Raw genomic sequence first — 57671 nt, 5'->3', positions numbered from 1 at the left:
TCTGCAGTGCCGATCCACTGATTATCAGCGATTCTGTAGAGATGGGCGCACAGCGCGTACTGGTGAATACCATGCCGAATGCAGTGCAGGACAATGAGATCGGCCGTAGTCTGACCGCTTTCCCGAGCACATATCAGCAGCATCTCGCCGCGGGCGACAATAAGCGTGTGGTGATTGCGGCGCTGGGCACCAACAGCGCCGGAGCAAATCCTGAGCAGTCGTTTGAGGATGCAGTGGGTGCGGTCAAGGGCAAGCCATTGTATTTCATCACCGTGCGCAATCCTGCGATGAATCAGGATGCGGTGAATGCAGCCATGCGCGCGGTGGCGGCGCGGCATAAGAACGTCGGCATTATGGATTGGTACGGGCTGAGCGAGGGGCACAGCGAATATTTCTACGATGACGGCGTGCACCTGACCATCGGCGCGGGATTAGGGCGTGAGGCCTATTCGCACATGATTATTCAGGCTCTGTGCGGTCAGTGATTGAACGACAAACACACATCAAACCCTTGGAATTACAACAATTCCAAGGGTTTTCATCTTCTCCCAACACCCTCTTTTGACATAGCGTCAAAAGAGGGTTTACAATATGCTGCGAGAGAAATTGACGCTTCGTCAACAATGCGTGTTCCGCAACGATTGCGGCATCACAGCACCTCGAGCCAAGCGCCAATAGCCCGGCCCGGCATCCAACGAGGGATGACGAACGCAGGGCACAGCAACTAGGACACTCGGAAAGGACCGTTATGCTGTTTCAGGTCTACGGCGACAATGCCGTCTACCAATGGATCGGATGGATTCTCGTCTTCTGCTGCCTTATTGGCGCCAATGAGCTCGCCCGCCGCACCAAAACCGGTGGCGTGGTGGCGTTCCTGGTCATCCCCGCAATCCTGACCGTCTACTTCATCACCATCTACACGGCCGCCGCCATGGGTGCCGAATGGGCCCTGAACAACCCCACCTACGTGCATATGACGTCGTGGTTCCACTATGCCAAGCTATACGCGGCCACCATCGGCTGCATCGGCTTCATGGCTCTCAAGTACAAGTGGGGATCCATCGGCAAGTCCCACTGGTTCAAGTGCTTCCCGTTCGTCATCGTGGCTATCAACATCCTGATCGCCGTGGTCTCCGACTTTGAGTCCGCCATCCGCGGCTGGGGCGGCACCTGGATCTCCACCGAAGGCGTGACCCTGTACGGCGGCTGGCACAATGTGTTCAACGGTCTGGCCGGCATCCTCAACATCTTCTGCATGACCGGCTGGTTCGGCATCTACGCCTCCAAGAAGAAGGACGATATGCTCTGGCCGGACATGACCTGGGTGTTCATCGTGGCCTACGATCTGTGGAACTTCTGCTACACCTACAACTGCCTGCCCACCCACTCCTGGTACTGCGGCCTCGCACTGCTGCTGGCCCCGACCGTGGCGAACTTCTTCTGGAACAAGGGCGGCTGGATCCAGAACCGCGCCTTCACGCTGGCGATCTGGTGCATGTTCGCCCAGGTGTTCCCGATGTTCCAGGATTACTCCGTGTTCTCCACCCAGTCCGTGAACAACCCGAACGTGAACCTTGTGGTTTCGCTGATCGCACTTGTGGCCAACGTGCTTGCTCTGGGCTACATCCTCATCCGTGCCAAGAAGCAGGGCGTCAACCCGTGGATGCAGGAAGTGTTCAAGGGCACCAAGGACTTCCAGCAGGCCATCGCCCGCGCTGCGTGAGGTTCCTTATGGATCGCTCGGCATTGCCGCGTAGCTACTGCGCAACCACTGCGTAAATGCAGCATAAATGCTACATGACACATGCGCTGACGTCTCATTCGTGGGACGTCAGCGCATTCTTGTCTGTTTCGTGGTGTTGTACCAACGCGACGCGGCACAACACCACGAAACTATGCAATACTCCGTATTGTGCCAAGCAAAATGGCTTATCACCGTCGCCGCGGAATGTGCGTTCCGCACCATAGATGGTACGTTTCCGCATATTCACCCATCGCGCAGTTTCGTACCACGTTTCATACTCCGCTCCCACTACCGCGGCCTGCGAGAGCTGTAATCCTTGCGAACATTGCCAAACACCTCAGCAGCAGTATCCTCAAGATCAGCAGCTCTGCGGACAGCTGCCGCCGCACACGACACAGCCGCAAACGACGCCTCCATGCCTCGACTGTCCGCGTGGAAATTAGCCGCGCATGAGGGGTCAATGCCGAAATCATCCGCTGTCTGCACCGCGTCGATATTGGCACCGAGGAACACGAACTCCCAATGATATTGCTCACGTTCATGCGCGATCATCGTACGCACCTTGCTCAACGAATACCGGCGGCTTGCGTTCTCATATCCATCGGTGATGATCACGAACAGCACATGGCTTGCGCGGTAGGGCGCTGCGGTATGACGTTGCCGGGAAACCACGCGATCAATGGTCGAGCCGATGGCATCCAGCAACGCAGTGCTGCCGCGAGCCCAATAGTCATCCTGTGTGAGATCTTTGACTGCACGCAAATCAATATGATCGTGCAATGTTGTGATGCGATGGTCGAAGAGTACAGTCGTCACCGCGCAATCACCGGGAATTGCACGCTGCTTGGCGAGCATGCTGTTGAATCCGCCAATCGTATCGGATTCCAAGCCGGACATCGATCCGCTGCGGTCCACAATAAACACGAGTTCCGTACGTTCGTCATTGGTGTTGTTCGTCATCGTCATGATGCATCCTTTCCTTTATTTCGGCGCTGCATGCGCCGAAGATGGAATCAGCATCGCATCACTGGGACTGGTATTGGTCGCTTTGCAAGCGACATTGCTCACAACGATTCAGCCGGCCGCACACAATCACTGTCCAAGCAGTGGCTGGTCATACCGGAATAGCGATTCATTGATTGCGAAAACGTCGAAAATACCGTGGGCAATGAAGAATTCCACGATGACGTCGAATTTCACACTATGCGAGAGCGCATATCCGGCACAAGCGAGCAGGTCTTCCGTTTCGTCAATGTCAAGCCGCAAGGCAATCGCCAGCGCAAGCACGGTTTTCTTGCTTGGCATATAGCCGTTGCCGCAACGGATTTTCGAGAACAGCTTCCGGCTGATATTCGCCCGCTTGTACACCTCCACATCGGAATAGCCTTTGGCATCGATGATTCGCATCAGAATCACATCAAAAGGTTCATCCAAATCAGCGAGGATCTCATCATCGAGGTAGCGTGAGGATTCCGATCCTAATGGTGTGGGTGCGGCAGAGGCTTGGCATGCGACTGGCGCGGATGCGGACATCGCGCGCGGAGGTTGGGGTCTTTCTTCCTCTGCATACGAATCCTGTTCGACGGTTATGCCGGGGTACCCGAGTTCGCGCATTTCTTGAGCGCGAGAACTGGGCCGACCTTCGTGTTCGGCTACATAGTGATCATCGATATATGACTGAATCTGCCGGTCGAGTTCTGTGCCGGCTTCGAAAGCGGCCCGATCGAATATGCAGAGATAGACATCGAGATCTGTGAGCGACCGTGCTAGGAAAACCCGGATTTCATCGATGGCCACATGCAAGGCTTCTGTTTTGGGATAGCCATAAATGCCACTGGAAATCAACGGGAAGGCGATGCTTTCACAGCCCAAATCGGATGCCAGCTCCAACGAGTTGCGGTAACAGGCGCGCAGTAATCGTTCTTCACCGCGATCTCCGCCTTGCCAAATCGGGCCGGCCGTATGAATCACATAACGCGCTGGTAGATCAAATCCCGGCGTAGCTACGGCATCACCGGTATGAATTGGTGCGAGCCGGTCGCACGTCGCTTGCAATCGGCTCGCACCGGCTGCGCGGAAAATAGCGCCGCACACGCCGCCGCCCATCAGCAGTCGGGTATTGGCGGCATTCACGATGGCTTCCACTTGCATCCGCGTAATATCCTGCCGAACCAATTGCAATGGCATAGGGTGTCTCCTTCGCGCAACGATCGTATGCCCGACTCCATGGTAGGGCGAGTAAGGCATCTCATTCGTGGGACGTCAGCGCATTTTCATTTGATTTGCAGTTGCATCCCACTGAGTTGCGGGACGCAACTGCATAATTGAGTAATTTGCAGTACCGTCCCACACAGCAATAACCACAATTGGCGGAATTCCGCCAATTTAAAAAATGAGCGAATAACGGCGAATGGGATGCTCGTGCATTTTCGCTCATTTTGCAGTTACATCCCGCGCACGGCATACGCCATAAGCACCTGCATGCGCTCCGCCCCACATCGCACCGACGCAAAGCCTCATAGTGTCCACCTAGTGAGGAATCTCGAAACCACCTCTTGAGCGTTTCCAGAGTTCACGCCTACAATCGGAAGCGTCTTATTTGATAGTCCAACCCAAAGGGGAGTTTCACTATGCTCACTAACGAGTACGTCAAGCGCGTCTACGACCAGGTGCAGAAGCGCGATGGCGATCAGCCCGAATTCCTGCAGGCCGTCTACGAGGTGCTGGATACGCTGCAGCCGGTCATCGCCAAGCATCCTGAATATGAGGCCAACGGCGTGCTGGAGCGCCTCGTCGAGCCGGAGCGCGTGGTGAAGTTCCGCGTGGCTTGGGTCGATGATGCCGGCAAGGTGCAGGTCAACCGCGGCTACCGCGTGCAATTCAACTCCGCAATTGGCCCGTACAAGGGCGGCCTGCGCTTCCACCCGACCGTGAACGAGGGCGTCATCAAGTTCCTCGGCTTCGAGCAGATCCTGAAGAACAGCCTGACCACGCTGCCGATGGGCGGCGGCAAGGGCGGCTCCGACTTCGACCCGAAGGGCAAGTCCGACGCCGAAGTCATGCGCTTCTGCCAGGCCTTCATGACCGAGCTGAGCCGCCACATCGGCCAGTTCACCGATGTTCCGGCCGGCGACATCAACGTCGGTGCCCGTGAAATCGGCTACCTGTTCGGCCAGTACAAGCGCATCCGCGACGAGTACTCCGGCGTGCTGACCGGCAAGGGTCTGGAATTCGGCGGCTCCCTGGCCCGCACCGAAGCCACCGGTTACGGCCTGTGCTACTACACCGCAGAGGCCCTGCGCGTGCTCAAGAACGATTCCTTCGAGGGCAAGACCGTGGTGATCTCCGGCTCCGGCAACGTGGCCATCTTCGCCACCGAAAAGGCTCAGGAACTGGGCGCCAAAGTCGTGACCGCTTCCGATTCCAACGGCTACGTCTACGATCCGGATGGTATCAAGCTGGATATCGTCAAGGACATCAAGCTTGGTCACCGCGGCCGCATCAAGGAATACGCCGAGCGAGTGCCGGGTGCCGAATACCACGAGGGTTGCGCTGGCGTGTGGACCGTGCCGTGTGACATCGCCCTGCCGTGCGCCACCCAGAACGAGATCGATGAGGCTTCCGCCGAAGCCCTGGTCAAGAACGGCTGCACGGTGGTGTGCGAGGGCGCTAACATGCCGTCCACTCCGGAGGCCATCGCCGTCTACCAGAAGAACGGACTGCTGTACGGCCCGGCCAAGGCTGCCAACGCCGGTGGCGTGGCGGTCTCCGGCCTGGAGATGAGCCAGAACAGCTACCGTCTGTCTTGGACCTTCGAGGAGACCGATGCCAAGCTGAAGTCCATCATGGAATCCATCGTCGCCGAGTCTCTGGCTGCCGCCAAGGAATACGGCGAGGAAGGCGATCTGATGGCCGGCGCCAACATCGCCGGCTTCGTCAAGGTGGCCAATGCCATGGTCGCCCAGGGCATCCTGTGACGCACTAGCGGCAAAACGCTGCGCTCAATACTTTTGGGGTGGTAATCCTCTCTACAGGGATTACCACCCCATTTTTGTGCTCACGGCCTCATCAGCGCAAATAATTCGGGAAGACAATGGCTTCGTCCCAAAATCTTTGCACTCACACATGCTCAGTGCAAGAAATTCCGGATGAAGCCACTGTCTTCCCGAATTTGTTGCACTGAGCGCCTCTCAGTGCAAGGAATTTGGGAAATACGTGCCCCTATAGCAGCTCCAGCGTCACATCGAGCTTCAGCGGCTTATCGGCGGGCAGCTGGAACTCCGGATGCACTGGAGCACCCCACGTGTCGTCGCCGCCAACGCCCATCTGGGCCGCCAACAGGCGCAAGAACGTGTGGCGCACCGGCGGCAATTCGTCCGGATGCAGTGCGTCTTCCAGCATCAGCGAGCTGTACGGCAGCAGACTCACCGCGAATGGCTGCGCGTCGGCACCTGCCGCAATCACGCGCATGCCATGGCCTTCGGCATCGGTGATTTCAGCCCAGCGCACGCCCTCATGATTGCCGGTTTCCTGCGGCACCAGATACGGCGCGAAGTCTTCGGCGGCCGTACGGGAGAACACGCCCAGCTTGGCGCCATGCAGACGGTCACGATAGGTTTCCTCGGGTCCCAGACCGTAGAAGCGCAGGTGATCGTATTCGGCCGGCAGCGCCCATTCAAGACCGAACGCCGGCAGGGTAGCCGCATCCGCCTCGCCGGGGAATTCGGCGGTCAGATGGATGCGCAAGGCGGCATCGATCTCATAACGCACCGTGACCGACGTATGCGCGGCATCGGCCAGCTCGTAGGTGTACGTCCCGGTCAAGCCGTCAACACTCTGCTCGATGGCGGTGCCAGTCACGCGCGCATAGCGGCCGGCCGCGAACCATTGCGCACGCTCGAAACCGGACTGGTTGCCGCGATCGTTATCCACCAATGCGCGGAATGTGGTCAAGGACGGCCGGCGAAGCACCATTTCGCGGTCGGCCTCGCCGTTCGTGCCGAAGTGCTTGAAGGAGACCAATCCGCCAGCGGTCTTGGAGAGCAGCGCTTCAGCGGCATCATTGTGGATGCCGGCGTTGAACGGATCCTCGGCGACCACAGCCAGTAAAGCGGCAGAATCAGCAGCCTTGTCAGAATCAGCCTCGCCAAAGTCCACGCTCGCCACATATTGCCCGAATGTCAGCTCATAGCCGGCCGGTGCCCAATCGGTGGCACGAGCCAGTCGCTGATCGACCTCATACACGACTTCCGCGCGCCCGCTCAACGGCACCAAATCAGTGACGCGCGGGAAAGCAATCGGTACACGCTGTGTATCGCCGGCAGGCACATCGAAGCGATAGTCCGCATGCCAACGCTCCTCGCCATTGACCAGCACGCGCGCGGTGAACACAGAGTCGGCCGTGGAGATGAACAGGTTGTCGTTGACGATGGTCACACCGGACTCGTCCGGAGTCAGGCGCACGTTGGCGTACAGCTGCTTGACCTCCTGCGCTTTGGGCGTAGGGGTGCGGTCGGCGAAGACGATGCCGTTGCCGCTGAATTCGTAGTCGGTCGGGCGATCGTAGAAATCACCACCGTAGGCGAGGCGCTCGGTACCGTCGCCAAGCTTCTGGAACAGTGCCTGATCCACGTAGTCCCAGATGAAGCCACCCTGGTACTTCGGGTACTGCTCGAGCGCGGTGTACAGGTGCAGGCCGCCGGTGGAATTGCCCATCGAATGCGAGTATTCGCAAGAGATGTACGGCTTCTGATCGTCGCCGAATAGGTACAGGTCCTTGATTTCGTCCGGCTTGGCATACATGCGGCTCATGATGTCGGTCACATCGCTGTACTCGGGCTCGTTGTACACGCTCTCGTAGTGCACCGGGCGCATCGGATCGCTGGCGTGCACGAAGTCGCGCATCGTGCGGAATACGTCGCCGCCGAACGATTCATTGCCCAGGGACCAGATCACCACGCTCGGATGGTTCCAATCGCGGCGCATCATGTTGTTGAGACGGTCCACGCAGGCCGCACGCCATTCGTCACGGCTACCCGGCACGGCGGTTTCCGGGTGGAAGGTACCGTCGCCGTAGGTCCAGGTGCCGTGGGTCTCCAGGTTGGTTTCGTCGATCATGTAGATGCCGTATTCGTCGCACAGCTCGTACCAGCGGGTCTGGTTCGGGTAGTGGCAAGTGCGCACGGCATTGATGTTCAAGCGTTTGAATTCGCGGATGTCCTGCAGCATCACGGCTTCGGAGACCGTGCGGCCGGTGCGCGCGTCGAACTCATGGCGGTTCACGCCCTTGAATACGATGCGCTTGCCGTTGATCTTCATCAGTCCGTCTTCAATGGCGAAATGACGGAAGCCAATGCGCTGTGGCACGACTTCAATCACCTGGCCGTCAGCACCCAGCACGGTGACAGTAAGCGTGTACAGGGTCGGCTCTTCCGCGCTCCACGGGTTGACATGGCCGACGTTCGCCTCCCAACTGAGGGCAATAGGGGAGTCGTCAAAGTTCTCGACAGCGGGCACGTCATCGATGGTCTTACGCCATGCTTCCGCACCGGAAGCATCCGTCAGCACAGCTTCGAGCGCATGGGCACCAGCGATATTGCGCACGAAAACATCAACGCTCAGGCCGCCCTCGCCGGCGGCAACATCGTAGTCGGCGGTGACGCGCAGATCCTGGACGTGGACCGCCGGCTGTGCGGTGAGCTCCACCGAACGGAAGATGCCGTGCATGCGCCAGAAGTCCTGATCCTCGAGCCAGCTGGCGGAGGTGTACTGGAAGCAGGCCACGGCAAGCACGTTCTCGCCCGGCTGCAATGCCGCGGTCACATCGAATTCGCTGGGGGTGTAGGAGTCTTCGGAATACCCGATGAACGTGCCGTTGAGCCACACGGCGATGGCGGTGGACGCGCCTTCAAAGGTCACGGTGATCGGAAATGCTGGATCCTCACCGGCTGCCATCGCACGCGCGTTCGCAGCTGCCGCAGCCGCCACTTTGTATTCCGGCGTGAACGCACGACGATAGAACGCCACATGATTATGCTCAGGGACGCCCGGTGCCTCAGGTGCCTCGTGGCCGGACCACGGGTACTGCTGATTCACATATTTGTACGGCAGGAATCCCTTGACTTCCAAGCAGGATGGCACATCAATCGACTCGAAGGCGGAGTCGTCGAAGTCCGGTTGAGCAAACTCGGCGGCAGTCAGCGCCTCGGTACCGTAATCAGCCAGGTCGGCAACGGCAACCGACCATTCGCCGTCCAGGCTCTGCTGCAAATCCATCGATTCGCCGGCAGCTGGAACGTGGTCATAGAAGCGATGGTTGGAGTGTGCGGCAACTCGATTCACCTCGAATACGCAAGAATCGGCAAGCCATGCCGGATCGAATTGCTGGGCCGTCGTCATTGAACTGGTCATGAATGCTTCTTTCTTTCGTATGCGCTACGCAGTGCTAACCTGCACGGAACCAGTTACCGAAGGAACATGCACCAACACACCACGCAAGCTGTTTCCGGAAACTACTATAGACTATTTGTAACCGGTCACATAGAGGTGACGCGCGCCGCCGAGCAACCGATTACGTGCAGTCGTGACGTAATCATGTACGACCATGCAGCGCATAGTATTGGAGGTTGGTATGACGTCGGCGAACAGCAAAGTAACCATTAGAGATGTGGCTCGTCTGGCCGGCGTATCGTATGGCACCGTATCCAGATATCTCAACGGCAATGAGCATGTTTCCACAGATGCCGCGCGTCGCATAGCCAAGGCCATAGAGGAGTCGCATTACACGCCCAATAAGGCGGCCCGCTCGCTGGCTCAGCAGCGTACCTTAACCGTTGCATTCATCGTGCAGGTTGAATCCATCGACACCTTGTTGCAGGCCAGTACCTCAGCTGCCATGGCGGAAGCCAATCAGATCTTGGGAGACGCCGGCTATCAGATGGTCACACTCATCGCCAATTCCGAGGATTCCACTCAGCGCATCGCCCAATTGGTGCAGAGTGACTTCGCCGACGGCTATCTGCTGTTCTCCTTAAGCGAGGATGATTCGCTTATCAATATCTTCCACACCGCCCACCGGCCGGTGGTGTTGTCCGAAGCCAGCGACCGCAACACAAGCGTTATTCATCCAACGGTGGATTTCGCCAATGCTGACGGCCAGTGCGATATCACGCGTTATCTGCTCGACCAGGGCAAAACCAGACTGGCTTATGTATGCGGCCCTGGCTACTCGCCTTCATCCAGCAAGCGACTGCATGGTTTCAAGCAGGCCATGGGAAAACATTTTGATGACAGCCATGTGTATTACGCCGATGACTGGGAAATCGCCAGCGGTGAGATGGCAGCCGTGGAATTTCAGCCGATACTGCACGAGCTCGATGGCATCGTATGCGCCAACGACAATATCGCCGTCGGTGTGATCAACCAGCTCCATCGATTCGGCTACCGCGTGCCCGAAGATATCGCGGTCACCGGCTTCGATGATTCGCCCATCGCCACGATGATGGACCCGAAACTCACCACCGTGCGGCAGGATTCATGGCTGCACGGCCGCGTGATGTCGCAGCTGTTGCTCCGTATGCTGCATGGCGAGGTCGTGGATCATCAGACCGTCAAGATACTGCCCACGGAGATTGTGACTCGGCAGTCGGCGTAGTTTACCGCCTGATTCGTTTGTATGTGCGCGCAATCCACGACCCCTGCGCGAACATACAAACGATTTGCCTGCCAATATCCTTTGTATGTTCGCGTGGCATCGCCGATAGAGCAAAAGGGTGCTGCGATTGAGGTTATCGCAGCACCCTTGAGGAAGGAAAGAGAGAACCGGGAGTATTACTCCTTGACGGCGCCTGCGGCGAGGCCGGACTGCCAATACTTCTGCAGACACAGGAAGGCGATGACCAGCGGGATGATCGTGATCAGGGAGCCCGTGATCACCAGGTTCTGGATGGCCTGGCCACCAGCGGTGGACGCCTGGTCCTTCCACTGGTTCAAACCGATGGTCAACGGGTACCAGTTGGAATCCTTCAACATGATCAACGGTAGGAAGTAGTTGTTCCACGTGGCCACGATCGTGAACAGGGCGGTCGTCACGATGCCGGGCGCGAGCAACGGCAGGGAGATCTGCCAGAAGGTGCGCCATTCAGATGCACCATCCACACGAGCCGCTTCAAGCAGCTCCTGCGGCACGGCCGGGCGTCATGCCGATACGGGAGCGCTGGTGATTCGCGTGGTGAATGCCACCGACCAGCCGCAGCAGATTGTTTTTGATTTCGATACTCCTGTACTGACTGGTGAGGGCCATGGTACGGCAACGGTGCTGACTGGAGCTTGGGACGCAGGCAAACCATTCGAACCGGCCCCAGTGCAACCTCGGACGGTAGATGTCACGGCAACCGACTTGTCCTCCTGGCAAGTCTCCCCGTATTCCTTCAACGTCTTCCAACTGCCAGCGTGAATTAACGATAAACCACCCTGTTTTGTATAGTTGGTGAACAGCAAAGGGGTTTCTATGGTCACCATGAAAGATGTTGGGCTCGAGGCTGGCGTCTCCGCAATGACGGTTTCCAATGTGCTGCGAGGCAACACCAATGTTGCTCCGGAAACGGCACAGCGCGTCCGCGAGGCCGCAGACAAGCTGCATTACCGCCTCAACACCACCAGCTTGTCCGCGCGCAGCCTGCGCGTCTCCACAAGCCGCCACGGACGCAATTTCAGTACCATCGGTCTGGCTATCTTCGAGTTGGATCGGCCATACCCATCACAGTTGGCCTCGCTGATTTCCCAGGCTGCGGAAAAGCGCGGCTATCAGACCGTCGTGCAGGAGACCCGCATCAATGCGGACAACGAACGCTCCATCATCGAACGCGTCTCCAATCAGTTCTGCGACGGCCTAATCTTCAGTTCCAGCCGCCTTTCCGCTGCGGAAATCGAACAGTTATCCAATCATCGACCGACTGTGCTGTTGGATGATGATCGGCCACAGCAGGATCTCGATACCATTCTCACGCCAAGCGAGGCTGGCGCACAGGCAGCCATCGAATATCTGTGGCATACCGGTAAACGCCATATCGGCATTATCGGCGGTCTCGGCGAGAGCCCTGACGAGCATGAGACCGATGAGTCGAACGACACTCGTCACCGTCGTCTCATGGGCTGCAGGAATGCGTTCGAATCGCTCGGCGTCGATTGGTACGGCGTGCCGATTATCGCAACGCCCTGGAATGATGCCGACGCACGCCAGGCAATCAATCAGAACGCCGATGTGGTTCGATCCTGTGATGCGCTGTTCTGCATGACCGATACCACCGCATTCGGCGTGATTCGCGGGCTCAAGGACATTGGCTTGAGCGTACCGGACGATATTGCGGTGATGGGCTTCGATGGCATCGAAATGGGAGCCGTTATGACACCATCGTTGACCACGATTGCCGTGGATATTCCGATGGTGGCGCAAAAGGCCGTGGACATGCTCATCGAGCGCATCGATGACGAATCCAACCGCGAACGTCAGCGCATCATAGCCGACTTCCACATCGCCCAGCGCGAATCCGCCTAAGGAATCAACTCCATCCCCTTGAACCCGCCAACCCATCCCTATATCTCACAAAACGTACGCTGAGCGACAGTCAGCGTACGTTTTGTGAGGTGGTAATAAAAAAGCGACTCCGAGGAGCCGCTTTTTTAGTGCATACAGTCAATCAGACGATCAGTCGTCGCCCAGGGTCAGGTGCACGCCACCGACCAGGGAGCTGACCACGTTGTAGATCAGCGCGATGATGGTGGTGAGCAGGGTGAAGAGCACCACTTCAACGATGGAGAAGATGGTCATGCCGGAGACCACGGTGGTCAGGGACAGCACGTTCTTCAAATCGAAATCGGCGTTCAGACCGGTGGCGGAGACAATCTGGGTGAGCTGGTTGAAGACACCAACGGCATCCAGCAGCAGCCACACGATAGCGGCAGCCACAATCTGAATAATGGCGCCGGCGATGGAAAGCATGAACGACACCTTGGCCACGGACCAAGCATCCACACGGGTCAGGGACAGGCTCATACGGCGGGCACGCGGGGTGCGGCGCACGTTCGGGCGCGTGGTGGTCGGAGTGCTGCCGTTCGGCAGAGCGGACTCTTCCGGATCGCTGGACACGGAACGGGCCACACGCGGAGCACCCTGACGAGAGCCGATCAGCGGCTCGGCAGGTTCGTTGGCTGGGGGTACGGCTGCGGGCTGAATAACCGGCTCGTTGCCTTCGAGATTCTCGCTCATCGTTTCTCCTTAAACAGGCTATTGGTAGCCTCTGCTGTTAGTGAGGCTACCAGCTTTTCCGGACGCTACTCAGGCCTCGTCCGTGTTGTTCACATTCTCACCGGATTGCGGGGTTCCCGCGGCTTCACCGGACTGTGCGGTGTCGCCGGACTCCTCTTCGGGCTCGTCTTTTTCCTCGTTGCGAGCGATGGAGAGGATTTCGTCGCCCCTATCCGGCTTGGCGAAGGTCACGCCCTGCGTGGTGCGGCCAGTGCGATTGACTTCGTTCACGTTGGAGCGAATCACCTTGCCGGACTTCATGATGGCCATCACCTGATCGTCTTCGGAGACCACCAGGGCACCCACCAGGGAGCCACGGCCTTCGACCAGCTGCACGGCCTTGACGCCGAGGCCGTTGCGGCCCTGCAGACGGTATTCCGAAATGGCGGTGCGCTTGGCGAAGCCCTCATTGGTGACCACGAACAGGTCCTTGTCGGAGTCGGCGGGAACCACGTCCATGGCCAGCAGTTCGTCGCCTTCGCGGAACTTCATGCCCTGCACGCCGGCGGTCTGGCGGCCCATCGGGCGCAGTTGATCATCATCGGCCTGGAACTTCAGGCTCATACCGAGCTTGGAGACCAGGATGATGTCGTCTTCGGCGTTGCACAGTGCGGCACCGATCAGCTCGTCGGCGTTCTCACCGTTTTCATCGGCCATCAGGCGCACGGCGATCAGACCGCCCTGACGCGGGGAGTCGTATTCGGCCAGCGGCGTCTTCTTGACCTTGCCGGAACGGGTGGCGAGCACCAGGTACTTGGCCACGTCGTAGTTCGGAATGGACAGCACGGCCTGAATCTGCTCGTCCGGAGCGAACTGCAGCAGGTTGGCCACATGCTGGCCCTTGGAGTCGCGCGAGCCTTCAGGCAACTCGTAGGCCTTGATGCGATATACGCGCCCCTTGTTGGTGAAGAACAGCAGCCAGTTGTGCGTAGAGGTCAGGAAGAAGTGATCGACCACGTCATCCTCGCGCAGCTTGGTGCCCTTGATACCCTTGCCGCCGCGGTGCTGTGCACGGTATTCGTCGGCCTTGGTGCGCTTGATGAAACCGGAGTGGGTCACGGTGACCACCACGTTTTCCTCGGCGATCAGGTCTTCGACGTTCATCTCGCCGGAGAACGGCAGGATCTTGGTGCGGCGCTCGTCGCCGTACTTGGCGACAATCTCGTCGAGCTCGTCGCCGATGATCTTGCGCTGGCGTTCCGGCTTGGCGAGAATGTCGATGTAATCGGCGATCTTGCGCTGCAGTTCCTCATGCTCGGCAACGATCTTGTCGCGGTTCATGCGGGTCAGCGTGCGCAGCTGCATGGCCAGAATGGCATCAGCCTGCACCTGATCGATGTCGAGCAGCTGCATCAAGCCGGTACGGGCGGCATCGGTATCCTCGGAGGCTCGAATCAAGGCAATGACCTCGTCGAGCATATCGAGGGCCTTCAGATAGCCCTGCAGGATATGATCGCGCTCTTCAGCCTCGCGCTTCAGGTAGGCGGTACGACGGGCGATCACGTCGAGCTGATGGCCCACCCAGTGACGGATGAACGCATCCAGAGACAGCGTGCGCGGCACACCATCGACCAGCGCCAGCATGTTGGCGCCGAAGGTCTGCTGCAGCTGGGAGTGCTTGTACAGGTTGTTCAGCACCACCTTCGGTACGGCGTCGCGCTTCAGCACGAGCACGAGGCGCTGGCCGGTACGGCCGGAGGTCTCGTCGCGCATGTCGGCGATGCCCTGGATCTTGCCGTCACGCACGGCTTCGCGAATGGAGACGACCAAGCGGTCCGGATTCACCTGATATGGCAGCTCGGTGACCACCAGGCACATGCGGCCGTTGATTTCCTCGGTGTTGACCACGGCGCGCATGGTGATCAGGCCGCGGCCGGTACGGTAGGCCTGTTCGATGCCCTTGTGGCCGAGAATGGTGGCGCCGGTGGGGAAGTCCGGTCCCTTGATGATGCGGATCAGGTTGTCGAGCAGCTCCTCGCGGCTGGCGTCCGGGTGCTCAAGAGCCCAGTGCACGCCTTCGGCCACTTCGCGCATGTTGTGCGGAGGGATATTGGTGGCCATACCGACGGCGATGCCGGCGGAACCGTTGACCAGGAGGTTCGGGAAGCGGGCCGGCAACACGGTCGGCTCCTGGGTCTTGCCATCGTAGTTCGGCACGAAATCGACGGTGTCCTTGTCGATGTCGCGCACCATCTCCATGGCGAGCGGCGCCATACGGCATTCGGTGTAACGCATGGCTGCCGCCGGATCATCGCCGGGGGAGCCAAAGTTGCCCTGGCCATCGACCAGCAGATAACGCATCGACCAGGATTGCGCCATGCGCACGAGGGTGTCGTAGATGGCGGCATCGCCGTGCGGATGGTACTTACCCATCACGTCGCCGACCACGCGGGAGCACTTGTTATAGCCGCGGTCCGGACGGTAGCCGCCGTCGTACATGGCATACACTACACGGCGGTGCACCGGCTTCATACCGTCGCGCACGTCCGGCAGGGCGCGTTCGACGATCACGGAAAGTGCGTAAGCCAGATAGGATTCGCGCATTTCCTGCTGCAAATCCTTGCGCTGGATGCGTTCGCCGGTCATCAGGCCGTAATCGGTGCTGTCGGCCTCCTGCGGGCTCAGCGGCTCCATCGAGCCGTCAGGCGTGAACTGCTCGTCGGCACCGTCGGTGTTGTCGTTGACACCGCCCGGGGTGTTATTCGTTTCGTCTGCCACTTATTACCATTCCTTTGGTGTTTTAAAAAGCTCAAACGTGGTCTCTCCCTCCGTCACCGCTTTGCGGTGACACCTCCCTCATTAGAGGGAGGCTGGGATCCGTCAGGCGTCAATCCAACGGACGTTCTTGGCGTTGCGTTGGATGAAGAGTCGGCGGGGTTCCACTTCGTCGCCCATCAGCATGGAGAAGGTCTCATCGGCCGCTGCGGCGTCTTCGATGTGCACCTGCTTCAGGATGCGGTGTTCGGGATCCATGGTGGTTTCCCACAGTTCCTGATAGCTCATCTCGCCCAGGCCCTTGTAACGCTGGATGCCTTCGCCCTTGGGCAGCTGGCGTCCTGCGGCCTTGCCCTCGGCGAGCACGCGGTCGCGTTCGGCGTCGGTATAGACGAAGTCGTGCGGCCCCTTGGTCCACTTCAGGCGGTACAGCGGCGGCATGGCCACGTACACGTAGCCGGCGGTAATCATCGGGCGCATGTAGCGGAAGAACAGGGTCAGGTTCAGGGTGGCGATATGGGCACCATCCACATCGGCATCGGCCATGATGATGACCTTGTGATAGCGGACCTTGGAGATGTCGAAATCCTCGCCGTAGCCGCCGCCGACCGCGGTGATCAGTGATTCGATGGTGTCGGACTTCATCATGCGGTCCAGGCTGGCGCGTTCGGTGTTGAGGATCTTGCCTCGCAGCGGCAGGATGGCCTGGGTGATCGGGTTGCGGCCCTGGATGGCGGAGCCGCCTGCGGAATCACCCTCCACGATGAACAGCTCGCACTCTTCCGGATTCGAGGACTGGCAGTCCTTGAGCTTGTCCGGCATGCCGGCGGATTCGAAGATGGACTTGCGGCGCGTGTTCTCGCGGGCCTTCTTGGCGGCCAAGCGGGCGCGGGAAGCCTCGATGGCCTTCTGAATGATGTTCTTGGCCTCGGCCGGGTGGGAATCGAACCAATCGCCGAGCTTGTCGGTCATCACGCGCTGCACGAAGGTCTTGGCTTCGGAGTTGCCGAGCTTGGTCTTGGTCTGGCCTTCGAACTGCGGGTTGGTGAGCTTGACGGAGATCACGGCGGTCAGGCCTTCGCGCACGTCGTCACCGGACAGGTTCTCGTCCTTGTCCTTCAGGATGCCCTTTTCGCGTGCGTAACGGTTGACCAGCGAAGTCAGGGCCGCGCGGAAGCCTTCCTCGTGGGTACCGCCTTCGGTGGTGGAAATCGTGTTGGCGAAGGTGTGCACGGCTTCGGAGTAGGCGGTGGTCCACTGCATGGCCAGTTCGGCGGAGATGCCGAGCTTCAAATCCTCGGCTTCGAAGCTGATGACTTCTTCCTCAACCGGGTTGGCCTTACGCACCTTGACCAGGTAATCCACGTAATCCTTGATGCCGTTCATGTACTGATAGGTCACGGTCTGGTGGGTTTCGCCGGCTTCCGGCGCATTATCTCCGGCCACTTCGTCGCCGGCCTGATCGGGTTCGCGCAGGTCGGTCAGGCTGATCTTCAGGCCCTTGTTCAGGAATGCCATCTGCTGGAAGCGGGAACGCAGCGTCTCGAAGTCATAGACGGTGGTCTCGAAGATCTTCGGGTCGGCCCAGAAGGTCACCGAGGTACCGGTGGACTCGCCCTCGGCCATCGGCTCGCCCTGCTTCAGCGGAGCGGTGGGGTGCTGGTCGATGTAGGTCTGGGTCCAGTGGAAGCCCTGGCGGCGCACTTCGATGTCCACGCGGGTGGAAAGGGCGTTCACCACGGAGATGCCCACGCCGTGCAAGCCGCCGGAGACCGCGTAGCCGCCGCCACCGAACTTGCCGCCGGCGTGCAGCTTGGTCATCACGGTCTCGACGCCGGAAACGCCTTCACCGGGCACTTCGTCGACCGGGATGCCTCGGCCGTCGTCCACCACACGAATGCCGTTGTCCGGCAGAATGGTGACTTCGATGTGGCTGGCGTATCCGGCCAATGCCTCATCGACCGAGTTGTCGACAATCTCATAGACCAAGTGGTGCAGGCCGCGCGGACCTGTGGAGCCGATGTACATACCCGGGCGGATACGCACGGCCTCCAGACCTTCCAACACCCTCAGATCAGAGGCCTCATAATGTTCGGGGGCCATGGATTCGTCGAGTTCGCCTTCGGTGAGTTCCGCATTGTTGATATGCTCCGCAGCCGCCTTCAGCTGCTCCTCTTTGCTGGTTTCGTCTGCCAACAGGCTTCCTTCCGTAACTACCAGGTCAGCCTTGCAAATCTCGTCTTTTGCAGGGGCGATATGGCTTAAGACGCCCGTAAAGGGCTCTTCTAGCCTTTTGACCATACTGCATGTGATTTTACTCGTTTAGCGCGACGAGCGCCATAGCGAGGCTTTTACAGCTTTTGCTACTTCCGCCTGGCCCATTTGCGCGAGTAGCCCACGGCAGGGCCGGTCACGCGAATCTCGTTGATGGCCAGTCCTGTGAGATTGCCTCGGATGGTGTCGGTCAGCTGCGGAATCAGATACGTCAGTTGCGTGGCCCAAATCGTCGATTCCGCACGAATCGTCAGCACGCCATCGGTGAAGTCCGCCACCGCCGTATGCGCGGCGATGCCGGCACCCACCACTTGGTCCCAATGATTGCGCAATTGCGCCAGCTTCAGGTTCGTGCTCCAGATGCCATTGCCGGCGATGGTGGACATCACATTGCCAAGCTCTGCAGGATCGCGCCCGGGCTTGCCGAAGTTCTCGATGGCCTCCTCGCTGCGACGGCGATGATCCTTGAGCAGCGCGCCACGGCGGGAGATTCGTTCGAATACTTCGGCGGCCAGCTTGGTCTGATCCAAATGCAGACTGAAGGCGATCGGCGGCTTCATTGCTGCTCCTGTTCCCGTGCAGCCTGAAGCGCCGCCAGCGACTGCGCGATTGATTCCCGATAGGCGTCACCGGCCGCCTTGAGCGCAGCCACATCGATGACGTGCACGGTCTCGGACTCGCCGCCATTCATCGCCTCGGCCGGCACGTCACCACGAGAGGCCACGGTGATCAGCACCTGATCCTGCTCTTTGGCGAACTCGAGGATCTGCGTGCGCCGGCTATCGTCCAGCTGGGCGAACACATCATCGAGAATCACAATCGGACGGATTCCGAGCCGTTCGCGAATCACTTGGAACAACGCCATCTTCAATGCCAGCGCCATCGTCCACATTTCGCCGTTCGAGGCGAACTCCCTGACCGGCACATCGAACAGTTCGAGGCTCAGGTCATCGCGCTGCGGGCCGATCAGGTTGACCCCTCGCGCCACCTCGCCCGGATAGATGCGCTGGAAGTGCTCGCTGATGGCCTGATGCGGCTCGTCATACAACAGCACTTCATCAAAGGACGGCACATACTGCAGCGTGACTTCCTCGGTCTCGCCGGCAAGGCCGCGATAGATGGCGGCGAATGGTTCGGCCAGGGCGTCGATGATACGCCGGCGCATATGAGTAAGGGTGATGCCAGCTTCGATGAACTGCCCGGTCCAGATCTCCAGACCGCTGAGCACCGCATCCACCGGCTGGCCCGCGCTTTGGTTGGCGTTGAGCTGTTTCAACAGGGTGGCTCGTTGTTTGCCGATGCGTGTGAATTGCTGCAATGCGGCGAGGTAGCCGGGTTCCAACAGCGCTCCGGCCTGATTGAGCATGCCTCTGCGCGTCGCCGGGTCTCCGGACACCAGACGCTGATCCTCGGGGGTGAATGAGACTGAGGGTATCTGCCCGATAATGTCGCGCAGATAGAGCGATGATCCGGAGTTGATGCGGGCGCGATTGGCACCGCGCGCGTGGAGCGATGCTTCGTATGTGGTGACCTGCGCATGATCGCCTGACCCGTCCGGCACATTCGCGCCCACCACGTTGGCGCGGATCGTAGCGGTGGGTTGTCCGCGTTCGATCAGCGGCAGGGTGCTGGAGGCGCGATGGCTGGACCCGGTGGAGAGGATTTCCACAGCTTCGACCAGGTTGGTTTTACCCAGCCCATTTTTCCCCACTATGAGATTCACACCCGGTACGAAATCGACCACTACCTGGCTCCACGAGCGGTAGTGGTCGAGTGCGAGACGAGAAACGTACATCAGAATATGAACGATTTCTGCTTGTTATTCGGACTATTTGCCTCAGCTGTTGAAACGCATCGGCACGAGCAGGTAACGGTAATCCATCGACTCGTCGGAGTCGGCCTCCTGCTGGCCGTTGAATTCAACCGGCTTGACCGGGGTGGTCATCTTGATGCGCACGAACGGTTCGGCGATGGCGGAAAGGCCTTCCTTCAGGTAGGAGGGGTTGAACGCCACGGTGATGTCATCGCCGTCCATGTCGATGTCCAGGGTTTCGTTGGCCTGGGCTTCGTCGGCAGAACCGGCGGACAGCGCTACTTCCTGGCCGGTGAACGACATGCGAATCGGAGCGTTGCGTTCGGCGACCAGAGCCACACGGCTGATGGCGTCGAGCAGATCCTGCTTGTTCACCACGGCCTGAATCGGATATTCATCGGCGAACAGGCGGTCGACTGCCGGGAATTCGCCATCAATCAACTGGGAAGTGGAGACACGACCAGCGTTCTCAAAGCCCAACAGCGTCGGGTTCTCGGCATCGAAGTCGAGACGAATGTTCTGATGCTCGTCCAAAGAGCGGGCCACATCCTTGAGCAGGGAGCCGCGGACCAGCGTAGTGGTGTCGACGTCGGCGTTCTGCGGGGTCCACGTGAAGGTGGCGCGAGCCAGACGGAAGCGGTCGGTTGAGGTCATGACCACCTTGTCGCCTTGGAATTGCATGCGAACGCCAGTCAACACAGGGCGGTTCTCCTCGCGGGAGACCGCCACGGAAGCCTGGTTCACTGCTTGGACGAAAGTTGGGGCATCAACCTGGCCAAGTGCAGGAGGCACTGTGGGCAGGTCCGGGTACTCAGTGTCGGGCATGAGCTGCAGGGTGAATGTGGACTTGCCGGCGGTGATCGTCAGTGTGGAATCGGTGGTGGAGAGATAGGTTTTCTCGGAGCGCAGCGATTTGGTGATATCGGCCAACAGCTTGCCCAGCACCAGTACGGAGCCGGATTCGTCCACGCCGGCCTCGATGTGGTGACGGGCGGAAATCTCGTAGTTGAAGGCGGAGAACTGGAGCGTGCCATCGATGGCTTCCAGTCGGACGCCCGCCAAAATCGGATTGGAGGGTCGAGCGTCGATGACGCGAGAGGTCCAGGCTACGGCATCAGCCAAGGCTGCGGTATCGATTTCGACTTTCATGTGGGTTTTCCCTTCGTCTGAATTTGCTGAAGAACATTCTAGCTGTTGGTTGCCGAAGTCTTCTCGTTCCTTGGTGCGGCAGTTATTACGCTGATGGTGCTTTCTTAAGGTTCAAGTAAGTAATCGACATAATAAGCGCGGTGGATAGTGTGGATAAGTGAGGAGAGCGCTACTCCCGTAACGGATGACCCCTATCCACCGAATGTGGATAACTTCTGTATATTCGGTGGATAACTCGCCTGTTTATCCACCGCCATCGCGTCCGATTTTTGTTTTCCACATCGGGAATCGATTTATGCACGAGTTTTCCACAGAAAAAGAGTGGGTAATCCACGAGTTATCCGCAGCCTTTACCCACATTTGTGAATAACTATGTGGATAACTTTGATGCTTTTTCCGCGTGCGCACGGCGTGTTGCGCAGGGGTGTATCGAGGAGAATCGATTCTGGAGACCATTTTCGAGGGTTTTCGGAAGCGCTTGCAGAAAAGTGTCGAAAACGTTCCGTCAGATGGATTCTCCTGCATGAGTGGTTTTTGCCGTGTGCGCGTCGCCGAAGGTGGGATTGTGCAGTGCGAGATCAGCGGCAGCCGCACTTACAGGGGCAGCATGATACCCGTGTCTGGCACAATGCGTTTGAGCGACGGAAAATGGGCTTTTCGGTACAAGGATGCAGAAAAGTGTCGAAAATGGTCTGTGAAACGAATTCTCCCAGCCGTGAATATCAGCGATCTTTGTCGCTGTTTTGCTTCAGACGCACGGTGAGCTCCATAACGTAGTTATAAATTTCCTGCTTCTGCTGCATTTCGTCGCTCACACGGGTGTAGGCGTGCATCACCGTGGTGTGATCGCGACCGCCGAACACCTCGCCGATGTCCAACAGGCTCATGCTGGTCATTTCGCGTGCCAGATACATGGCAATCTGGCGGGCCAATGCCACGTTCTTGGTGCGGGAACGGCCGACCAGATCATCGAAAGTCAGATGGAAGTACTTGGCCACCTGACCGATGATGTCGGTGGGCTTGATTTCCACATCGGTGGTGAAGAAATCCTGCAACGTCTGCTCGGCCAGCGCACGGGTGACCGGCTGGTTGCTCAGCGACGCCACGGCGGTGACGCGCGTCAACGCACCTTCGAGTTCGCGGATGTTCTCCGTAAATCGTTCGGCGATCAGATCCAAGACATCGTTGGGAATCTTGGAGCCGTTGATCGAGGCGATCATGCGCAAAATGGCGATGCGCGTCTCCAGATCCGGTGGCTTGACGTCTACGGTCAGGCCGGATTCGAAGCGCGAGATCAGTCGGGCCTCGAAACCTTTCAGGTTCTTCGGTGCCACATCGGATGCGATGACGATGCGTTTGTTCGCCTGATGCAGGGAATTGAACGTATGGAAGAACTGGTCCAGCGTCGCTTCCTTGCCGCCCAAGAATTGGATATCGTCGATCAGCAGCACGTCGACCTGGCGGTACCGCCGGTTGAATGCCGCGATCTGACCTTGGCTTTGGTTCGGATTCTGCAGCGCGTCAATGAATTCGTTGGTGAATTCCTCACTGGTCACGTACCGAACCTTCAAGCTCGGGTCCTTGACCAACGCGTAGTTGCCGATGGCGTTGAGCAGATGGGTCTTGCCCAAACCTGATCCACCGTAGATACACAGCGGATTGAAATCCTGGCCCGATCCCTCGGCCACCGCCAACGCCACAGTGCGGGCGAAACGGTTGGAATCGCCGGGCACGAAGGAATCAAACGTAAAGTTCTTATTGAGATGAGTCTCCGGATCGCGGTTCATCTTCTGACCGCCCACCGGATACTGTGGCTCGTTCGCCGGCTGTGCCTGATACTTCGGCTCCGGCTCGGCATGCTTGCCGGCATAGGAATCCCGGCCGAACTGCTCGACAGTTGGTGCCGATTCCATTTGGTATGGCGACTTCACCTGCTTCGGGGCAGGCGCATTCACGGGCTTGCTGTTCTTCGGCGCAACCTTGAAGGCCGGAAACATGGTGATGCCGGTTACGGTTTGCAGGGTGTGCAGCAGCTGTTCGTTGAGATTGCCCTGAATGGCCTGCAACGTATCATTGGAATCCACGCACAGCACGATGGTCGAACCGAACACGGCTTCGGGAACCACGCCTTCGAGCCATCCCTTTTCCCTGGGGGACAGCACACTGCTGTGTTTGAGCATGGTGAGAGCATCCGACCAGATGCGGGCTGCTTCGACCGCGGGGTCGGCAGATGAACCAGCCATACAGACCCCTCTTCTTGCTCGAACGTACATGGATAACAATAGGTAATGTTTACTCCTATCCGCGGAAGTTATCCACCGTGTTGCGTGTTGGAAATGCTGGATTGTGAATAACATGAATGTAATTTGTGGATAACTTTGGCGGCGAAATGGTTGATATTACGCCACTTCTAGGGTTTTCGGCGTGTTGCGGCGACTGTGTCGAAATGTGAAAACTCATGATTCATTTTGACTTGTGACCAGGGTTGAGAGTACTTTGGTATAGCTTGACTCACGTGAGGGCAGCGCGAAGCGTTGCCAAATAGACCTAGGAGCATTGATATGAAGAGGACGTTCCAGCCGAACAACCGTCGTCGTCACATGAAGCACGGCTTCCGCCTGCGCATGCGCACCCGTTCCGGCCGCGCGGTGATCAACCGCCGTCGCGCCAAGGGCCGCAAGAGCCTGTCCGCCTGATCTGAGCGATCAGCGCCACAGGCATAGTACAGAGGTGGAACGGCTGAAAAGCCACCGTGACTTTGTCGGAGTATTGAAACGTCGACGCAAAGTCGGTGGCAAAGATATCGTCGTGCATTATCTGGTGCTCGACGAACAGCATGACGACCAGGCGAATCATCGTCGCCTGGGTTTGGCCGTATCCAAATCCGTGGGTAAGGCGGTTACCCGTAACACAGTGAAACGCAGGTTCCGAGTCCTGGCCAGGATGCATGAGCACCAACTCCCGGAACATTGCGATATCGTGTTGCGCGCCAAGCCAAGTGCGGCTTCAGCCTCGTTCGATGCTTTGGATCAGCAGATCGCAAAGTGTTTTGCCGCTGTGGCACATAAGGCGAAGTGACATGTCTACTTCCATCAAGGCGGTGATGATTCGCGGTGTGCGCTGGTACCAGCGCCATATTTCCGCGAACACACCGCCTTGTTGCAAGTATTATCCGTCATGCTCGAATTATGCCATTGAAGCTCTCGATCGGTATGGCGCCTTCAAAGGGGGAGTGCTCGCCGTATTGCGATTGCTTCGCTGCAGGCCGTGGAGTCGCGGGGGAATAGACGACGTGCCGCAGCAATACTCGATTTTTTATAGATTTTCTTGGTCGAAGGCTCATGAGGAACCTCGACTGACACCATTGGCCACGACCCAAGGAGAGGCCCATCGATGATCAACCAAAATCAGTTCCTTCTCGATAGTGGATTCTGGGGATTCTTCTATAAACTCCTGACCCCTGTCGAGTGGCTTCAGACGTGGATTCTGAAGCTTGTGCATGATTTCTTCGTTCTGCTCGGCATGAACGAGATCGGCGTTTCGTGGGTTCTCGCCATCATCTGCCTGGTGTTGGTGGTGCAGATCTGCATCTTCCCGTTGTTCTACAAGCAGATCAAGTCGATGCGCAAGATGCAGGCGCTTGCCCCGAAGATGCAGCGTATCCAGAACAAGTACAAGGGCAAGACGGATCAGGCCTCCAAGGAAGCCCAGAGCCGTGAGATGATGAAGCTCTATCAGGACAACAACGCCAACCCGGCCGGGTCCTGCCTGCCGATGCTGATTCAAGGCCCTGTGTTTATGGCCATGTTCTATACGTTGTCCGCCATTCCATACATCGCCAACGGTGTGCGTAAGGAACCGCTGGGTGCGTTCGATGTGGCTACCGCCAAGCAGTTCACCCAGACCGATGTGTTTGGTATCGTCAGCGTCACCGACAACTTTACCTCCGCCGCTTTCGCCGGCAAGATCGTCATCGGCATCTTCGTTGCCCTGATGTGCTTCTGCCTATGGTTCGTGCAGTATTTCAGCATGAAGCGCAACATGGCAGCCGCTTCGATGAACAAGCAGGCTGAATCCATGCAGAAGATGATGCTGTGGATTTTCCCGATTATGTACATCTTCTCCGGTGTAACCATGCCGTTCGCCGTGCTGGTCTACTGGCTGACCAACAACGTCTGCAACTTGCTGCGTACGTTCTGGCAGGTGACCTACTTCCCGACTCCGGGATCTCCGGCAGCCGAGGATAAGGAGAAGCGCGATCACCGCCGCGAGAACGCCCGCCGCGAAAAGGCCGGTCTGCCGTCTCTGGAGGAAGAGGAACTGCAGAAGGCCAAGGAGGCCGCTGAGCATAAGGACACCAAGGGCTATCAGCGAGTCCAGCCGCAGCGCAAGCGCAAGCGCAAGTAAGTAGCAAACCCGTGGTCTGAATGTGCTCCATGTTTCACGTGAAACATGGAGCACATTCGACACTTCGGACCTTGTTTCTTGGGAACAGGGCCTAGACTTGAAACTCAGAACCTGGTAGAAGGAGTACCGTATGGCACAGGATGACGAGAAGTCGATCGATCAGCTCAACGAAGAGGCTGATATCGCCGCCGATTATCTCGAGGGTCTGCTTGATATCGCCGACTATGAAGGCGATATTGAAATGGGGATTCGCAACAACCGACCGACCGTTCAGATTGTTGCGGACGATGACACTGATATCAAACATCTGATTGGTCGCAATGGAGAGGTGGTTGATGCATTGCAGCAGCTGACCCGTCTGGCTGTGCAACAGAAGACCGGCGAACGCTCTCATCTGATCGTGGATGTCGACGGCTTCCTCAAGCGCAAGCGTCAGCACTTGCGCGACATCGCTCTCGATGCCGTCGATGCCGTGAAGGAATCCGGCGAGCCATTCGACTTGAAGCCGATGAACTCATTCGAGCGCAAGGTTGTGCACGATGTGGTTCGTGAGGAAGGTCTGAAGTCTCGGTCCCATGGTGAAGAGCCTCATCGTTACGTGACTGTGTATGTAAAGAACAAGAGCGAGGAATCCGACGAAGTCGAGGATTTCGACGAGGAGTGATTCGGTCCTGAACCAAGGAATCGAACTTATTAACCGGTGAGGCGTCGCTCACGCGACGCCTCATTGCATGTGTGATGTTTCACGTGAAACACAGAAGAGGAGTGGTCATGGCAGACAAGTTGGAGGGTTCTCCAATTCTGGCTGAAGTCCTTGGTGATGCGTTGCCGCAGCTCGAGCTCTTCCATAAGAAACTGGAGGACGAGGGCGAGCCTCGCGGACTGATTGGTCCGCGTGATGTGGACATCATTTGGGAACGGCATATTCTCAATTCCGCCGCCATCGTGCCCTATGTTCGCGAGTCGACGGAAGGTGCTCGTTTTAAGACGGTAGCTGATGTCGGCAGTGGCGGTGGTTTCCCTGGATTGGTGGCAGCTGCTTGTCTTCCTGATCATCAATTCACGTTGATTGAGCCGATGGAACGTCGTATCGATTGGTTGACCGAATGCGTCGGGCTCATGGGTCTGAAGAACGTCACGCTGATTCGTGGTCGTTCCGATGAAGTCATTGCGCAAGTGCGCAAGCATAAGACCCATCCGTTTGCCGTAGTGACCTGTCGTGCCGTCGCTCCGATGACCAAACTTTCCGGATGGACGCTTCCGCTGTTGAAGTCCTCCGGTCAGCTGATTGCCCTCAAAGGGCGTTCCGCGCAAATCGAGTTGGATAAGGCAACCGATCAGATTACTCGTTTTGGGGGTCGTAACGCTCGGGTGGTGGAAGCCCCTGTCGGCCCGAATTTGGAATCCACTCATGTCGTGATTGTGGATAAGCGCTAGCGGTTCGGTTTGACTTATCCACATTTTCCACAAGGCGGATAAGTTATCCACAGTTTTACTGGTAAATAGTGGACAAACCTCAAAACCGTTGAAAAATCAAAGATTTAAGTGCATGACAACCGCTGTTTTTACGTGATTTGGCATTGACTTATCCACAGTTATCCACACTGATTGCAAAAACAGTGGATAACTCGGTAATCTGTCCACGTGAATGGCAAGACTTGAAATATTATCAGTGCAAGGAGGATCGATGGCCACGAAGGATCATCAAGAGGAGACGATTGAATCGGCTTCCGAAACCCTTCATCGTATTTTTGATGGGCAAGGGTCTAGCCTCGGCAATCAGATGGCCGATGAAAGTTCCCGATATGATGCTCTGCAAAAAGCCGTATTCCCCAAGCCAAAGCGCACACGTCTGATTGCCATTGCCAATCAGAAGGGCGGTGTCGGCAAGACCACCTCCACCGTGAACCTTGCTGCAGCGATGGCCAAGTATGGTGCTCAGGTTCTGGTCATCGACATGGATCCACAGGGTAATGCCTCCACCGCATTGGGGGTGCCGCATGCTTCCGGCGACCCCTCCACCTATGACGTCCTCGAAGGACGGTCCCCGATCGAAGATGTGATTTCGGTATGCCCTGACTTCCCGACATTGGATGTGGTGCCCGCTTCCATCGATTTAAGTGGTGCCGAACTTGAGGTCGCCGATATGCCGAATCGTAATACCCTGCTCAAGGAGGCTTTGGAGCAGTATCTTCGTCAGTCGGAAAAGCATTATGACTATGTCTTCATCGACTGTCCTCCAAGCCTGGGTCTGCTGGTCATCAATGCGATGTGTGCAGTGACGGAGATGCTGATTCCGATTCAGGCTGAGTATTACGCATTGGAGGGTTTGGGCCAGCTGATTAATACGATTGGCTTGGTGCAGGATCACTTCAACCCGGTATTGCTGGTCTCCACGATGCTGGTCACGATGTTTGACCGTCGCACCCTGCTCAGCAGGGAGGTGTTCAACGAGGTCAAGGGCCATTATCCGAACATCGTGCTGGATACCACGATTCCACGGTCCGTGAAAATCTCGGAGGCGCCAAGCTTCTCTCAGTCCGTCATCGCATACGATCCACGTGGTTTGGGTGCCATCGCTTACGGTGAAGCCGCACTGGAAATTGCTGGACGCTCCCAGCATGTACTCGACGCTCTTGATGCGAGGAGGAAATAATGTCATCGAAATCACGACTGGGCAAGGGCCTCGGCGCACTATTTCCTGATTTGCCGGGGGAGGAGACCGTCGAGAAGAAGGCGAAGTCTCCCGAAAACGCCAAGAAGGTCGCTGAGACCAAGTCCGCATCCAAGGTGTTGGCTTCGGCGGCAACCTCCGTGGCGACGCCAGGTAAAGCCTCGACCAATGTGAAGAAAAACATGGCCAAGCGTGCAGCCATGCCCGCTTTGGATGATATTGCTCACCCGAGTGATTTGTTCTTCGGTTCGGATGCCCCACAGCCTCAGCTGCCGGTATCGGACCTTCCGAAGGCGGCCGGCAAAAATGTTTCACGTGAAACATTAAAGGCCGCAAAGGCTTCCGCTTCCGATAAGGTCAAGAATGGTGAGAGCGAGCTGAAGCCGGTGCAGGGCGGCTATTTGGCGGAACTGAAGCTCAACGACATCGGTCCGAACGCACATCAGCCGCGTACCATCTTTGATGAGGATGAGCTCAACGAACTGGCCGCTTCCATCAAGGAAGTCGGTGTCTTGCAACCCATCGTGGTGCGTAAGCGCCCGGCTGAGCAGATTGCCGAGGCTAAGACCAAGAGCAAGGAGGCCTCCACCAATCCGTTCTCTGGTCATCTGGACAGCCCGTATGAGTTGATTATGGGCGAGCGTCGTTGGCGTGCGTCTCAGTTGGCTGGTTTGGAGACCATTCCAGCCATCGTCAAGACCACTGCTGACGATGACATGCTGCGCGACGCATTGCTGGAAAACCTGCATCGCGTGGCGTTGAATCCTCTTGAAGAGGCAGCCGCCTACCAGCAGATGATTGATGAGTTCGGCCTGACCCAAGCGCAGCTCTCCAAGTCGGTCTCCAAGTCCCGCCCACAAATCGCCAACATGCTGCGACTGCTGAACCTTCCTGCCGCAGTGCAGAAGAAGGTCGCCGCCGGTGTGCTATCGTCCGGTCATGCTCGTGCCCTGCTGGGCCTGAGCAATCCGGAGGAAATGGACAAGCTGGCTTCCCGCATTATCTCCGAAGGTCTGTCTGTGCGCAGCACAGAGGAGATCGTGGCGATGAAGATCGCCTCGGGGGAGCAGCCGAAGAAGCCGAAGAAGTCCAAGACCAATCCATGGGCCGGCTCCGCCGTGCAGCAAAGCCTGGAGAATCATTTCGATACCAAGGTCTCGATCAAAGGCAGCAGCAAGCATGGACGCATCGAAATCGTGTTCTCCTCCCCGGAAGACATGGATCGCATCCTGAAGTTGCTGGTACCGAATCAGTCGGGCAGTGATGACTCGAAGTCCCGGTGGGTGTGATTCGGCAGTACTGATTTGCGGCAATTGCCGGTTGAGTGAGCCTTCTGAAGCTTGCTCAACCGGTTTTTCGTCTGGAACAACTGATGGGTGATGCGGTGCCGCACGCCGGGAATCACCAATAGTATGTGTTTCGATCAGATGCAAAGCATCGTCTTCATGGAATTGAAGAGGTGTGGTTATGACTATGACGTTCATGTTGGCGACGTGGGAGATCATGAACGTCATCGATTGGTCGCTGGCCAAGGACTGAATGATACCGCGGCAAGTATGTTCGCAATACGGAAAGAGGCTGACTCCATGGAAAGTCAGCCTCTTAGTCTGCTATAGCGGCAGAGCGGTTACGTTACTCGCTCAGATACTCCTGCGCATCAAGGGCGGCACGGCAACCCATGCCGGCGGCGCTGATAGCTTGACGGTAGACGCGGTCCACGCAATCGCCCGCAGCGAAGATTCCTGGGGTGCTGGTGCGTGTGCTGGCACCATCCACGATAATGTACCCATCCTCATCGCGTGAGGCCACAGAGGCGGCAAAATCGGTGGCAGGCGTGTGACCAATGGCCACGAATACCGCAGCGGTTTCGAGTTCGGCGGTTTCACCAGTCACGGTGTTCTTCAGCGAAACGCCGCTCACGTTTACCTGCGGTTTGGGGTTGAGCGCCAAGCCTCCAAGGCTGAGGGCAGGTGCAGCCGGCGCGGTTTCCGTGCCATGAATTTCCGTGACCACGGTATTGGTCAGCAGCGTGAGCTTCGGATTCTCTTTGGCGCGATCCACCATGATCTGCGAGGCGCGGAATTCATCGCGACGGTGAATCAACGTCACAGAAGAGCCGAAACGGGTGAGGAACAGAGCCTCCTCGAACGCGGAATCACCGCCGCCGACCACCACAATTGGCTTATCACGGAAGAAGAAGCCATCGCAGGTGGCGCAGTAGGAGACACCGTGGCCGGAGAGTTCCACCTCGCCCGGCACGCCAAGCTTACGGAAATTGGAACCGGTCGCGATGATGACCGCGCGGGTTTCCAATGTCTCACCATCAGACAATGCCAAACGATACAGCGGTGCATCATCCGAACCTGCAGATTCGATGGCGGTCACGTCATCGGCAATGAATTCGGTACCGAATCGTTTGGCCTGGGCGCGCATGTTATCCATGAGCTCCGGACCCATGACGCCTTCCGGGAATCCGGGGAAGTTTTCGACCTCAGTCGTATTCACCAGCTGACCGCCCGGGGTCAGCGCACCGGTGACCATCACCGGGTCCAAGCCTGCACGGCCCAGGTAGATGGCCGCAGTATAGCCAGCCGGACCAGAGCCGATAATAATGACGTTGTGTGCCATGGTCTCTCCCCACATACGTTTGAGTTTTCAATATCCTAGGTTCACCATCATACGGGTGAGATGCGTCAGCCCCTCCACAATTTCGGCCCAAAGCAATAGCATGCTTGGTTGCTTCCTGTACAGGAGTTGGCCCCCCATATAGCAATTGCCCTCCACGAAGGGAGGGCAATTGCTGCGAATGCGTCGGTAAAGGTCAGAAGACTTCTACCTTGACGATGTAGAGCTGGTTCTGAGGCAGGCTGCCCATCGGCACCCAGAGCATCAGATCCTGTGTGGTGATGGACTTGCTGAACTTCACTTCGGTGGTGCCACCTTCGGCAAAGGTGAAGGACGCCATCTCCTCACCTTCGGATGGATTGCCAGTGGTGTTGGCACGGATATAACCCTTGCCGCCCGAGCTGCGGATGGTGATGATCATACGAGACACATCATGCGGCTGATCAAGATGCAGCGTGTACCCGTAGCCGGACTGGCCACCGGGGTTGGACACGAAGTTCGCGTTGGAAATCGTATAGGCCGTGGTATTGGTCACATGTGGCTTGGGCACGGACTTAACCGAACGGTCCTCCACAACCTTCTTGACGGTGGACTTTTTCTGAGACTTCTCAGTGCTGGTCGATGACGACGAATCCGACTTGTTCGTATTTGACGAAGACGACGAAGCGCCGTTGGAATCGCCGGATTGCGTAGCCTCAGAGGAGCCAGATGAATTCGTCGATGCGTCAGCGGAACTTGAGGAATCCGCATTGGAGGGGTTCTGATCGCCGAAAGGCACCTCGTTCATATTCACGTCCGGCCATTCGCCATTCGCGGATTTGGTTGTATCGGTGGCATCAGCGGGGTCGACGCCGCTCTTCTGGAACGCGCTCCATGCCCAGAATCCAGCGGCGACCACCACTACAAGGGCGACGATGAGTGCCACCACTTTGGTGGTGAAACTGCCGAACAGGTTCTCGTTGGGCAGATGGTCGTCTTCAGTGCCGCCCTTGACCGGTGGATTCTTCGGATCATAGCTTGGCGGCACTGCGGCCACTTCTGCAATGCGGGCCTGCTCCTCCTCCAAGGCGCGCAAGGACTCCTCACCGGGCTGGATTTCACGTCCGCCGGCATCGTATACCGGGATACGGCTTGTAGTTTCGCCGGCGGGATCGGCAATGGGCATGGTCGGGTGGGAATTGCCGGCAAATGCGCCTGCAACACCGGCGTTTAAATCATTGAACCAGTCGGCAGTATCGTCGCCGGAAAGATTTTCGGCATTCCAGGCGTCGGAGAATTTGAAGTCGAACAGATGACGGCCTTGGTCATCGGTGCCATCCTGGCCGGGCTTGTCCACTACCGGTCCGGCTTGCGTAATGGCCAACTCAGGCAGTTGCTTACTGGTGATGAGGGAATCCGGGACGGTGGCGAATTCAGCCTTGGTGTTGATATCGCCGAACTGCGCGCGGACGATGGAGCATTCTCCAGCGGTGATAGGCAATGCGATATCAGTATCCTCAAGCTCCTGCAGAGGCTTCCAATCGCCGAGAAGAGCATCGAGTTCGGCCAGAGAGGCCATCGGCAGGGTGAGTTCGTCGTTATCGAACAGTTCAAGGCCTCGCTTGCAGATGACCTGGAACTCGCCTGGAGTGTCCTGCGGCAATGCGGCAAGGCTGAATGTCGTGTTCTTATGGCTGCGTTCACGCAAGAGCATGGCATACAGCAATGCGGCAAGCTGGCGCACGGCATGGCGTTCTGAGCCGTCATCGTCAACGGTGGCGCCGGACGTATCGGCAAGCAGTGGGGAGAACGGTGCATCCGTAATCTCGATGCCCTTATTGGTGATGCGGACCGTATCGGTGTTCAGCACAATACGGTTGGTGACGCCGAACAGCATCGGACGAACCGCTTCCGCCAATTCGCCGATGATTGAACGCATTGCAGCGTAGCTCAGAGGAGCTGTGGCTTTGCCGGCCAGGTATTCGGTCAATGACTTGCCGCTGTCCACAGGAGTGATGACCAGCAGCACATCGTCCTGCCTGCGGTATTTCAGCACCGGGACGAAATGCTCGGGGCGCGTGGCGGTGATCGTTCCAGCGATCTCATTAATCGTGGTCAGTTGCTCTTGGTTGGAGACCAGATACAGCTGGCAGTCTTTGGCCAGAATTCGATCATTGGCCTTCCACACTTCGATGCCGGGTTCTTCGCGCAACAATGACACCAGTGTGTATCGATTGAGAATGGTATCGCCCAGTTGCGGTTTCATAGGTGTGTCCGACTCCATACGGTTGTTGCTTGGAATTGTCTTTGACATTCTATCTGTGGGGATGGCCTGAGAGAAGTCCTTCTCAGGAGTGATTTCCTGCGGTGTTTCATTAGGTGAAACACCATCTTCGGCATGAGGTGCAGCAGATGTGCGGCTTACGCCCCATCGCGCGAGTATCGGAGATACGAGATCCTTCAATTCCTTGGTGCGAAGCAGCCAAAGCATGGCCACGTATACTGCGGCCAGAACGATGGTCAGCACGATGCAGATGCCCAAGGCCGCCAGCCAAGGCATATGGCCGCCACCGGGATCGATCGACGGATCGTTGAGAGTCGGCCCATGGAAGAGGCCGCCATCCATATGCTTGGCCGGCTGAATATCAGCCTGGAACAGGCTCACAATAGGACTCTTCAGCAGCCAGACGATCACGCCCGCGATACCTGCTGCCGCCAGCGTCTTCAGCCCCATCACTCCATAGGTTTTCAGCCCAATGTAGCCATGGAACGTTTTACGCAGCATCAGCAACGTCAACGGGATCGCTATCGCCGATCCGAGCGGAACCGCAACGGCATTGGACAGGACCCAATACTGTGGCGGAAGCACAACCAGACCAATAACCATGACGACGATCATGCATCCTGAGTTAATGACATTGCACAGGAACGGATGCCAGCCATCTTCGAATGCATAGAACGTGCGCTGAATGAGCAAGTTGACGGAGACTATCGGCAACCCGATTGACAATATGATCAATGCGTACGAAATCAGCATCGTCTCGTTCATGGAAACCGATGGAAGCAGGGCGCGAATAATCGGCTCGGGATAGACGATCATGGCTACGGCGAAGAACATGACCAGTAAGGTGACGTTCTTCATGGCGTCGATGAGATCGTTGCGAGCTTCGCCCAGATCATGTTCGGCGATGGAACGCGAGATTTTCGGGAACATGGCGGTGGATACGGACACCGCAATCAACGAGTACGGCAGGATGAATAGCGTATACGCATTCTGATAGGTGGCGTTGCCGGCGATATCGAACAGGCTGGCGCCAGTTAGCTCATGCGCGCGAATCGGCGCCAACGTGGCGATACGGGTCTGAATAATACCGGCGATCTCAGTGACTACGACCACGCCCAGCGAACCCAATGCAACAGGTCCCATCGCCTTCAATCCGAAGCCGGTCAAACCGAACTGCGGGCGGTATTTGAATCCGAGACGCATCAGAGGAATAAACAGCACCAGCGCTTGGAACGCCACTCCTAGCGTCCAGGTGCCGGCGGTAAGCATGATCGTCCCACCTGTCCAAAAATCAAGTGGCTGCTCATTGGCTTTGCCGAACAGCAGGATGAAGACAGTGAAGCCTGCGCAGCTGATGACGTTGGCGCCGGTGGAACTCCACGCATATGCGGTGAAGTGATCTTTCGCCGCCAGAATCTGCCCAAGCACCGTATACAGTCCATAGAAGAAGATCTGCGGCATGCACCAGAGCGTGAACGCGGTGGTCAGCGCGATCATCTGAGCGTCATTGCCGCCAACGTACAGACGCGTCAGCAGGGGAGAGGCGGCTCCCATCAGAACCGTAACCGCCAACAGGATCACGATGGCCAGCGTAATCAGTCGGTTCAATCGTTCCTGGGCATCTTTTTCCTTGAGGGTGCGGACGATCTGCGGTACCAGCACGGCGTTGAAAATACCGCCGGTCACCAGCGTGAAGACGGCCTGCGGAATCATCGAACCGGCCTGATAGGCGTTTGCGGCAAGACCTGTGGTGCCCATGGCGGCGGCCAGCAGAATCGTTCGAATCTGACCGGTCACACGGGAGGCCGCAGTGCCGGAAGCCATGATCAGGGAATTACGGCCTACGGTAGAACTCATTCGTCCGGATCCTTCTTACGGTTGAACTGGCGCCACAATCCCACAAGTCCCAAGAGCACGGCGAAGCCGATGATGATGAAGCCGCTGGCATCGCTGATACGCAGCACGCTGGTGATGGTCGTGTCCTGCGTATTGCCGAACGCCACGTTTTGGCGATCGGACAATGACACATGAGCCACGGCGGAACCCGATGTGGAGACGCGGATGGTAAATGCCACCTGTGCCTCACCGTGGGCCGGGATTACCACATCGTTGGTGCGTGAGGTGACGATCTGCATCGAGTCGGTGATCGAATTGACCTTAACGCTTACGGCATAGGGCAATGTATTGCTGACGGTGATTGGCATTTTGGCGGATTCACTGAACACGGAAACCGGTTCGGACGGTGTGATGCTCACACTGCCCAGCAATGTATCGGACAAGTTTTGCGCAGCCTGGGCCATGCGCTGGTGACTCCCGGATGGCCCGGAACCGGTGAGTGCGCGCAACGCCATACCGTCGTGGACGGTAAGCAGGCTGCCGAGCCATTGCTTGGGGTCATTGCCATGATTGATGGTGCTGTCCGCGTCGCGTCGCGCCAGTGTCTGGGGATCGAGCGAGACGATGTCATCGGATTGGATGCGCTCCTTGAGAATCGAGCTGGCGAGCCGCAGAATGCCTTGACGGCTGGCGGTCAGCTGATTCAGCACCGTCTGCGTGGCGGAAGTGTCGGGGGAATCCGTGCTTTGGTTCACCGAATCGCTCACATGGTAGGGGTCGGTGTTCGCCATAGTGCTTAAATCCGTGAGATTCAACCAAGATGCCTGTTCGAGAGCGCTCATCACCTGATCGATCCATCCGGAGGAGTTGGTGCGGGTGAAGGTCATCAGCAGATTACGCGTGGTGTAAGGCTGTTCCATCTGATAGAAGGCGCTCTGCGCCATCAGGCGGGCCAGTCTGCCGGCATCACTGGTTTCGGCGGTGGCCTCCTTGCTGGTGGCCTGTCCATGCGCCAACGTGCCCAATTCGGACTGTTCCTTGAGCACTGTCACATCGCCGGCGGTGGTGTTGATTACATAGGTGCCGGTGTGCACGGTATCGGTTTGCTCGTTGTCGAATGAAGCACCGGCGATTACCGTGGAATAGCCTTGTGCGCGGGCTTTGGTCAGGGCGTCCATGGTCCAATCCGCAGAGCCCTGCCAGGCGTACGTGTCCGGTGCGTCGGTGGCGTTACCGGCCGCGGCATAGATGGTCTGGGCATTCTTGGCGGTCCACTGTGCATCGGTGACACCGGCGTTGGTATATGCCGAGGCGTTGTTGATCGCGGCATATGCAGTGATATCGAAGTCGGCCGGCTGCATCACACCAGCTATCGTCGGTTTGCTGCCGGATTCCTGCAGGTAGAGTGGATCGGCCACGATTTGCAGGCGTGGATGCTTGGCCACGGTCTGTTCCAGCGCCTTGGTCTGGGCGATGCTTTCGGCGCTCAGCAGCAAAGGCTCGCTGCTCTGCTCGGCTGACGTAGCGGCACCGCCGTTCTCGGTTTCCTCGCTCTTGGTATTCGAGGTGCCGTTCGACTCAGTGGACTCCTGGGCCTTGCCGGATGCCGGCGATGACGAGCTGGTCGAATCGGTTTCCTCGATGAGATTGGTGATCGCCGTCTCATTGGTCTGCCAATCCCCGGAAGTCAGCGGCATGGCCACCGTCAGGTTCATGGCAGGGGTTTGCGCAGTGCTTAATCCATCAGAGGAACGGGTGAGGAAGCTGTGCATGATGGACCGTGTATTGCCCGCAATATAAGCGATGGTCAGCGGTTTGGGACCCCAGTTGCGTATTGCGGCAAGCGCCTGTTGGTCGGCAGCCACGTCAAGTGTGACGGTTGTGCTGTTGCCGGCTGTGATGGCTGGCACATCCACCGAACCCAATGGATTTGGCGTGGGGATGTTCGTGCCGTTCTCGGCCCAGGATTGCATATCGGACCGAGATGCGAACGTGAACAATGCGTTGGTTGCCGCCGCAAGTGTGCCTGCAGGCGCGTCGACGTCGCTATTGTTCGTCACGATCACCTGTAGGTGGAAGCCGGAGGAAGCGGTGACGATGGGTGTGCTTTGCGCGATGGTCAGCGTCTCGGCGGGCTTGCCGCTTTTTGACTGCGAGCTTTGTGCCTGTTGGGTTTGCGCCGAGCTTGAATCATCGGTGGTATTGGACTCATCAGCCCAAGCGGCCGGCGCCAATAGCATCGCACCGGCCGCCAGCATTGCGACAATGGCATGTGCAAAACGCCCGCCATGATGCGGGCGATGTTTGATTGCGGGTAGGTTCACTCGTTTGCCTGCCTGTTCTTCTTTTTGGCGTACAACCACGCGATCTTACGTTCGTTCGGGTAGCTCAATACATCATCCAAATCGTCGAAACGCACCCAGATGGCATCCTCGGCCTCATGATCCGGGTCGCCTTCCACCGTGAGCTCACCGCCGGTCTGCCGCAATGCGAAATGATGCACCAGCTTATGCACACGCTGCGTGGTGCCCGTGAACCAGTAGTCGATGGTGGCGATGGAATCGATGACCTCGCCCAGAATGCCGGTTTCCTCATGTACCTCGCGCACTGCGGTCTGCTGCGGAGTCTCGCCTTTTTCGATGTGTCCCTTGGGCAGGCACCATTCGAGATGCCCGGAGCGGGAATGGCGGGCGATGATGGCCACGCGGTTCTGGTCGTCGAAAATAAGGCCGCCGGCCGAATATTCGCGCACTACGGGCAGTTCCTGCGCATCCAACGATGCGAACGTGGTGGGGCCTTCGGAGGTGCGTCGTTGCGGCATCATGGCCGGGGTCGGTCCGGTAGGAGCGATTCGTGCCGGTTGAGCCGTTTTGGTTTGCGGTGGTTCCACGTGCATAGTCGCAGCAGCGATAGCGCGCATTGCCGCCGCCGCGGATACGGTGGGAGACGGTGCCGGAGACTGTTGCCGAGGCGCAGTTGCCGTTGCAGGAGCATCGTGTTGAGCGGATTCATCGGCCGAGTCAGTAATCGGACGAGATATATCGGATGCTGGACTAGTTTCGGGTACGGCATTGGCCGGTGCATTGGCCTGAGGCGCAGCTTCGGATACTGGCTCTTCAACTGGCTGGATTGGCTTAGCCGGTGCTGTGGTCTTGCCTCCGAACACGGTGGCCGGAGTCGGCGTGGCGGCCGGTGCCGTTGTTGCAGGGGTTGCCGCTGCTGCGACGACGAGACCGGTCATGGTGTCCGTGCCGGCTTCAGCGGCGATGCCGTCGGTCTGTCCTGCGATGGTTTCGTTCGGCGTGGCGATGGTCACCGTGGCTTTCATGCCGAACACGGTGGCCGGAGTCGGCATGACGGACTGCTGCTCATCGTTGTTCGCAACCGGGCCGAAAACCTCGAAATCGGCGGAATTCTGCGGAGTTTGCGAGGTATACAGCAGCTGGTCTTGGGTATGGTTGCCCGCGGCATTGGGTGTTTGCCCAAGCATGTGGGCAAGGTCAGCGGGCGTAATCATGCTTTCCACCTTACTCAATCCCGTGTGCAGGTGGGGTAACGGTATGCTAGGAGGGCAGAAAAACGTCCACATAGGGGAAGGTGCCCATTGGATTTCGAAGTGTGGCCCGAGGCGATCGAACTTGGCCGACTGTTCAAGGAACAGGGGTATGAGCTGGCGCTGGTAGGCGGTCCGGTCAGGGACCTGCTGCTCCATAGGCGCAGTCATGACCTTGACTTCTGCTCGTCTGCCAAACCCGAGCAGTTCGAACCGATTCTGCGCCGCTGGGGGCATGACGGTTTTTGGGATATGGGTCGCAAATTCGGCACCTTGGGTGCCATGCGCCGGCGTGCCGACGGCACCGAAGTCAAGGTGGAGGTCACCACCTATCGTTCGGACACCTACGATCCTGATTCACGCAAGCCGGAAGTCAATTACGGCGACACGCTCGAAGGTGATCTTTCCCGTCGTGATTTCACCGTGAACGCCATGGCGCTGCGTGTGCCGGATCTGGAATTCGTGGATCCGTTCGGTGGTGCGAATGATCTGGCCAAAGGCGTATTGCGCACGCCGGTGGACCCACGTCAGTCATTCGATGATGATCCGTTGCGTATGATGCGTGCGGTGCGATTCGTGGCTCAGCTGGGCTTCAGCATTGCTCCGGATGCCGCCGATGCGATCACGTCGATGCGCGACCGCATCGAGATCGTCTCCGCCGAGCGTGTGCGTGACGAGCTGACCAAACTGCTGCTCTCCGACCGGCCTCGCGCAGGTCTTGAGGCATTGGTGGATTCCGGCTTGGCCGACATCGTGTTCCCGGAGATCCCGGCCCTGCAGCTGCAGATTGACGAACACCATCGTCATAAGGATGTGTTCGAACATACGATGATGGTGCTGGAGCGTGCGATCGCTCTGGAAACCGGACCAGACGGCCCGGTGCCAGCCCCTGATCTGACGCTGCGTCTGGCCGCGGTGATGCATGATATCGGCAAACCGAAGACCCGCCGATTCGAGCCGGGCGGCAAGGTGAGCTTCCATCATCATGATGCCGTAGGCGCCAAGATGACCCGCAAGCGTCTGAAGGCGCTGCGTTTCGACCACCATCTGGTGGAAGACGTCTCCGAGCTGGTCAACCTGCACTTGCGGTTCCACGGCTATGTGGATGAGCCGTGGACCGATTCAGCGGTCCGACGCTATGTGAAGGATTCAGGCCATCTGTATGAGCGCTTGAATCGCTTGACCCGTGCCGATGCCACCACGCAGAACAAACGTAAGGCCGCGATTTTCGCGCATGCGATGGATGAGATGGAAGAGCGTGTGCGCGAACTGAAGAAGAAGGAAGACTTCGACGCGATTCGCCCCGATGTGGATGGCAACGAGATCATGGCGCTGCTGGGCCTGGAGCCCGGTCCGATGATCGGCCGTGCCTACAAGCACATGCTGGAATACCGCTTGGATAACGGCCCGGTGGACCATGATGTGGCCGTGGCCGAACTCAAACGCTGGTACGCCGAAATCCAGCAATAACCAGCATCGATGCCGTTGAATTGCCTCCCTCTGATGAGGGAGGTGGCATCGCGAAGCGATGACGGAGGGAGAGAAGGGAGCAGGCATACGCCTGCGGAAAAATCTATCGGCCAAGGGCCGATTCCGATAATAGGGTCGGTAGCAAAAGAAGAGGCAGCCATAGGCTGCCTCTTTCTGGTCATATGACTAACGAATCACTGTGCCGGATACGCATTATGGTTGGTGTCGGCCGTGAGATTGGTCATCTTATCAGCGGCCTGGCAGCCTTCGATATCGGTGATCTCCTTACCCTCCTGCGGGGACTGCTTTTCATCTTTCAGATCGTTGAACGTAGCGCCGAGCACCACATCGACCAGCTGATCCTCGCGTGTGGTCATGATCATCGTGGCATCGGTGAAGTTGCCGGCCACCGTGTAGGCCTGATTGATGGCGTTCTTGCCGAAGTAGATCGTGGTTCGTTCCACATTGGTGGAGGAGAAGTTGCCGGCTTCCTGCATGTCGAATCCGCGCACGCCCAATGCGTTGCTCACAGCTGCGGCGAACTGGGAGTGGGAAGTACCGTTCAGCACGCGGACGCCGACGGTTGCGTTCGGCACATACTTGGCTTTGCCGTCCTCGCCTTTCACCGCGCACGGTGCCGGGTTGCCGAAGTTCGGCTCGGCCAGAGGCGTGGACACCAAGCCCAAGCCTCCCACATGGAAGTTGAACAGCAGGGCGATGACCAGTGCGACCGCCAGCACCACGCCACTGATGGAAAATACGACGGTTTGGCGGCGGCGTACATAACGTTTGCGGGCCTGGCGTTCGTCAATCTGTTGCGGCATCGTTTAACTTCCTTCACTCACAAGAGGCTTGTTGCTACATTAGCGTCACTGGGTGACGCCGATTATCGGTGTGACCGGGGCCTTGGCTCGAATGATGCGGTCGGCTGCATCCCTCCGCCTCCAAACATCGATGATGTGTTGGGCGGTTGCGTCATCCGGCGCAAAAGCCACCACCGACGGGCCAGAGCCGGAGACGAATGCGTGGCGTGCCCCGGCCTCGAGCGCCGCCTCGATGGCTTGGCCGCTGCGCGGATGCAGACTGATTGCCGCGGCCTGCAGATGATTGCGGTCGCCCTTGCCGGCGCCTACCGCATCAAAGGTGTGATACACCTCCGGAGTGCTGAGTTGCGCGTGATACGCGCCTACCAGTACTTCGCCCACGAATCCCTGCGCTTCGAGTTTGCGTGCGAGGTCGCTTCCGGCCTCGATGTCTTCAATCTGTTCGCCGAAACCAGTGCCATGGGCCAGTCCGCCGGTCAGGCAGAACGGCATATCAGCACCCAAAGTGGCCGCGATTGCACGCAGTCGATTCATCGGCCAATTCAGCTCCCACAGCCGATTGATGGCCAGAATCGCCGCTGCGGCGTCGGCGGAACCGCCGCCCAGGCCGGCGCCCACGGGGATGCGCTTGGTGATGGTGAGCGCCACATCCGGTTCGCGATGGGCGGCCCGTGCCATGGCGAACAATGCCAGAACAGCATGATTGCGCCGCATGTCGCTGCTTGAAGCGGCCAGATCGCCCAGATGGGCGCCTTCAAGGTCTAGGGAGAACCCGGTGCCGGGGGCCTTCGCCGTGGCGGTCACCGTGTCGTATACGCCTACCGCGCAATAGATTGTGTCCAAGGCATGGCGGCCACCCCATTCCGCGTGCGTGGATCCCACCTCAAGCGTGAGATTGGTTTTGGCCGGGCAGTCCACGCGAACGGTCAACGATTGCGCCTGTTCAAGACGCTGGATGTAGAACTCCTCCACTATCGGATCTGCTTCAATCGTGGTCATGCTCTATTTCGCCTCATCTTCGGGCCTGGCATTCTGGCTCTGCACCGCAGCGGCCAAAGCGGCGAACTCGGTGACCGTCAACGTTTCACCACGACGGGTCGGGTCGATGCCGGCGGCCTCGAAGGCCTGAGCGGGGACCAGATGCTTCAATGCCGCATGCAATGTTTTACGGCGCTGGCCGAATGCGGCGTCGATCAGCTGGAACACCAGCTCACGTTGCGGGGCATGCCCGCCTACCGCAGGATTGGCGGGGTCGTCGGCGGCGAATCGGGTGAATCTGACCAATGCGGAATCCACGTTCGGTGCAGGCCAGAACACATTACGGCCAATCGTGCCTACGCGTTCGGCCGTGCCATACCATGCGAGCTTCACGCTCGGAGTGCCGTAGATCTTCGAGCCGGGCTTGGCCGCAAGCCTATCGGCGACCTCCTTCTGCACCATGACCAGGAATGAGCCAAGGTTATCGAAACGCTCCAGCAAGGTGAGCAGAATCGGGGTCGCCACATTGTAAGGCAGATTAGCCACCAGCGTGAAGGATTCATCGCCATTGAAATCCGGCACATTGTCCGCAGTGACGGTCAATGCATCCCTATTGACCACCTTCAGTCGGTCCGCGGCCTCAGGCATGAATTCCGCAACGGTGCTGGGCAGCCGCTCGGCCAGCGGAGGGTCGATTTCCACCGCGGTCATCGCAGCGCCGGTTTCGAGAATCGCCAGCGTAAGCGAGCCCAAACCAGGGCCGACTTCCATCACATGATCGGTGCCGGTGACGCCGGCCTCGCGCACGATACGGCGCACCGTGCCCGGATCGATAACGAAATTCTGTCCGAACTTCTTGGTCGGGCTTACACCAGCCTCATCGGCGATACGGCGGATATCCGCTGCTCCCAGCAGATGGCCAGTGGTGATGTCGGTGTCAGTCATAAGAATCATTCCTTGCGATCGGTGCGGTGTTGAGTGCCTGTGCGGTCTGGGTGCCAGCCTTTAGTACCAGCCGGTTTCTTCGGAATGCTGCCATGCCGCGGAAGGGCTGCCATAGCGCTGCGCGATATACCATAGGCCCCAATCGATCTGCACAGCGCCGTCATCGCGATAATTATCTCCGAATACCGCCATTTTGCTGGCTGGCAATGACTGTGGAATGCCATAAGCGCCGGAGTACTTGTTTTCGGCATACCACTTCCATCCCGATTCACGGTTCCAGAGCTTCACCAGCGCATCCCAATCCGCTCCGGTCCACCCGCGCTGCGCCGCGGCGCCGGCCGCATAGGATTGCGCCTGTGCTACGGTCGGGTGCCAGAGGCGTCCGGATGGCGTGGTGTTGCTGGAGCCGCCGTTGTTGTCGGAGCTGTTGCTGTTGGAGTTGTTTCCCGAATTATTGGAATTATTGCCGGAATCATTCGTATTGCCATTGTTCCCGGAATTGTTCGAACCGCTGTTGCTATTCGAGTTGTTATTGCCAGGATTATCGCTGTCGGAATTCGAATTATTGCCGCTGTTGGAGTTATTGGAATTACCGTTGGATGAGGAATCGTCCTTGCCGGACTCATTCGAGCCGGAATCCGCATTGGTATCCGAATCCTTGGAACCATTGGAGTCTCCAGAGTTTCCTGAATCGGAAGAGGAGCTGTCGGAATTGTTGGAATTCTCATCGGTTTTCGGCTTGGCCGGGCCCACGGCGATGATCTGGTCGATGGCCATTTTGGTGATGGTTTCGGATTTCAGCGTCTCTGATTCGGCCACGCCATCCACATACGTGACGCTATACACCTGGGTTTTCTCGCCGTTTTCGCCTTGCTGGCGAACCTCGGTCTGGCCCTCGTCAAGATTCGGGTCGATGATGGTCTGGGTGTCGAACGGAATGGAAACCGTGCGGGTCTCCTCACCATGGGTCACGCGCTTGACGCGCAGAATGGTCTGATTGCCGTCCTTCTCCACACTGACGCGGTCTTCCTTACCCAGCACGATGCCCTTGGAATCAAGGATGGAGGCGGCCGGCAGCTTGCCGTTGGGGGCTTCGGAAGTTTTGCCGTCGGCGATAACCGTCACTGGGCCGGCCTGATTGATGACCAGGCCACCGGTGAGCTGGTTGTAGACGTTATTGATATCCACCGTGATTTTCTTGGCCTGGGCGTTGTTCTCCTTGAAAAAGCCCAGCAGCTGGTCGGCGCTGGTTGCCACGGTCCAGAAAGGGACCTCGGTGCCGTCGATATTGATCGTGGTCTGATAGGCGGAGCGTACGGTGACCACGGCGTGGTCGGCGAGGCGGTCACCGGATGACGTGGTCACAATGTCGTGGGATTTGACGTCGATGCCCTGTTCCTGCAGCAGACGCGTTGCGGTCATGGCGTAGGTGGTGACCTGCGTGGTTTTGCCGTTGACGTTGAGGGCCACCGATTTGCGTGCGGTGAAGGCGAACGATCCCACCATCGCCGCCGTGAGCGCTATGACGCAAGCGATTACGCGGATGCGACGCAGTGTAACAAACCGCTGCGGGGTCCAACGCCGTGCCATGTCCATCTCTTCCTGATTGTGAATAGTTACCGCCCACCATCGTAACGGCTGGCCTGGTTCGCTTGGCATGTTCACAAGCCACCGTTACCATACCTGCTCGGATGCTTGTTGAGTGATGCGCGGCGAGAGCATGATATATGCGCCGTGACGCGCTCAAGGCCGTTCGGTCAAGCTTACGGTCTCGGCACGCACATCATTCCCTCGCCGCTTTCGTTCCAGAAGCTTGAAGGCAAAAGAAAAAGGGGGGCGGGAGAGAAGGGGATGTCCCGCCCCCCTGGAAGGCGCGGAGCTGGTTGGGGGACGCTCCGCCCTCATTCCAGGAAGCCATAAGTTGGGGGAAGGCTCCTGGAGAACTTACTCAAAGTAAGACTTGCTATGCGCGGGAGCATCCGCGCATCCCCATTACCATGATACGCTTTTTTCCCGCGCAACGAGCCTCTTGTCGGGATCGAACCGACGACCTGCCGCTTACAAGGCGGCCGCTCTGGCCATCTGAGCTAAAGAGGCATGCTCAAAACACAACACTGTCCATGAAACGTTTTGAACAACTGACTAGCATACCAGCAGTTGCGGAACGCGTGGTACTTGTGTCGAAGCGGTTCGAAGAACACGCTCGCGGTATCCATATATGGCGAACCCCCTCCATTCGGCAATGCCGAATGGAGGGGGTTCGCCATATATGGATACCTGATCCGATAATCAGGCGGTGATATCGATCGGCTTCTTATCCGCGCCGATGGAAGGCAACTTGCCCTCCACACCCACCTGATCGGACTTCAGTCCAACGGCCTTCAGGAAGCCATCCACCATCGTGGTGTTCGCCAACGTGATGTTGTTCAGGCTCCAGTAGTTGTTGTTGATGGTCAGGGTCGGGGAGGAGAACGATCCGGACGACGAGAAGAGCTCCGGGCGGGAGATCGTGTAGTCGTTGGAGGCGGACAGCCATTCCACGTATTCGTTCTTGCCGCTGAATGCGGCCTTGGCCACATCCTCGCTCACGCCGGCCTTTACGGCCTGCTCCTCGAGCTGGCTGTTCTTCACGGACACATAGTTCGAAAGCTCACCCGGCTGGAAGCCGTCGGCGTAGATGTTGGACAGGTAGTTCATCAGGTGGTTCGGATCGCTATCGTGCTCGGCGATGTAGATGGCGCCGTTAAACGCACGGTTGGAGTAGTTGTCCGAGCTCTTGTTGTCCTGGAAGTTCAGGAAATGCAGCTCCAGATTGAGCTGGCCGGCGTTCATCATCTTGACCAGCGTGGGGTCGAGCTGGCGATTCACCGAAGCACAGCCCGGGCACAGAGGCTCCATATAGATGCCGACGGTTGGCACATCCGCCGTCTTCTTGCCATAACCGTCCTTGGAGAGCAGGAACCCGCCCTTATCGTCGGCCTTGGCGGGCTGGGTCTTCACGGACTGCATCTTGCTGTATGCCGCGTCCGCGTTCACACTGTCCTTGGTGACATTGCGGTAAATGACCACGCCGATCACCGCCACCAGCGCCACCACAATGGCCACCACGATGATGCCGATAATGGTCTGCTGCTTACGTTCCTTGGCCGCCTGGACTGCCTGAGCCTGAAGTGCGGCTTCCTCTGCGGCGCGGCGCTCGGCGCGAGTGGCGCGCTTGGCCTGGCGCTTGGAATCAACCATAACAATCCCCTCAACATGAACTTACGGATGCTGGGCCTAATAATAATGACCAGTGTTGAGCAGGACTGTGCTTAGAGCTTATTTGAGGTGAATTCCATGTGAAGGCCGTGATGTACCGGTGGCTGCCCACAAGCATGGCAACTGCTTAACCGATGAATGAGGCAGTGCTGATTATGGCTTATCGGCCCAGTCATACCAACGGAATCCAGCTGATTGGCATGCCTGCCAGCGGCAGTGCGGCGAGAGCGAGCGTAACAATCAGCCATATGGTGAACATCACAGTGCTGCGATGCCCGCGAACCGGTGCGGTGACTGGCTGTACAGGTTGACCGAAGGCGTTCAGCCCGATTGCGGGCCCCGGCCGCTCAGGTGCGCGTCCGCGCAGCGCTCCGGCTCCCAAACGCATCATCATGGCCTGCGGGCCGAATACGGTGATCAACCAGCCGACGGCCATGAATCCGCCGAGCGCCAAGCCTGAGGGGGAGTAGGGCACATCGATGAGCAGTGGTACTGGAACCGCCCAGTCGGCGGTGAAATTCCAGATGATCGGTGCTTCAATCGGCAAAGCCAGTGCTACTGCGGCCGCTGCTGTGCCGGCAATATCAATGATGAGGAGCAGTGCCAGGCGAGGCAATGACAGCAGCAGCCCCTTGACCAGATGCCAGGGGAGCGAAGCTGCGCGGATCAGGGTATCGGAACCTTTGCGCTCGCCGCCTCGTCGGCCTTCGCGCTCGAGCTGCGATTCCGTGTTGTATGCCAGTGTCAGTACCAGCCACAGCAGTATGGCCGCTGCGGCCATGGCAAGCAGCGGGAAACTCGCGGCAAGCAACGCCAGCGGTATGGTCATAAGCGCCAGCGGGAGTGTGCCGCGCTGCAAGTATTCGCCGCGTTTGACATCGGCTGGGTTGGGCGCGGCTGGATTCTGCACCAGGGCCTCGGTGGGGACTGCCTGAGCGGTTTGGTCGATCATGCGCTGGACTGCAGGGCGCACGGCTGGGTTCGCGGGCGGCTGGATCGCCGTTGGCTGTGCGTCGGCTGATGCGTATGGCACCGGGGACAGGAATGACGGGACCGCAGGCGGGAACGAGGGGGCTGGTGGCATCGGCGTAGTGGCACCGTTGAGCACCTGTGTGCCGGCATCAGCGGCGGATGCGTTGTCCGGAAGTACACGTGTGGCTTGAATGGAATCATCCACTTGTGGAAATACAGCGGTTGCCGCATCAGTATGGATGCTCGAGGCGATGGTGGGGGCATCCTCGGCTTGCAGTGTTCTGGTGCGAATCGCGTCGGCGGCGCGCCACAGCGTGCGCGGGTTGCTCTCGTCGGGCTCGGCAGTGTCAGCCGCCATGCCAGCGGTTGCGGTGTCGTTGCCGTCAGCGTTGGCTCCAAAAGGGGGCATCACCTCGGTTGCCTCAATAGGGGCGGCCACAATCGCAGTTGGTGCGCCGGCAATGGCACCGGCTCCAAACGGCCCGGCAGGAGCGCCCTGCCAGGCGAGTGGGTTCAATGCATCGAGGGCAATGGCATGCAGCAGCTCATCCGGAGAGCACCGCAGGGAGCGATCCGGGTTCAACGCCGAGCGGAATGCGGCCAACGTGCCGGCCGGCAGACCTGTGAGATTCGCATTGCCGGCCGCCGCGCGCTCGAGTACCGCCATCATCGGTTTGGTGCCGAACACAGGCGCTCCAGTAGCTGCAAAGGCCAGCACCGAAGCCACCGACCACCAATCGGTCATATCGTCGGCTTCGGCACCATCGATGATTTCCGGAGCTATAAAGCCCGGTGTGCCCATCACCAAGCCGGTACGCGTCACATGGCTTTCGCCCTCGCCCATGGCAATGCCGAAATCCACTAGCACCGGGCCGGTGGCGGACACCATCACATTCGTGGGTTTGATATCGCGGTGGATGATGCCGGCAGCATGCACGGCTTTCGTGGCTTCAATCAGCTTGCGAGCCAAACGTTCCAGATCATCGCCGATATAGCGGCCATTGATGGCCACGTCATCCTTAAGGTTCTTGCCTTCGATGAGTTCGGTGACGATGAATGCGAGCGAATCATCAAGTTCCATATCCACAATGCCGCAGACGCCGGGATGATTGACTTTCTTCAATGCCATGGCCTCCCGACGCAGGCGCTCGCGGGGAGTCACATCTTCCTTGAGATTCGGGTCGCGGACGGCCGAATTGCCGGAGTCGGATCCGGGCGTGCTCGCGTTGCCGGCAGTGGAATCATCGGCGAGCGAATCGCGCAGAATCTTCATCGCATATGTCTGACCGCCGTCATCACGCACGCGCCACACCGAGCCCATGGCGCCTGAGCCAAGGCGGTCTATCAATGTATAGCCGCCTACCACTTCGCCCGGTTCCAGATTCAACGCGTTCAAATCGCTCATGCTCCCCATCCTAGCTGTGGGTAGGTGAGAGCCGCGTGATGCTTGGCGGAACGGACGTTGAGCGTCGGCTCGGAAAAGAGCCATTCGCGGCATTTTGCAAGAGCGTCGTCTCTCTTTGCCGTTCGCGTGCTGAAAACTGCGGTTTACGTATTCCCGGTGTGTGATTTGGGCGGCGCATGCTAGCAGATTATGCATGCGAAATGACAGGATAGGTTGAACGGCAGTTGCGACGGAGGCGAATCTGCCACCCTAGAGTTATCGGCATCGAGGATGTGTCAGCATAGCAACCCAACGAAGCGAAACGAGCACTTCCCAAGCGGCCAACGTGGACAGGGCAGGTCCATAAGGCCGTGGCTTGGATTCGATAACGGTATCGGATCTGGCAGGCATGCCGCGCAAAGGTTAAGAATCAAGGAGGAGAACCCATGCTGCAGATCAACATGGCCGACGTTATGAACGTCATCGGTTCGCTGACGCCATACCTTATCGCTGTTGGCGTGCTGCTGGTGTTGGCCCTGATCATCACGTTCGCCGTCAACAAGAAGACGGTGAAGGTTGTGGCCAACCGCAAGCTTATTCATTCCGAGTCCTGGCTCGTGGCTCTCGTAGGCATCGTTGTGGCGATTTCCATGATGCTGTCCGGTCCGCTCGCCACGCTGCTCAACAACGCCACCATCACCAAGTACATGCTGTCCGACAGCACTGTTTCCGCAGCCAACAAGCTGGCCAAGGAAGTGCAGTCCGAGGCGGTCACCCTGCTGAAGAACGATGATTCCAACCTGCCGCTCGCCAACAAGAAGGTGAACGTGTTCGGCTGGGGCTCCACCAACCCGGTGTACGGCGGCACTGGCTCCGGTTCCATGTCCGACCAGTACAAGACCGTCTCCCTGCTCGACGGCATGAAGGAAGCCGGTTTCGAAACCAACGCCGATCTGACCAAGCTGTACACCGACTACCGTGCCGATCGCCCGGTGGTGGGTATGTTCCAGCAGGATTGGACCCTGCCCGAAGTGCCGGCTGCCCAGTACTCCGATTCCCTGATCTCCGACGCCAAGTCCTACTCCGACGAAGCTGTGGTGGTGATCACCCGTGTTGGCGGTGAAGGTGCCGATCTGCCGATGGACATGACCGCCGACGGCATCACCTACACCAACAATTCCAAGGATTACGACGACTTCCAGAAGGGTGAGAGCTTCTTGCAGCTCTCCAAGACCGAGCGCGACATGATCGACTTGGTCACCAAGAACTTCGACAAGGTGACGCTCGTCTACAACGGCGCCAACACCTTCCAGTTCGACTTCCTGGCCAACTACCCGCAGATCAAGTCCGTGGTGTGGTGCCCGCCGGCAGGCCAGACCGGCTTCTCCGCTCTCGGCGAAGTGCTCGCCGGCGACGTGAACCCGTCCGGCAAGACCTCCGACACCTTCCTCAAGGACCTCACCAAGTCCGTGTCCTACAACAACTTCGGCAACTTCGCCTACGACAACGCCGATGATCTGTCCGTCAGCTACACCGGCTTCACCGGCGATGTGACCGTTTCCCCGAACTTCGTGAACTATGTGGAAGGCATCTACGTGGGTTACAAGTTCTACGAGACCGCCGATGACGAAGGCCTGATCAACTACGACGATTACGTCCAGTACCCGTTCGGCTACGGCCTGAGCTACACCACCTTCGATCAGAAGATGGGCGATGTCTCCTACAAGGACGGCAAGGTGTCGTTCGATGTGACCGTGACCAACACCGGTGACAAGGCCGGCAAGGATGTGGTCGAGGCCTACTTCAACCCGCCGTACACCGATGGTGGCATCGAGAAGGCTTCCGTGAACCTGGCCGCGTTCGAGAAGACCAAAGAGCTGAAGCCGGGCGAGTCCGAGACCGTGAAGATCTCCTTCGACGACGATGACATGGCCTCCTACGATTCCAAGGATGCCAAGGCCTATGTGCTGGAATCCGGCGACTACGACATCTCCATCCAGTCCGACTCCCACACGGTGATCGATTCCGCCACCATTAATGTGCCGGAGACCATCACCTACAACACCGAAGACAACACCCACAACGGCGACAAGACCGTGGCCACCAACCAGTTCGACGATGCTGCAGGCGACGTGACCTACCTGTCCCGCGCCGACCACTTCGCCAACTTCGCCGAAGCCACCGCCGCTCCGACCAACTTCTCGATGTCCGACGAGCAGAAGGCCTCCTTCGTCAACAACGACAACTACAACCCGGCCGATCACAACGATTCCTCCGACGAGATGCCGACCACTGGCGCCAAGAACGGCGTCCGTCTGGCCGACCTGCACGGCAAGGATTACGACGACCCGCAGTGGGACAAGCTGCTCGACGAACTCACCTTCGACGATATGGACAACCTGATCGCCAACGCTGGCTATGGCTCCCAGGCCGTGACCTCCGTCGGTAAGATCCAGGTCACCGACGCCGACGGCCCGGCCTCCCTGAACAACAACTTCACCGGCGTGGGTTCCATCGGTTTCCCGGCCTCCACCGCGTTCGCCTGCACCTGGAACAAGGATCTCGCCAAGCAGTTCGGTGAGATGATCGGCCAGATGGCTCACGACATGCATGTGGCCGGCTGGTACGCACCGGCTATGAACATCCACCGCAACGCTTTCTCCGGCCGTACCTTCGAGTACTTCTCCGAAGACGGCCTGCTCTCCGGCGTGATGGCCTCCCAGCAGATTGCCGGCGCTCGCGAAAAGGGCGTGTACTCCTTCATGAAGCACTTCGCCCTGAACGATCAGGAAACCAACCGCAACAACATGCTGGCCACCTGGGCCAACGAGCAGTCCATCCGCGAGATCTACCTGAAGCCGTTCGAAATGTCGGTGAAGGAAGGCGGCGCACAGGCTGTGATGAGCGCCTTCAACTACATCGGCACCACCTACGCCGGCGCTTACGCTCCGCTCCAGCAGAACGTGCTGCGCGACGAATGGGGCTTCCGCGGCTTCGTGCTCACCGATTACTTCGGTGGCTACGGCTACCAGAACGCCGACCAGCTGATTCGCAACGGCAACGATGCGATGCTGGCAACCACCAAGATCACCAACCATGTGACCGACAAGTCCGCCACCTCCGTGAAGGCCATGCGTACCGCCGCCCACAACATTCTCTACACTGTGGCCAACGGCTGGCAGTACGCGAATGGTGAGCCTGAGGTGGATACCCCGGCTTGGAAGACCGCCATGTACGTGGTCTGGGGTGTGACCGCGGTCCTCGTGATCGGTCTCGAGGCTCTGACCATCATGAAGTACCTCAAGCGTCGCAAGGCCGCTTCTGTGACGGTTGAAGCAGCTCCGGCTACCGAAGCCTGAGAGCCCCTATAACTGAATACCGAAGTGGCTCGTTCTTGTACAAGAGCGAGCCACTTCTCGCATATGTGGGGTGCGTCGGTACTGCGGCCGCGTTGCCACGCCCCTAATTTCGTGTCCCGGTAGCCCAATCAATCGATTAATGAGAGAACCGGGACATAATTCACTGTCCCGGTTCTTCAAAACAGACTGAAATGCGCTACCGTGGCAGACAGGTGAAGGGAGACGAGGATGATCCGCATTGCCATCGTCGATGATGACGATACCGATGCCGCGCGTACCAACGAGATGATCGCGCGGTATTATGCCGAGCGCGAGGTCGCGAACGATAAGGCCGAATCGCGGCCGGACTACGCCATCACCCGCTTTGCGGACGGCGAATCCTTCCTGGACGACTACCAAGCCGAGTTCGATGCGATGTTCCTCGATGTCGAAATGCCCGGCATTGACGGCCTCGAAACCGCCCACCGCCTGCGTGAGATAGACAGCCACGTGGTGCTCGTCTTCACCACCAAAATGGCCCAATATGCAGCCGTCGGCTACGACGTGGACGCTGTCGGCTACCTCGTCAAACCGCTCGAATACTTCAGCTTCGCACTGAAAATGCGCAAAGTGGAGGATCTCGTGGCCAAGCGTCAAGGCGTCACCATTCCGCTCACCGTCGGCACCGGCACGCAATACCTCTCTTCGCATGACGTGCGTTACGTGGAAGTACTCGGTCACGAAGTCATCTACCACACTGAGAAGGTCGCCTACAAAGTCTGGTCCAGTCTCAAAGAAGCTGCCGCGCTGCTGGAACCTGTGCACTTCGCCGCCGCCAACCGATACTGCCTCGTCAATCTTGAATGGGTCAAAGCCATCACCAACGACAGTGTGATGGTGGACGGCCAAACCCTGCCCGTCTCCCGCTCCAAGCGCAAGCCCCTGATGCAGGCGCTTGCTGAATACTACGGAGGTTGACATGAGCCTGGTCACCATCGAACTGTTCTTTGGCATGCTGGTGTTCTGCGCTCAGGTCACCTGGCGCAAGCCATGGTACCTTCCGCTGGCCGCCGCAGCCGCGTTCGCCTACGATTGGATGTACTTTCCGCTTATCGGCACCATCGACAGCGGCCCGGTTTCTGCGCTCACCATCACCTGTAAATCGCTGTATTACTTGGGCAGCTTCGCACTGATGGTCGTTGCCTTGCGCTGCTGTGCGTACATAACCTGGCTGGAGGCATTGGTGATTGCGGTAGCCGGGTATGCTGTGCAGCACCTTTCATACAATGTGTTCGCATTGATGATGAATGTGCTCGATGTGCACCATGTTTCACTGCACATCAACTCCACCGTAGTGCATATTGCACTGTTCGCATTGGTGTGCTTAGCGATTTACGCGGTCATCGGCCGACGCATTGCCATCGATGAGCACAAGATTCGCGCACGCTATGGCTGGGTGGTGGCGTGCGTGGCCGCAATGGTGCTGATGGTGGTGTTCAGCATGGTATTTGTGCAGCGCAAGCCTATGGCGGTGCAAACCGTAGGCTTCCTTTATGATTCGCTTTGCATGACGCTGATGCTCATGCTGGTGCTGCTCGCTTCCACCAATGATCAGCTGCGCAGCGATCTGATTGCGATGCAGCAAGCCGACCGACTCAAGGCTCAGCATTACGAAATGGCCAAGGAAAACATCGAACAGATCAACATTCGCTGCCATGACATCCGCAAGCTGGTTGGTTCGCTGTACGCCGATGATGGCCGCATGCCCACGCCCGAAATGATTCGAGAAGTGGAAAACAACATTCGTATCTACGACTCCATGTTCCACACCGGCAACGATTCGCTGGACGTGCTGCTCACCGAAAAAGGCCTGTACTGCTCACGGCATGGCATCGCGTTCACCTGCATGGCGGACGGGCGCTCGCTGGACTTCATGGAACGCTCGGATCTCTACTCGCTGTTCGGCAACATTCTGGATAATGCGTTGGAAAGCGCCCAGCAGGTTGAGGATACCGGCAAACGCGTGGTGAATCTGTCCGTGCAGCGCGACGGCGGTCTGCTGGTGATTCATGAGGAGAACTATTACGCCGCCGAGCACGCGCCGATTTTCAAAAACGGCATGCCGATGACCACCAAATCAGATAAGGCCAACCACGGCCTGGGCACGCGTTCGATTGCGTGGCAGACACGCAAATACCATGGTGAGCTCACGATGAAGGCCACGGATGGCGTGTTCTCCTTGGGCATTGTGATTCCGATTCCAGCTTAGGCTCAGGGCTGATTCCGTCCAAGGGCTAGGGCGGGCCACGGTCTGGGTGCGGTTACATTGGCTTGTCGGTATGCCATTCATGCAATGAGCACGGCGGCTCATGCAATGCTCGCCGTGCGCAATCTCCTGTTCTTCTAGTTTGAAAGTGTTCAAAGCGCAGAGTCGTCCGGCGAAGCAGCCGGTCGGCAATGGTTCGCGAAGAAGCAAAAGAACAGGAGAATCCTCATGCTGGATATCAATATGTCCGACGTGATTGCCGTCCTCAAATCGCTGACGCCATATCTGGTGATGCTCGGCGTTGTACTGGTCGCGGCGATCATCATCACCGTTGCGGTGAACAGGAAAACCGTGCGCGATGTGAGCGTGCGCAAGCTGGTGCATTCCGAATCATGGCTGGCCGTGCTCGTCGCGGCTACCGTGGCCGTGGCTCTGATGCTCACCGGCCCAATGGCCACGCTGCTCAACAACGCCACCGCCAAGAAATACAAACTGAGCGATGAGACCATTGCCGCGGCGAATACCCAGGCGCAGAATCTGTACAGCGAAGCGGTCACGATGCTGCAGAACAATGACAATAACCTGCCGATCAGCGGTACCAAGAAGCTCAACGTGTTCGGTTGGGGTTCCACTCAGCCGATTCTCGGCGGTTCTGGTTCCGGTTCCATGTCCAACGAACACCCGATGGCATCGATTCTGAGCGGCCTGAAGCAGGCCGGTTTCGAGACCAACAGCAAGCTGACCGACCTGTACACCAAGTACCGCGCCGAGCGTCCGACGCTCAACATGTTCCAACAGGATTGGACCCTGCCCGAGGTGCCGGCCGACCAGTACCCGGATTCCCTGATCTCCGACGCCAAGTCCTTCTCCGATGAAGCCGTGGTGGTGATCACCCGCTTCGGCGGTGAGAACGCCGATCTTCCGCGCGATATGAAGGCCGAAGGCGTGGTCTACAACAACAACTCCAAGGATTACGAGGACTTCCAGCAGGGCGAAAGCATCCTGCAGCTGAGCCAGACCGAGAAGAACATGCTCGACCTGGTCTCCAAGAACTTCGATAAGGTGACGCTCGTCTACAACGGCTCGAATCCGCTGCAATTTGACTTCCTCGCCAACTACCCGCAGATCAAGTCCGTGCTGTGGTGCCCGCCCGCCGGCCAGACCGGCTTCAACGCCCTCGGTGACATTCTCGCCGGCAAGGTGAACCCGTCCGGCAAGACCTCCGACACCTTCCTCAAGAACGTGCGCAGCACCCCGACCCTGAACAACATCGGCAACTTCCCGTATGACAATGTGGAAGACCTGGCCGTCAAGGTGAACTTCGTGGGCAGCGAGTACACGTCCAGCCCGACCTTCGTGAACTACGTGGAAGGCATCTACGTGGGTTACAAGTTCTACGAGACCGCCGCAGACGAAGGTCTGATCAACTACGACGATACGGTGGCCTTCCCGTTCGGCTACGGCCTGTCCTACACCGACTTCGAGCAGAAGATGGGCGACGTGAAGTACGCGAACGGCAAGGTGTCGTTCGATGTGACTGTGACCAACACCGGTGACAAGGCCGGCAAGGATGTGGTCGAGGCCTACTACAACCCGCCGTACACCAACGGTGGCATCGAGAAATCCTCGGTGAACCTGGCCGCGTTTGAGAAGACCAAGGAATTGAAGCCCGGCGAGTCCGAGACCGTGAAGATCTCCTTCGACGACGATGACATGGCCTCCTACGATTCCAAGGGCGCCAAGGCCTACGTGCTGGAATCCGGCGACTACGAGGTGTCCATCCAGTCCGATTCGCATACGGTGATCGATTCCGCCACGGTGAACGTGCCGAAGACCATCACCTATGATTCCGACTCCAACACCCACGCCGGTGACAAGGTGGCCGCCACCAACGAATTCGACGATGCCGAAGGCGACGTGAACTACCTCTCCCGCGCTGACCACTTCGCCAACTACGAGGAGGCCGTTGCCGCCCCGGCCAGCACGTCCATGAGCGACGAGGCCAAGAAGACGTTCAGCAACAACGACATCTACAAGCCGGCCGAGCATGACAACGCCGACGACAAGATGCCAACCACCGGTGCGAAGAACGGCGTTCGTCTGGCCGATCTGCGCGGCAAGGATTACGACGATCCGCAGTGGGACAAGCTGCTCGACCAGCTCACCTTCGACGACATGGACAACATGATCGCCATGGCCGGCTACGGCACCGCCGCCATCAAGAACATCGGCAAGATCAAGACCACCGATCTTGACGGCCCGGCCGCCCTGATCAACAACTTCACTCACGTCAGCTCCATTGCCTTCCCCTCCGCAGTCGGCATTGCCAATACGTGGAACAAGAAGCTCGCCAACGAATTCGGCAAGACCCTGGGCAAGATGGCTCGCGAAATGCATGTGGATGGCTGGTACGCCCCGGGCATGAACATCCATCGATCCCCGTTCTCCGGCCGTAACTTCGAGTACTTCTCCGAAGACTCCCTGCTCTCCGGTGTGATGGCCGCAGGCGAGATTGCTGGCGCTCGCTCCCAGGGTGTGTACTCCTTCATGAAGCACTTCGCGCTGAACGATCAGGAAACCAACCGCACGGCCATGCTGGTCACCTGGGCCAACGAGCAGTCCATCCGCGAAATCTACCTGAAGCCGTTCGAGATGGCGGTGAAGGACGGTGGCGCACAGGCTGTGATGACCGCATACAACTACATCGGCACCACCTATGCCGGCGCCAACCCCGCGCTGCTCAACACCGTGCTGCGCGACGAGTGGGGCTTCCGCGGCTTCACCCTGACCGACTACTTCGCCGGCTTTGGCTACCAGAATGCCGATCAGGAAATCCGCAACGGTGGTGATGCAATGCTCGCCACGATGGAGGTGACCAACCATGTGACCAGCAAGTCTGCCACCTCCCTGAAGGCCATGCGCACCGCCTCCCACAACATCCTGTACACCGTGGTGAACAGCTGGCAGTACGAGAACGGTGAGCCGAAGACCGAGCTGCCGATTTGGCAGACCGGCATGTGGATCGGCATCGCAGTGGTGGCCGTGCTGTTCGCTGGGCTGGAGACGGTGACCATCCGCCGCTTCCGCGCCCGCCGCAAGCCTGCTGTGGAGGTGAGCGCTGACAACAAATAACTCGCTAGTGATGAATGACGGCCATGATTCAGCGCAGCAAAGCTGGTTGATGGGCTAATACATCGCCGGTTGCGTCGGAAGTGTTCCCCCTCCTCACTTCCGGTCGCTGACGTGTGCTGAATACGTATAGCAGCCGAATCCGTGTATGTCATCGCTGCCCATTGATGACATATACGGATTCGGCTGCTTCTTTCTGCGTTGTGTGGCGGTGTACGACTGGGTGGGCATGCGTTGGTGTGTGAATGAATTTATGGAAAACACGCCGATACGAAACAAATTTCGAGCAATTTGCGGTTGTGTTCGGCGTTATATTGACAGTAGCGAGGTTGAAAACGGCATTTTCGACACGCCGAGCGAAGCCTGTCTTTTCAACGATTCTAGCCTGTTTTGAAATACCCAATTTGCGTGGGTGGGCAGGTTCGTGTAAGTTATTCATTCGCTGCCGCTGAGCGGTTCGGACTTCTCCTCCTGAGGAAATAACGAGTTCGGACTGGTTTGTGTGTGGTGGTGGTTTGAGAACTCAAGAGCGTGTTTGTACTACTTCTTTATAGTCAATGATTGCCAGCTTGCTGCCAGCCTGGCCGGTTTGGTCGGGTGCCCTAGCGGGTTGAATGGCGGTGAGGTTTTTTGAGTGTGAGCGTCCTTTCCTTATTAGGACGTTCCTGTTGATTTCTTTTGGAAATTGTTTGAGAGTCATCTATGGTTCTCTTCGCTAATTTTTTTTGTGGAGGGTTCGATTCTGGCTC

The 57671-nt window shown here is 58.2% G+C and carries 39 protein-coding genes, 1 tRNA gene and 1 pseudogene (1 of these 41 running past the window's edge); 19 read left to right on the top strand and 22 right to left on the bottom strand.

The annotated features are described in order from the left end of the window. Both F7D08_RS02515 and F7D08_RS02510 read left to right on the top strand, forming a co-directional pair. Window positions 1–485, top strand: partial view of an acyltransferase family protein gene (locus F7D08_RS02515; protein WP_152209140.1) — the final stretch only. The gene continues 1507 nt to the left of window position 1, outside the view; only the last 485 of its 1992 coding nucleotides appear in the window; the start codon falls outside the window, past its left edge; it ends in the stop codon at window positions 483–485. Between the two features lie 263 nt (window positions 486–748). Next, window positions 749–1723 carry a DUF5692 family protein gene (locus F7D08_RS02510; protein WP_152209139.1) on the top strand — a complete coding sequence of 325 codons (975 nt, stop codon included), beginning with the start codon at window positions 749–751 and terminating at the stop codon, window positions 1721–1723. A 309-nt stretch (window positions 1724–2032) separates the two neighbouring features. On the opposite strand, the gene F7D08_RS02505 is transcribed toward F7D08_RS02510, so the two are convergent. Together F7D08_RS02505 and F7D08_RS02500 are read right to left on the bottom strand one after the other, a co-directional pair. Continuing rightward, the gene (locus tag F7D08_RS02505) at window positions 2033–2710 is read right to left on the bottom strand and encodes a vWA domain-containing protein (RefSeq protein WP_152209138.1); all 678 of its coding nucleotides are present in this window, start codon (window positions 2708–2710) and stop codon (window positions 2033–2035) included. A 126-nt stretch (window positions 2711–2836) separates the two neighbouring features. Beyond that, on the bottom strand, window positions 2837–3931 hold the full coding sequence (locus tag F7D08_RS02500) for a macro domain-containing protein (RefSeq protein ID WP_152209137.1): 1095 nt from the start codon (window positions 3929–3931) through the stop codon (window positions 2837–2839). 443 nt (window positions 3932–4374) lie between these two features. Here F7D08_RS02500 and gdhA point away from each other — a divergent pair, with 443 nt between their 5' ends. Next, the gene (gene gdhA, locus F7D08_RS02495; RefSeq protein WP_152209136.1) at window positions 4375–5721 is read left to right on the top strand and encodes an NADP-specific glutamate dehydrogenase; all 1347 of its coding nucleotides are present in this window, start codon (window positions 4375–4377) and stop codon (window positions 5719–5721) included. A 244-nt stretch (window positions 5722–5965) separates the two neighbouring features. Here the strand turns inward: gdhA and F7D08_RS02490 are convergent, their stop codons facing one another. After that, window positions 5966–9154, bottom strand: a complete 3189-nt coding sequence (locus tag F7D08_RS02490) for a glycoside hydrolase family 2 TIM barrel-domain containing protein (RefSeq protein ID WP_226803261.1) — start codon at window positions 9152–9154, stop codon at window positions 5966–5968. Between the two features lie 220 nt (window positions 9155–9374). Between F7D08_RS02490 and F7D08_RS02485 the strand changes: the two genes are divergently transcribed. Beyond that, on the top strand, window positions 9375–10397 hold the full coding sequence (locus F7D08_RS02485) for a LacI family DNA-binding transcriptional regulator (RefSeq protein WP_152209135.1): 1023 nt from the start codon (window positions 9375–9377) through the stop codon (window positions 10395–10397). A 176-nt stretch (window positions 10398–10573) separates the two neighbouring features. Here F7D08_RS02485 and F7D08_RS02480 read toward each other — a convergent pair. Continuing rightward, window positions 10574–10933, bottom strand: a pseudogene (locus tag F7D08_RS02480) (carbohydrate ABC transporter permease); the annotation flags it as partial. On the opposite strand from F7D08_RS02480, the gene F7D08_RS02475 reads away from it, so the two are divergent. Next, a complete protein-coding gene (locus tag F7D08_RS02475; protein WP_193316160.1) occupies window positions 10875–11198 on the top strand; it encodes a hypothetical protein in 324 nt (107 codons plus the stop codon). The pseudogene F7D08_RS02480 and the gene F7D08_RS02475 sit on opposite strands and share 59 nt — an antisense overlap. 54 nt (window positions 11199–11252) lie before the next feature. Next, entirely contained in the window at window positions 11253–12299 is a 1047-nt protein-coding gene (locus F7D08_RS02470) for a LacI family DNA-binding transcriptional regulator (protein WP_152209133.1), read from the top strand. 150 nt (window positions 12300–12449) lie between these two features. Here F7D08_RS02470 and F7D08_RS02465 read toward each other — a convergent pair whose 3' ends face one another. The 7 genes from F7D08_RS02465 to dnaA form a co-directional block, all read right to left on the bottom strand. Then, window positions 12450–13010 (bottom strand): DUF3566 domain-containing protein, encoded by a 561-nt coding sequence (locus F7D08_RS02465; protein ID WP_152209132.1) that lies wholly within the window; start codon window positions 13008–13010, stop codon window positions 12450–12452. Between the two features lie 69 nt (window positions 13011–13079). Further along, window positions 13080–15683, bottom strand: a complete 2604-nt coding sequence (gene gyrA, locus F7D08_RS02460; RefSeq protein WP_152209307.1) for a DNA gyrase subunit A — start codon at window positions 15681–15683, stop codon at window positions 13080–13082. Window positions 15684–15869: 186 nt separating this feature from the next. Beyond that, on the bottom strand, window positions 15870–17960 hold the full coding sequence (gene gyrB / locus F7D08_RS02455) for a DNA topoisomerase (ATP-hydrolyzing) subunit B (RefSeq protein ID WP_152209131.1): 2091 nt from the start codon (window positions 17958–17960) through the stop codon (window positions 15870–15872). 167 nt (window positions 17961–18127) lie between these two features. Next, window positions 18128–18598: a DciA family protein gene (locus F7D08_RS02450; protein ID WP_152209130.1), complete on the bottom strand. Its 471-nt coding sequence runs from the start codon at window positions 18596–18598 to the stop codon at window positions 18128–18130. Next, a complete protein-coding gene (gene recF / locus F7D08_RS02445; RefSeq protein ID WP_152209129.1) occupies window positions 18595–19833 on the bottom strand; it encodes a DNA replication/repair protein RecF in 1239 nt (412 codons plus the stop codon). The genes F7D08_RS02450 and recF overlap by 4 nt, the downstream gene beginning before the upstream one ends. Window positions 19834–19875: 42 nt before the next feature. Further along, window positions 19876–21000: a DNA polymerase III subunit beta gene (gene dnaN / locus F7D08_RS02440; protein ID WP_152209128.1), complete on the bottom strand. Its 1125-nt coding sequence runs from the start codon at window positions 20998–21000 to the stop codon at window positions 19876–19878. 722 nt (window positions 21001–21722) lie between these two features. After that, window positions 21723–23243, bottom strand: a complete 1521-nt coding sequence (dnaA, locus tag F7D08_RS02435) for a chromosomal replication initiator protein DnaA (protein ID WP_152209127.1) — start codon at window positions 23241–23243, stop codon at window positions 21723–21725. A gap of 318 nt (window positions 23244–23561) precedes the next feature. Between dnaA and rpmH the strand changes: the two genes are divergently transcribed. From rpmH to F7D08_RS02395, 8 genes are all read left to right on the top strand, one after another. Continuing rightward, complete coding sequence (rpmH, locus tag F7D08_RS02430) at window positions 23562–23696, top strand: 50S ribosomal protein L34 (RefSeq protein ID WP_007054596.1); 135 nt, start codon at window positions 23562–23564, stop codon at window positions 23694–23696. Between the two features lie 34 nt (window positions 23697–23730). Continuing rightward, window positions 23731–24078, top strand: a complete 348-nt coding sequence (gene rnpA / locus F7D08_RS02425; RefSeq protein ID WP_152209126.1) for a ribonuclease P protein component — start codon at window positions 23731–23733, stop codon at window positions 24076–24078. 1 nt (window position 24079) lies between these two features. Beyond that, window positions 24080–24397: a membrane protein insertion efficiency factor YidD gene (gene yidD, locus F7D08_RS02420; RefSeq protein WP_100493167.1), complete on the top strand. Its 318-nt coding sequence runs from the start codon at window positions 24080–24082 to the stop codon at window positions 24395–24397. Next, window positions 24397–25407 (top strand): membrane protein insertase YidC, encoded by a 1011-nt coding sequence (yidC, locus tag F7D08_RS02415; RefSeq protein WP_152209306.1) that lies wholly within the window; start codon window positions 24397–24399, stop codon window positions 25405–25407. Before yidD ends, yidC begins: the two co-directional genes overlap by 1 nt. A 130-nt stretch (window positions 25408–25537) precedes the next feature. After that, on the top strand, window positions 25538–26071 hold the full coding sequence (locus tag F7D08_RS02410) for a Jag family protein (protein WP_152209125.1): 534 nt from the start codon (window positions 25538–25540) through the stop codon (window positions 26069–26071). Between the two features lie 107 nt (window positions 26072–26178). Further along, on the top strand, window positions 26179–26844 hold the full coding sequence (gene rsmG / locus F7D08_RS02405) for a 16S rRNA (guanine(527)-N(7))-methyltransferase RsmG (protein ID WP_152209124.1): 666 nt from the start codon (window positions 26179–26181) through the stop codon (window positions 26842–26844). 250 nt (window positions 26845–27094) lie between these two features. Then, window positions 27095–28063 (top strand): ParA family protein, encoded by a 969-nt coding sequence (locus F7D08_RS02400; RefSeq protein ID WP_193316159.1) that lies wholly within the window; start codon window positions 27095–27097, stop codon window positions 28061–28063. Continuing rightward, complete coding sequence (locus tag F7D08_RS02395) at window positions 28063–29370, top strand: ParB/RepB/Spo0J family partition protein (RefSeq protein ID WP_152209122.1); 1308 nt, start codon at window positions 28063–28065, stop codon at window positions 29368–29370. Before F7D08_RS02400 ends, F7D08_RS02395 begins: the two co-directional genes overlap by 1 nt. Before the next feature lie 343 nt (window positions 29371–29713). Here the strand turns inward: F7D08_RS02395 and F7D08_RS02390 are convergent, their stop codons facing one another. From F7D08_RS02390 to F7D08_RS09910, 4 genes are all read right to left on the bottom strand, one after another. Then, complete coding sequence (locus F7D08_RS02390) at window positions 29714–30709, bottom strand: NAD(P)/FAD-dependent oxidoreductase (protein ID WP_152209121.1); 996 nt, start codon at window positions 30707–30709, stop codon at window positions 29714–29716. 193 nt (window positions 30710–30902) lie between these two features. Continuing rightward, window positions 30903–34826: a lipid II flippase MurJ gene (locus tag F7D08_RS02385; RefSeq protein WP_152209120.1), complete on the bottom strand. Its 3924-nt coding sequence runs from the start codon at window positions 34824–34826 to the stop codon at window positions 30903–30905. Continuing rightward, complete coding sequence (locus tag F7D08_RS02380; RefSeq protein WP_152209305.1) at window positions 34823–37045, bottom strand: DUF6049 family protein; 2223 nt, start codon at window positions 37043–37045, stop codon at window positions 34823–34825. The genes F7D08_RS02385 and F7D08_RS02380 overlap by 4 nt, the downstream gene beginning before the upstream one ends. An 80-nt stretch (window positions 37046–37125) precedes the next feature. Then, window positions 37126–38160 carry an NUDIX hydrolase gene (locus F7D08_RS09910; protein ID WP_404979648.1) on the bottom strand — a complete coding sequence of 345 codons (1035 nt, stop codon included), beginning with the start codon at window positions 38158–38160 and terminating at the stop codon, window positions 37126–37128. 249 nt (window positions 38161–38409) lie between these two features. Here F7D08_RS09910 and F7D08_RS02365 point away from each other — a divergent pair, with 249 nt between their 5' ends. Then, window positions 38410–39828, top strand: a complete 1419-nt coding sequence (locus tag F7D08_RS02365; protein ID WP_152209119.1) for a CCA tRNA nucleotidyltransferase — start codon at window positions 38410–38412, stop codon at window positions 39826–39828. A 194-nt stretch (window positions 39829–40022) separates the two neighbouring features. Here the strand turns inward: F7D08_RS02365 and F7D08_RS02360 are convergent, their stop codons facing one another. The 7 genes from F7D08_RS02360 to F7D08_RS02330 form a co-directional block, all read right to left on the bottom strand. Further along, window positions 40023–40652, bottom strand: coding sequence for a LytR C-terminal domain-containing protein (locus tag F7D08_RS02360; RefSeq protein WP_152209118.1), 630 nt, complete (start codon window positions 40650–40652; stop codon window positions 40023–40025). Between the two features lie 45 nt (window positions 40653–40697). Further along, window positions 40698–41651 (bottom strand): 4-(cytidine 5'-diphospho)-2-C-methyl-D-erythritol kinase, encoded by a 954-nt coding sequence (locus F7D08_RS02355; protein ID WP_152209117.1) that lies wholly within the window; start codon window positions 41649–41651, stop codon window positions 40698–40700. Window positions 41652–41654: 3 nt separating this feature from the next. Then, the gene (rsmA, locus tag F7D08_RS02350) at window positions 41655–42575 is read right to left on the bottom strand and encodes a 16S rRNA (adenine(1518)-N(6)/adenine(1519)-N(6))-dimethyltransferase RsmA (protein WP_152209116.1); all 921 of its coding nucleotides are present in this window, start codon (window positions 42573–42575) and stop codon (window positions 41655–41657) included. A gap of 60 nt (window positions 42576–42635) precedes the next feature. Beyond that, window positions 42636–44171 carry an aggregation-promoting factor C-terminal-like domain-containing protein gene (locus F7D08_RS02345; RefSeq protein ID WP_152209115.1) on the bottom strand — a complete coding sequence of 512 codons (1536 nt, stop codon included), beginning with the start codon at window positions 44169–44171 and terminating at the stop codon, window positions 42636–42638. 427 nt (window positions 44172–44598) lie between these two features. Then, window positions 44599–44672 (bottom strand) — tRNA-Thr (locus tag F7D08_RS02340). Window positions 44673–44864: 192 nt separating this feature from the next. Continuing rightward, complete coding sequence (locus tag F7D08_RS02335; RefSeq protein WP_152209114.1) at window positions 44865–45815, bottom strand: thioredoxin domain-containing protein; 951 nt, start codon at window positions 45813–45815, stop codon at window positions 44865–44867. Between the two features lie 190 nt (window positions 45816–46005). Next, window positions 46006–48219 carry a serine/threonine-protein kinase gene (locus F7D08_RS02330; RefSeq protein WP_152209113.1) on the bottom strand — a complete coding sequence of 738 codons (2214 nt, stop codon included), beginning with the start codon at window positions 48217–48219 and terminating at the stop codon, window positions 46006–46008. 416 nt (window positions 48220–48635) lie between these two features. Between F7D08_RS02330 and F7D08_RS02325 the strand changes: the two genes are divergently transcribed. From F7D08_RS02325 to F7D08_RS02310, 4 genes are all read left to right on the top strand, one after another. Continuing rightward, entirely contained in the window at window positions 48636–51548 is a 2913-nt protein-coding gene (locus tag F7D08_RS02325; RefSeq protein ID WP_152209112.1) for a glycoside hydrolase family 3 N-terminal domain-containing protein, read from the top strand. 228 nt (window positions 51549–51776) lie between these two features. Continuing rightward, window positions 51777–52505 (top strand): LytR/AlgR family response regulator transcription factor, encoded by a 729-nt coding sequence (locus tag F7D08_RS02320; protein WP_152209111.1) that lies wholly within the window; start codon window positions 51777–51779, stop codon window positions 52503–52505. Between the two features lies 1 nt (window position 52506). Beyond that, window positions 52507–53796 (top strand): ATP-binding protein, encoded by a 1290-nt coding sequence (locus F7D08_RS02315; RefSeq protein WP_152209110.1) that lies wholly within the window; start codon window positions 52507–52509, stop codon window positions 53794–53796. Window positions 53797–54021: 225 nt separating this feature from the next. Next, a complete protein-coding gene (locus F7D08_RS02310; RefSeq protein ID WP_152209109.1) occupies window positions 54022–56925 on the top strand; it encodes a glycoside hydrolase family 3 N-terminal domain-containing protein in 2904 nt (967 codons plus the stop codon). Window positions 56926–57671: the final 746 nt, after the last annotated feature.

Origin of the sequence: Bifidobacterium cebidarum, assembly GCF_009193305.1 — a bacterium.
Classification (GTDB): domain Bacteria; phylum Actinomycetota; class Actinomycetes; order Actinomycetales; family Bifidobacteriaceae; genus Bifidobacterium; species Bifidobacterium cebidarum.
This window is presented reverse-complemented; position numbering and strand designations above follow the sequence as displayed.

Excerpts from the sequence above, each read along its gene's own strand:
- F7D08_RS02510 (WP_152209139.1), top strand. The coding sequence starts at position 749 with ATGCTGTTTCAGGTCTACGGCGACAATGCCGTCTACCAATGGATCGGA.
- F7D08_RS02505 (WP_152209138.1), bottom strand. The coding sequence starts at position 2,710 with ATGACGATGACGAACAACACCAATGACGAACGTACGGAACTCGTGTTT.
- F7D08_RS02500 (WP_152209137.1), bottom strand. The coding sequence starts at position 3,931 with ATGCCATTGCAATTGGTTCGGCAGGATATTACGCGGATGCAAGTGGAA.
- gdhA (WP_152209136.1), top strand. The coding sequence starts at position 4,375 with ATGCTCACTAACGAGTACGTCAAGCGCGTCTACGACCAGGTGCAGAAG.
- F7D08_RS02490 (WP_226803261.1), bottom strand. The coding sequence starts at position 9,154 with ATGACCAGTTCAATGACGACGGCCCAGCAATTCGATCCGGCATGGCTT.
- F7D08_RS02485 (WP_152209135.1), top strand. The coding sequence starts at position 9,375 with ATGACGTCGGCGAACAGCAAAGTAACCATTAGAGATGTGGCTCGTCTG.
- F7D08_RS02470 (WP_152209133.1), top strand. The coding sequence starts at position 11,253 with ATGGTCACCATGAAAGATGTTGGGCTCGAGGCTGGCGTCTCCGCAATG.
- F7D08_RS02465 (WP_152209132.1), bottom strand. The coding sequence starts at position 13,010 with ATGAGCGAGAATCTCGAAGGCAACGAGCCGGTTATTCAGCCCGCAGCC.
- gyrA (WP_152209307.1), bottom strand. The coding sequence starts at position 15,683 with ATGGAGCCGCTGAGCCCGCAGGAGGCCGACAGCACCGATTACGGCCTG.
- F7D08_RS02450 (WP_152209130.1), bottom strand. The coding sequence starts at position 18,598 with ATGAAGCCGCCGATCGCCTTCAGTCTGCATTTGGATCAGACCAAGCTG.
- recF (WP_152209129.1), bottom strand. The coding sequence starts at position 19,833 with ATGTACGTTTCTCGTCTCGCACTCGACCACTACCGCTCGTGGAGCCAG.
- dnaN (WP_152209128.1), bottom strand. The coding sequence starts at position 21,000 with ATGAAAGTCGAAATCGATACCGCAGCCTTGGCTGATGCCGTAGCCTGG.
- dnaA (WP_152209127.1), bottom strand. The coding sequence starts at position 23,243 with ATGGCTGGTTCATCTGCCGACCCCGCGGTCGAAGCAGCCCGCATCTGG.
- rpmH (WP_007054596.1), top strand. The coding sequence starts at position 23,562 with ATGAAGAGGACGTTCCAGCCGAACAACCGTCGTCGTCACATGAAGCAC.
- yidD (WP_100493167.1), top strand. The coding sequence starts at position 24,080 with ATGTCTACTTCCATCAAGGCGGTGATGATTCGCGGTGTGCGCTGGTAC.
- F7D08_RS02410 (WP_152209125.1), top strand. The coding sequence starts at position 25,538 with ATGGCACAGGATGACGAGAAGTCGATCGATCAGCTCAACGAAGAGGCT.
- rsmG (WP_152209124.1), top strand. The coding sequence starts at position 26,179 with ATGGCAGACAAGTTGGAGGGTTCTCCAATTCTGGCTGAAGTCCTTGGT.
- F7D08_RS02400 (WP_193316159.1), top strand. The coding sequence starts at position 27,095 with ATGGCCACGAAGGATCATCAAGAGGAGACGATTGAATCGGCTTCCGAA.
- F7D08_RS02395 (WP_152209122.1), top strand. The coding sequence starts at position 28,063 with ATGTCATCGAAATCACGACTGGGCAAGGGCCTCGGCGCACTATTTCCT.
- F7D08_RS02390 (WP_152209121.1), bottom strand. The coding sequence starts at position 30,709 with ATGGCACACAACGTCATTATTATCGGCTCTGGTCCGGCTGGCTATACT.
- F7D08_RS02385 (WP_152209120.1), bottom strand. The coding sequence starts at position 34,826 with ATGAGTTCTACCGTAGGCCGTAATTCCCTGATCATGGCTTCCGGCACT.
- F7D08_RS02380 (WP_152209305.1), bottom strand. The coding sequence starts at position 37,045 with ATGCTATTGGCGCCGGCCGCTTGGGCTGATGAGTCCAATACCACCGAT.
- F7D08_RS09910 (WP_404979648.1), bottom strand. The coding sequence starts at position 38,160 with ATGCCGACTCCGGCCACCGTGTTCGGCATGAAAGCCACGGTGACCATC.
- F7D08_RS02360 (WP_152209118.1), bottom strand. The coding sequence starts at position 40,652 with ATGCCGCAACAGATTGACGAACGCCAGGCCCGCAAACGTTATGTACGC.
- F7D08_RS02355 (WP_152209117.1), bottom strand. The coding sequence starts at position 41,651 with ATGACCACGATTGAAGCAGATCCGATAGTGGAGGAGTTCTACATCCAG.
- rsmA (WP_152209116.1), bottom strand. The coding sequence starts at position 42,575 with ATGACTGACACCGACATCACCACTGGCCATCTGCTGGGAGCAGCGGAT.
- F7D08_RS02345 (WP_152209115.1), bottom strand. The coding sequence starts at position 44,171 with ATGGACATGGCACGGCGTTGGACCCCGCAGCGGTTTGTTACACTGCGT.
- F7D08_RS02335 (WP_152209114.1), bottom strand. The coding sequence starts at position 45,815 with ATGGTTGATTCCAAGCGCCAGGCCAAGCGCGCCACTCGCGCCGAGCGC.
- F7D08_RS02330 (WP_152209113.1), bottom strand. The coding sequence starts at position 48,219 with ATGGGGAGCATGAGCGATTTGAACGCGTTGAATCTGGAACCGGGCGAA.
- F7D08_RS02325 (WP_152209112.1), top strand. The coding sequence starts at position 48,636 with ATGCTGCAGATCAACATGGCCGACGTTATGAACGTCATCGGTTCGCTG.
- F7D08_RS02320 (WP_152209111.1), top strand. The coding sequence starts at position 51,777 with ATGATCCGCATTGCCATCGTCGATGATGACGATACCGATGCCGCGCGT.
- F7D08_RS02315 (WP_152209110.1), top strand. The coding sequence starts at position 52,507 with ATGAGCCTGGTCACCATCGAACTGTTCTTTGGCATGCTGGTGTTCTGC.
- F7D08_RS02310 (WP_152209109.1), top strand. The coding sequence starts at position 54,022 with ATGCTGGATATCAATATGTCCGACGTGATTGCCGTCCTCAAATCGCTG.